This window comes from Pseudomonas sp. NFACC32-1, from assembly GCF_900101215.1.
Lineage (GTDB): Bacteria > Pseudomonadota > Gammaproteobacteria > Pseudomonadales > Pseudomonadaceae > Aquipseudomonas.
In genome coordinates this window covers 1-57,671 of the sequence record NZ_FMUL01000022.1, presented here as the reverse complement: position 1 = coordinate 57,671, position 57,671 = coordinate 1, and the positions used below count along the sequence as shown (strand labels likewise).

Genomic DNA, 57,671 nt, shown 5'->3' with positions numbered 1-57,671 from the left:
CCAAGAGAACCCGGCGCCTCGCCGGGTTTTTTTTACCTTGCGTGAATGCCTTCGCAAGTCAGCGGGCCAGGAACGACCTCACGTCCGAATTCCAATAAAAAATCCCCCGAGGGCTCAAGTTGCGCCCCCCTCCAACCGACACAATGGGCGTAGAGCAATCACTCTGAAAGAACCGTATATCGGCCATGTTCCAGGCGAAATTCCTTGTGTTTGATTGTCCCTTTGACTGACATCACAGGATTGCCAATACTCATGGCAACTTGACGCTACCCGCACGGTACAAGGAATCCCTCTTTGAAGCTGGAATTAAAGAACAGCTTGTCTGTGAAGTTGCTCCGGGTCGTGCTCATCTCGGCATTGATCGTTGGCGTGGTCTTGAGCTGCGCCCAGATCGTGTTCGATGCCTACAAAACCAACCAGGCCGTCTCCAGCGACGCCCAGCGCATTCTCGACATGTTCCGCGATCCCTCGACCCAGGCCGTCTACAGCCTCGATCGGGAGATGGGCATGCAAGTGATCGAGGGACTGTTCCAGGACAGGGCCGTGCGCATGGCCTCCATCGGCCACCCCCGCGAAACCATGCTCGCCGAAAAAAGCCGCCCCTTGCAGGAATCGGAGAGCCGCTGGCTGACCGATCTCATCCTGGACAAGGAGCGGACCTTCACTACCCAACTGGTGGGCCGCGGCCCCTACAGCGAATACTACGGCGACCTGAGCATCACCCTCGATACCGCCAGCTATGGCCACAGTTTCATCGTCAGCTCGGTGATCATCTTCATTTCCGGCATGCTGCGCGCCCTGGCGATGGGCCTGGTGCTGTACCTGGTCTATCACTGGATGCTGACCAAGCCCCTGTCGCGCATCATCGAACACCTGACCGAAATCAACCCCGACCGCCCCAGCGAACACCAGATTCCTCAATTGCGAGGCCATGAGCAGAACGAGCTGGGCCTGTGGATCAATACGGCCAACCAGTTGCTCGCCTCCATCGAGCGCAACACGCACCTGCGCCACGAGGCGGAAAACAGCCTGCTGAGAATGGCCCAGTACGATTTTCTCACCGGCCTGCCCAACCGCCAGCAACTCCAGCAGCAACTGGACAAGATCCTGGTGGACGCAGGACGCCTGCAACGCCGGGTGGCAGTGCTGTGCGTAGGCCTGGACGACTTCAAGGGCATCAACGAACAGTTCAGCTACCAGACCGGCGACCAGCTGCTGCTGGCCCTGGCCGATCGGCTGCGAGCCCACAGCGGACGCCTGGGCGCCCTGGCACGGCTGGGGGGCGACCAATTCGCCCTGGTCCAGGCCGACATCGAACAACCTTACGAAGCCGCCGAGCTGGCCCAGAGCATTCTCGATGACCTGGAAGCGCCCTTCGTCCTTGACGACCATGAAATCCGCCTGCGGGCCACCATCGGCATCACCCTTTTTCCCGAGGACGGTGGCAGTACCGAGAAGCTGCTGCAAAAAGCCGAGCAGACCATGACCCTGGCCAAGACTCGCTCGCGCAATCGTTATCAGTTCTACATCGCCAGTGTCGACAGCGAAATGCGCCGACGCCGCGAGTTGGAAAAAGACCTGCGCGAAGCCCTGATCCGCGACCAGTTCACCCTCGTGTATCAACCGCAGATCAGCTATCGCGACCTGCGGGTGGTGGGTACCGAAGCCCTGATCCGCTGGCATCATCCGGAACACGGCTTCGTGCCACCCGACCTGTTCATTCCCCTGGCCGAGCAGAACGGCACCATCATCGCCATCGGCGAATGGGTGCTGGACCAGGCCTGCAAGCAACTGCGCGAATGGCACGACCAGGGGTTCATCGAACTGCGCATGGCGGTCAACCTGTCCACCGTGCAACTGCACCACGCCGAACTGCCGCGGGTGGTGAACAACCTGTTGCAGCGGTACCGCTTGCCGCCTCGCAGCCTGGAACTGGAAGTCACCGAAACCGGCCTGATGGAAGACATCACCACTGCCGCCCAGCATCTGCTGAGCCTGCGCCGTTCCGGTGCGCTGATCGCCATCGATGACTTCGGCACCGGCTATTCGTCCCTGAGTTACCTCAAGAGCCTGCCGCTGGACAAGATCAAGATCGACAAGAGCTTCGTCCAGGACCTGCTGGAAGACGAGGACGACGCGACCATCGTGCGGGCCATCATCCAGCTGGGCAAGAGCCTGGGGATGCAGGTGATTGCCGAAGGTGTGGAGACGGTCGAGCAGGAGGCCTACATCATCTCCGAAGGCTGCCACGAAGGTCAGGGCTACTACTACAGCAAACCCCTGCCGGCGCGGGAGCTGGGCGCTTACCTGAAACAGGCGCAACGCAGCAAGGCCCTCACTCTCTGAATACCTGAAAGACCACGGCTGGTTCGGTGCCTGCGGGGAACGGAAATGCCCCCGCAAAACGCCGGGCAAGGCTGTGATCTTTCATGAATGAACAAGAAATATTTACAGTCACGCCCTTTACACATAATGCAAATCTTTCGCATTATGTCGCACCTTTGCGCGCCCTCGCGCCAGTCCCCATTCATTACCGAAGCAGGATGTTTGCCATGATTCGTATGCCTCTGGCTTCCGCCAGTCTGCTGGCCATCGCTATTTCCCTCGCCGGTTGCGGCGAAGGCAAGGACAAGGCTGCCGCGCCGCAAGCGCCGACGCCGGCCGCCAGCACTGCGGCACCGGCCGCCCCTGCTGCCAGCGGCAAAGTCGACGAAGCCGCCGCCAAGGCCGTTGTCGCGCATTACGCCGACATCGTCTATGCCGTCTACAGCGATGCCGAATCCACCGCGAAAACCCTGCAGACCGCCATCGATGCATTCCTGGCCAAGCCAAACGCCGAGACCCTGAAAGCCGCCAAGGCAGCCTGGGTCGCCGCACGCGTGCCTTACCTGCAGAGCGAAGTGTTCCGCTTCGGCAACACCATCGTCGACGACTGGGAAGGCCAGGTGAACGCATGGCCCCTGGACGAAGGCCTGATCGACTATGTCGACAAGTCCTACGAGCACGCCTTGGGTAACCCGGGCGCCACGGCCAACATCATCGCCAATACCGAAGTCCAGGTGGGCGAAGACAAGGTCGACGTGAAGGACATCACCCCGGAAAAACTCGCCAGCCTCAATGAGCTGGGCGGTTCCGAGGCGAACGTCGCCACCGGTTACCATGCCATCGAATTCCTGCTGTGGGGCCAGGACCTCAACGGCACCGGCCCGGGTGCGGGCAACCGTCCGGCTTCGGACTACCTGGAAGGCGCCGGCGCCACCGGCGGCCACAACGACCGTCGCCGCGCCTACCTCAAGGCCGTGACCCAACTGCTGGTCAGCGACCTGGAAGAAATGGTCGGCAACTGGAAGCCGAACGTGGCCGACAACTACCGCGCCACCCTGGAAGCGGAACCTGCCGAAACCGGCCTGCGCAAGATGCTGTTCGGCATGGGCAGCCTGTCCCTGGGCGAACTGGCGGGCGAGCGCATGAAAGTGTCCCTGGAAGCCAATTCGCCAGAAGACGAGCAGGATTGCTTCAGCGACAACACCCATTACTCGCACTTCTACGATGCCAAGGGCATACGTAACGTCTACCTGGGCGAATACACCCGCGTCGATGGCACCAAGATGACTGGCGCCAGCCTGTCGTCTCTGGTGGCCAAGGCCGATCCGGCCGTCGACACCACCCTGAAGGCCGAGCTGGCCGATACCGAAGCCAAGATCCAGGTCATGGTCGATCACGCCAACAAGGGTGAGCACTACGACCAGTTGATCGCCGCAGGCAACACCGCGGGCAACCAGATCGTGCGCGACGCCATCGCCGCGCTGGTCAAGCAGACCGGTTCGATCGAACAGGCCGCCGGCAAGCTGGGCATCAGCGACCTGAACCCGGACAACGCCGATCACGAGTTCTGATCGACGCTGGCTGGCTGCGGTTCAACGCAGCCAGCCAAGCCACAAAACCTGTGGGAGCGGGCTTGCTCGCGATAGGGGTCTGTCAGTCGATATAGAGACTGGCTGGTCTACCGTTATCGCAAGCTAGCTCGCTCCCACTGTGGTTTCTGGTATTTCAAAAATGCGAGATCAGTCATCGCCCCCCTTGCTCGCGATGGGGGCATCTCAGTCGATGTGTCTGGTCTTCCGCCATCGCCAGCAGGCTCGCTACCACAAGGGGGTCACTGTGGTTCATGACTGCAACCCCGCAAGCCGTCCTTCGATAAACCGCCGTTCCGGCAATTGCTGCGTCAATTCAAGGGCACGTCGATAAGCCGTCCGCGCCTCATCCATCCGTCCCAATTGCCGACAGAATTCGGCCCGCGCCGAATAGGCCAAGTGGTAGTCGAGCAACTCGCCACGCGCCAGGATCGCGTCGATCAAGCCCAGGCCGGCCGCCGGTCCGTCGCGCTTGGCCAGGGCGGCCGCACGGTTGAGTTCGATCACCGGCGATGGCATCGCCCGCAGGAGTACATCGTATAGCCCGACGATCTGCGGCCAGTCGGTGTCCGCTGCGTTGGGGGCTTCGGCGTGGACCGCGGCAATCGCCGCTTGCAGGCAATAAGGTCCGAACCGACGGGTATTCAATGCGGCTTCCACCAAGGCACAGCCTTCGGCTATCAATTGCGCGTCCCACAAGGAGCGGTCCTGCTCATCCAGCAGGACCAGCTCACCAGTGGCCGAGGTGCGCGCCGGCCGCCGGGACTCGTGCAGCAGCATCAACGCCAACAGCCCCATGACCTCGGCTTCCGGCAACAGCTCCATCAACAGGCGCGCAAGGCGAATGGCTTCGCGAGTCAGGTCATCCCGGGTCAGCTCGGCCCCCATCGAGGCCGAATAACCTTCGTTGAACACCAGGTAGATCACCCGCAGCACACTGTCCAGGCGTTCGGGCAGCTCCGAGCGGGCGGGCACCTGATACGGGATTTTCGCATCGCGGATCTTCGCCTTGGCGCGCACGATGCGCTGGGCGATGGCCGCCGGAGCGGCGAGGAAGGCCCGGGCGATTTCCTCGGTGGTCAGGTCGCACACTTCCCGCAAGGTCAGCGGTACCTGGGCATCCGCCGCCAATGCCGGGTGACAGCAGGTGAAAATCAGCCGCAGACGGTCATCTTCCACGTCTTCGTCGCTCCAGTCGGCCTGCTCCAACGTCTCCAGCTGAGCGATCAGCATCGGCTGCGATGCCGCAAAGCGCGCCCGCCTGCGCAGGCTGTCGATCGCCTTGAAGCGCCCGGCGGACACCAGCCAGGCGCGGGGATTGTCCGGCACACCATCGCGTTGCCAGCGCTCGACCGCAATGAAAAAAGCCTCGTGCAGTGCCTCTTCCGCCAGGTCGAAGTCCCCCAGCAGGCGAATCAGTGTCGCCAGGATCCGTCGCGAGTCTTGCCTGTAGACCTGCTCGACCCGCGCCTTGACCGCTTCGGCCGGCATCAATCGGACAGGCCCTGGGTGACCAATGCCTCGAGCCGATCCAGGCTCTGCCCCCAGCCCTCGTGGAACCCCATGGCCTCGTGGGCCTGACGGTCCTCTTCGTTCCAGTGCAAGGCGCGGGCGGTGTAGCGGGTCTTGCCGCCCTCTTCATCGAGCATCACCTCGGCGGTCATGAAGGCCTTGCCGGACGGCAGCCAGCCGGGGAGAAACGCATCGGTGAACACCAGCCGCTGCGGCGCGACGATTTCCAGGAACACCCCCATGGTGGGGTACTCGCTGCCGTCGGGCGCCCGCATCAACGTGCGAAACTGGCCACCGACCCACAGGTCCATCTCGCATTCCGGCGTGGTCATGCCGTGGGGGCCCCACCATTGGACCAGCAGGGCCGGTTCGGTCCAGGCACGGAAGATGTCCTGGCGCGGAGCGGCGATCAAGCGGCTGATGGACAGCTCGAAAGAAGCAGGCTTGAGGTTCATGAACGATATCCTGTTTGTGATTGTTGTTCAGGGGTTCAGTTGGCGTACCGGTCGGACTTCGACACAGCCGACCCGGGCCGCCGGGATATGGCCGGCGACCTGGATGGCCTCGTTCAAGTCCTTGGCGTCGATCAGGTAGAAGCCCGCCAGTTGCTCCTTGGTTTCGGCGAACGGACCATCGGTGATCGACAACTTGCCGCCGCGCATGCGCACCGTGGTGGCGGTCTGCACCGACTCCAGGGCTTCGGCGGCGATCATCCGCCCGCTGCCCTGGATCGACTCGGCATAGGCCATGCACTCGGCGTCCTCCGGGCTGTCGGGGGAGTTGTGCAGCACATGTTCGTTGCTATACACCAGGCATAAGTACTTCATGGAAAGCTCCGTGATCGAACCGATCAACTATGACGGCAGGCGAACGTAATGGTGAAAAAACCGACGATCAGGGCTGCAGATCGAAGAGCGCCGTACCGGCCATCGGGTCGAACGGCGCCGACCAGTGTTCATGGACGATCTTCCACTGTCCGGCCACGCGCCGGTAGCAGGCCGTCACACGCATCCAGCAGGCCTGCTCTTCGCCTTTTTCATTGGTGCCGCCGCAATAGGCCAGCCAGTGGGCGAAAGCGATGCTGTCCGCCGGAGTGATGCTGACCTGATGAAACTCGAACTTGTGCGGGCCGGGGCACATCTCCATGCAGGCCTGCCAATGCGCACGATAAGCAGTCTTGCCCTTGAATTGCAGGGCCTGGATGGCATCGAACGAAACGATGTCCTCATCATAGAGCGCCATGACTTTTTCCACGTCCTTGGCCATGACAGCCTGGCGATAGGTATCGATCAGGGCCTGGATTTCGGTTTCAGTGGCTTGGGTATTCATGCTGGTTCTCCGCGTTTTTTGTTGAAGACATCCCTTGTCGTCTGGAGCAACGGCAAATCGACAACCCAGACAAAAATAATTCAAGGAAAAATAACGCTAGAATCCCTGCCTCATTCTGCCAGCCGACAACGGACGCTTTCGTGACCGCTCAACTCGTCGCCTACGAGCACCTCACCGCTGGCCAGTGCCTGCAAGTGGAGGCGATCGAGGTTCTGCCCCACCAACTCAGGTTCGCCGGCGATATCCACGGTGCGCTGCATATGCTGCTGTCCAGGCCCTGCCCGGGGGTCAAGGGGTTCGCCCTGTTGGCCGATGACGTACCGGTGGCGTTCCTGCTCCTCAAGCGCCCACCGGCCCTGCCGGCCTGGGCCGATGAGCACAGCGCTACGCTACACGCCCTGCAAGTGGATCATCGGGCCCAGGGCAAGGGGCACGGCAAGGCCTGCCTGCGGGCGCTGCCCGCCGTGGCGCGAGCGGCCTGGCCGGAAATCAGGGGGTTGGAACTCTCGGTCGATGCCAGCAACGAATCGGCCATCGGCCTGTACACCCGGTTGGGCTGGGTTGACAGCGGCGAGGCCTACAAGGGCCTCGTCGGGTATGAGCGACGGATGGGCCTGGTACTCTGACCCAGCGCGTTACCTGACTTTGAGCGGTATCCAGATCTCCAGGCTGCCTTCCCCTGTCCTGGGGTTGAAGTCTTCACTGTAGCGCTCGAACTCCGGTTCGTCCGCCGCCTCATGCCCGGACTCGGGCAGCCATTGCTTCCAGATGTACTGGAACGTCTGCGGCAGCGTCTTCAGCGCCCCCCGGTGTTCGAACACCGCATAGTAGGCGGGCTGGATTTCGATCCAGCGGTATTGCTCCGGCAAATCGTCGAGTCGGCCGATCTCCACCCCGGCGATGTATTCGAATCCGCCCTTCCCGTCCGGATTGCAACATACGCCATAGGTCACGTCGCTTTTCTGCCCTGGCACATTACCGAGCCAGGGCAAGAACTTTTCCCAGAGCAAGGGGATATCCTGGGCCGTTTCCGGGGTAAAACGCGCACCGAAACCGGCGATGAGCTTGAAGTGTCCCTGTTCAAAGCGTGGCTCGGCTGTGTACTCGCGTTCGTGCTTTTCCATGCGTCAACACTCCGCAAAACATGAAGTCGGGCTTGGCAGTATAGAAGCCAAACCGTGATTGCCAGGGCCGTTTCGCTTGTCAGTGAACTGGCAGTACAGGCGCGGCAGCTCCACCGACGAACTCGTTGTAGCCAGAAACGATCACGTACACCGCGAAATAACAGAAGATCGCCGCGGATGCCCAATAGGAGTAACGCAGCAGCCTGTCCCCCAGCAATCTGCCGCCCTGGGTCGCTGCCAGGCACAAGCCTGCGCTCCACAGCAGCCCGGCGCAGAGGAACCCGCTGAGGAACAGCGCCGAGCTGAGTACCGTGCCGCCGCCTGAACGGGCGATGAGTGTGCCGCCCACGGCCGCGAACCAGAGGATGGCGCTGGGCGATGACATGGCCAGGAAAATCCCCCGCAAAAATTCCTGGCGCGACGAACTGTCCCGCGCCTCGCTTGCCTGCGCCAGCACTGCGTCGTGATAGATCGCCGAATGGATCATCTTGGCGGCGAAATACAGCAACAACACCGAGCCGCCGATCCAGAGGACCCAGCGTACCGCCTCGTATTGCAGCAGCACGGTCATGCCGGCCAGGGCCAGTACGGCGTAGATCAGGTCCCCCACACAGGTCCCCAGGCCCAGGGCAAACCCCTGGAAATAACCCCGTTGCATGGCCAGGGTGATCATCGCGATGTTGGCCACGCCGATATCCAGGCATAAGGACAGGCTCAGCAGGAAACCGCTGGAAAATTCCATTGTTCATTCCGTTCGAAAGTGTGAAACGAGTCAAGCTGGTCGCTGGCGCCTACAAAGGCCCGCGACCGGGCCGACAGTGTCGTCGAAAATAGTTGTCGGCCGCCACTGGACAATCGCCCCTGCCCACCCTTATCTTGCGCCGCAGGCCACCGCAGTGGCCAACGTCGCTCGGACGGTTCCGGGCGCTCACGTATCTCGAGGCAACAATGGCCGAACAAGGTTCGCCGCGCCGCTTTGCGCGCATCGATCGACTCCCCCCGTATGTATTCAATATCACTGCCGAGCTGAAGATGGCTGCGCGTCGGCGCGGCGAAGACATCATCGACTTGAGCATGGGTAACCCCGACGGCGCCACGCCCCCGCACATCGTGGAAAAACTGGTCACCGTCGCCCAGCGCGAAGACACTCACGGCTACTCCACTTCAAAGGGCATCCCACGCCTGCGCCGCGCCATTTCGCGTTGGTACAAGGACCGCTACGAGGTGGACATCGACCCCGAGAGCGAAGCCATCGTCACCATCGGCTCGAAGGAGGGCCTGGCCCACCTGATGCTGGCAACCCTGGACCAGGGCGACACGGTGCTGGTGCCCAACCCCAGCTACCCGATCCATATCTACGGTGCGGTGATCGCCGGCGCCCAGGTGCGCTCGGTGCCGCTGGTGCCGGGCGTGGATTTCTTCGCTGAACTGGAGCGGGCCATCCGCGGCTCGATCCCCAAGCCGAAGATGATGATCCTCGGCTTCCCCTCCAACCCCACCGCACAATGCGTGGAGCTGGATTTCTTCGAGCGGGTCATCGCCCTGGCCAAGCAGTACGACGTACTGGTGATCCACGACCTGGCCTACGCCGACATCGTCTACGATGGCTGGAAAGCCCCGTCGATCATGCAGGTACCGGGCGCCAAGGACATCGCGGTGGAGTTCTTCACCCTGTCCAAGAGCTACAACATGGCGGGCTGGCGCATCGGCTTCATGGTGGGCAATCCAGAGCTGGTCAGCGCCCTGGCGCGGATCAAGAGCTACCACGACTACGGCACGTTCACCCCGCTGCAAGTGGCGGCCATCGCCGCTCTGGAAGGCGACCAGCAATGCGTGCGCGACATCGCCGAGCAGTACCGCCAACGCCGCAATGTGCTGGTCAAGGGCCTGCATGAGTTGGGCTGGATGGTGGAGAACCCCAAGGCATCGATGTACGTCTGGGCCAGGATCCCCGATGCCTATGCACACCTGGGTTCGCTGGAGTTCGCCAAGAAGCTGTTGGCCGAGGCCAAGGTCTGCGTTTCGCCGGGAGTGGGTTTCGGGGAGTATGGAGACGATCACGTACGCTTCGCACTGATCGAGAACCAGGACCGGATACGCCAGGCCGTGCGTGGAATCCGCGCGATGTTCCGGGCGGATGGGTTAGTCTCGAAGACCAACGGCTAATACAGAGAAAAAATGTGGCGAGGGAGCTTGCTCCTTCGCCACAGATGTTGTCCTGCGCTTATGTTGTGCTGTGCTTAGATCACCAGCGACAACAGCAGGATAAAGATCAGCCCCACCACGGACAGGATGGTTTCCATCGCCGTCCAGGTCTTGAAGGTTTCGGCCACGGTCATGTTGAAGTACTGCTTGACCAGCCAGAAACCCGCATCGTTCACGTGCGACAGGATCAGCGATCCGGCACCGGTGGCCAGGACCAGCAGCTCACGGTTCACACCCGGAATCATCCCTACCACCGGTACCACGATACCGGCACCGGTAATGGTTGCCACGGTCGCCGAACCTGTGGCGATACGGATCACCGCCGCCACCAGCCAGGCCAGCAGGATCGGAGAAATCTGCGCGCTCACGGCCATGTGGCCGATCACGTCACCCACGCCGCTGGTCACCAGCATCTGCTTGAAGCCACCGCCGGCACCGATGATCAGGATGATCGCAGCCGTCGGAGCGAGGCTGGCGTCCAGCCACTTCAGCATCTGGTTGGAACCGATGCCCTGCTTGTAGCCGAAGGTGTACAGCGAGAGCAGCAAGGCCAGCAGCAAGGCCGAGATCGGGTGGCCGATCATGTCCATCCAGACCCGGAAGAGGTTGCCGTCCGGCAGCGCCACATCTGCAAAGGTCTTGAGCAGCATCAGGAATACCGGCGACAGCACGGTGATCAGGGTGATGCTGAAGCTTGGCAGCTCGGCGGCATTCGTCTCCCGGGCCAGTTGGTCCACCAGCTCCTGGTTCGGATGACCGGGAATGTGCTTGGCAATGAACGTACCGAAGATCGGCCCGGCGATGATGGCGGTCGGCAGCGCTACGATCAGGCCGTAGAGAATGGTCTTGCCGATATCAGCGCCGAATATGCCGATCGCCAGCAACGGCCCCGGATGCGGTGGTACCAGGCCATGGACGGCGGAAAGACCGGCCAACAGCGGAATACCGATCTTGATGATCGATACGCCGGTGCGGCGCGCGACGATGAACACCAGCGGGATCAACAGCACGAAGCCGATTTCGAAGAACAGCGGGATGCCCACCAGGAACGCGGCGAACATCATGGCCCATTGCACCTTTTCCCTGCCGAAGGCGCGGATCAGGGTCTGGGCGATCTGATCGGCCCCACCCGATTCGGCCATCATTTTTCCGAGCATCGTACCCAGCGCGAGGATGATGCCGACAAAGCCCAGCACCCCACCGAAGCCGTCCTGGAACGCCTTGATGATAGTGCCGGTCGGCATGCCCGATGTCAGGCCGAGGAACGCGGCGGCGATGGTCAGGGCAATGAAGGGATGGAACTTGAACTTGGTGATGAGGACGATGAGTCCGATCACCGTGACCACTGCATCCAGCAGCAGGAACGTCTCGTGGGACATGCCAAACATGGGGGGTGTCTCCTGATTTGTTGTTGTTATTGAAGCAGTTATTCGTAAGTCATCGGGACAGCGCTGTCTTTCTGACGCAAATTTGTTGCCGGTCAGCTGGCGAGCTTGAGGCCGTGGGCCACCCACCAGACATAAGCCTCACGTGCCAGCTCGTCGACGCTGTGGCTGGATGCATCCAGGGCCAGGGTCAGTGGCTCGCCGACAGGCGACTCGAGGGTGGCGAACTGGCTATCGATCAGGGTCGACGGCATGAAATGGCCCGGACGATGGGAAACCCGGTCGGCAGCCACTTCAGGCGTGAGTTCGAGGAATACGAAGCCCAGGCCCGGCAAGGCGCTGCGCAAGCGTTCGCGATAGCGATGCTTGAGGGCCGAACAGGTCAACACCGGGCGTTCGCCCCTGGCATCGACACGACGCAGTTCTTGGCACAGGCTGTCGAGCCAGCCGGCACGGTCGTCGTCGTTCAAGGGAATACCGGCGCTCATCTTCTGGATGTTGGCCGCAGGATGGAAAGTGTCGCCTTCGATGGCAGTGGCGCCGCTCAACTGGCACAGGGCCTGGCTGACGCATGTCTTGCCGCAACCGGCAACGCCCATGATGACCAGGGCGGTGATGGGATTGTTCATGTAACACCTCAGCGCGCAGACAGCGCTACCTTTGCCAGGTATGACACCAATGCAAAAGCAGAAGTTGCCGACGCCTTCTTGTCATTTTTGTAGTTGCAGCATGTTCGTTCACGACAACCGCGCCACGAGGATCAGGCCAACCCCGTTCACGCATTTGCAGCCACGTCGAGACAGCGCTACCTTAGTGCCTTGATTTTTGTTTGGCAAGCCACCCCGATGACCGCCCCTAAAAACGATAAGAATACACGCACCACCGGCCGCCCTACGCTCAACGAAGTCGCGCGCCTGGCCGGGGTCAGCCCCATCACTGCTTCCCGCGCCCTGCGAGGTGTCAGCACGGTCGCCACCGAACTGGTGGACAAGGTCCGCCAGGCCGCGGTGGAACTCAACTATGTCGTCAACCCCGCCGCCCGTGCACTGGCGTCGGCCCAGAGCCATTCGGTGGTGGTACTGGTGCCATCATTGTCCAACCTGCTGTTCATCGACACCCTGGAAGCCATTCATCGCGTGCTCAGGCCCAAGGGGTTCGAAGTGGTGATCGGCAACTATCACTATTCCCGGGACGAAGAAGAAGACCTGCTGCGCAACTACATGGCCTATCAGCCACGAGGCTTGCTGCTGACCGGTTTCGACCGCACCGAAAGCGCCCGACGCATGATCGAGGCCAGCAACATCCCCTGTGTCTACATGATGGAACTGGACCCCGGCGCGGGCCTGAACTGCGTTGGCTTCTCCCAGCTCAAGGCCGGCGAGACCGCGGCCGAACATCTGATTTCCAGAGGCCGCAAGCGCCTGGCCTACATCGGCGCGCAGCTTGACCAGCGCACCTTGCTGCGCGGCGAAGGCTTTCGCCGGGCCCTGCAGAAAGCCGGATTGTACGACCCGGACCTGGAACTGCTGACACCAAGACCGTCGTCGGTGGGCCTGGGCGGCGAATTGTTTCTTCAACTGCTGGCCAGCCATCCGGATGTGGATGCGATCTTCTTCGGCAACGACGACCTGGCGCACGGCGCCCTTTTCGAAGCACTGCGCTGTGGCATCAGGATTCCCGAGCAGATCTCGGTGCTGGGCTTCAACGACCTGCCCGCTTCGGCCCACATGGTGCCGCGCCTGAGCAGCATCAGCACACCGCGGGAAGCCATCGGGCAACGCGCCGCCGAACAGATGCTGACATTGATGGCCGGAAACCGGATTGCCCAGCCAGTGGTGGACCTGGGTTTCGACCTCAAGATCCGCGAAAGCACCTGACCCTCTGCGCGAGCGGTCATTGCGGTGGGGCCCTGCCGCAGGGCGGCAAGGATTGGCCGCCCGGTCTGCGCCCACCTTAGCTGCAGGGCACGGATTGCGGGGGCCGCCGGAGCCGGCATGGGAATTGCTCCTGCCCACCGCTCAGTCATTACCTACAGGTGTGAATCATGTTGGTCAGTGCAAAACAGCAAATGATTAATCTGCCCCTCAGGCGCGTGGAGGAGGATCCCGCCACACAGGCCGCCAGTGGCCTGCAAAGTGCGGCACTGCAGGCGTTGCGAGACAACATCCAGGCCCAGGCCAGCCAAGGCAGCGCCCAGGTCCAGGAATCCATTACTCGCCAGGCCACGCAGCAGGTCAACGCCAGCACCGCTATCAGCGACAACGTCGATGAGGCCTTCGCCAAGACTCGCGTACAACTGCAAACCGTGGCGTCCGAGGATGCCCGGGCCAACCTGTCCGACAGTCCGGCGATGCAGGCCTTCAAGGACTACATGAGCAAAACGCCTGAGGAACGCCTGCGCGACAGTATTCTTGAGGAAATGGGCATTACCGAGGAGGAGTTCGAGGCGATGCCACCCGAGAAACAACTGGCGGTCAGCCAGGAAATTGCCCAGCGCATGCAGGACAAGTCGGCAATGGCGCAAGTCGAGAAAGCCCAGGCGAAACACCCGGACGACAAGGCCCAGGCCGTGGATACCTTCCTCGCCGCCCTCTGATCCCGGGCGCTTGCCTGCTGCCTTGAGCGAGGGGAACGCCCTCGCTCACACCCGGGGCCCGCCGAGACGGGCCACTCAATGACCGAACAGATTCACCTTCTTGACCTTTTTGTCAGCGCGTTTTTCATCGGCGGTCTTCGCCGGTTTTTTCTTTACCGCCTTTTTTGAATCCATGCCTTTGGCCATGATACGTACTCCACTTATACGGGATGTGGAACCAGGTATACACCTATCGCCGCACTCGCGTTCTTTTATAATCGCCCTCCCCTTATTTCCCGGCGCCCGGCCATGACTGAAATCCGCTACCTGCAGCTCGAAGCCCCGCTGTGGCCGCTGATGAACAAGTTCTACCGCACCCATCAATCGTCGATGAAAGCGGTGCGTGAGGCCCAGCTGTGGGTAGCGCGGCGGGATGAAATCGTCGCGGCCCTGTGCTTGCGCTCGGTGCCAGGCGGGCGTTGGTTGACCGGGTTGTTCGTCGATCCGGCGTACCGCACGCAAGGCATCGCCGCACGCTTGATCGCCGAAGCCATGAAAGGCTTGGAGGAGCCGGTGTGGCTTTTCTGTCATCCAGACTTGCGCGATTTCTATGAGCGGCGCGGGTTCAGCTTCGATCCGGCGCTGCCTTATGCGATGGCCGAGCGCCTGAGCCGGTATGCCCGCAGCAAGCCGATGACTGCGATGGGGTGGGAGCCGCAGCGCCCTTGCTGAGGTCCGACGCAGATCCAACGTGGGAGCGAGCTCGCGATAGCGTCAGGTCTGCTGCATCAATGCCAACCGACACTGCAACCGCGAGCAAGCTCGCTCCCACAGGGTTCGCTGGGGCATCAATCGTCGGCCGTCGGGTCCAGGTCCGGGAACATCACCTCAGTGAAGCCGAACTTGGTGAAATCGGTGATTCGCGAGGGGTACAGACGACCGATCAGGTGATCGCACTCATGCTGCACCACCCGCGCGTGGAAACCGGAGGCCATCCGCACGATCGGCTCTCCCTTGGGATCGAAGCCTTCATAGCGGATGTGCTGGTAACGCTCCACAGCCCCACGCAGGCCCGGTACTGACAGGCACCCTTCGAAGCCCTCTTCCATCAACGGGCTTAGCGGCGTGATCAGCGGGTTGATCAGGATGGTCTGGGGCACTGCCTCGGCATCGGGATAACGCTCGCTGTGCTCGAAACCGAAGATCACCAGTTGCAGGTCCACACCGATCTGCGGCGCCGCCAGCCCGACCCCACCAACGCTTTCCATGGTCTGGAACATGTCGTCGATCAATTGCCACAACTGCGGACTGTCGAACATGTCGACAGGCACCGGCGGAGCGATGCGCAGCAGGCGTTCATCGCCCATTTTCAGGATTTCACGAATCATGGTCGGGCTTCGTCAGGGTGGGGGTGATGGATGGAATGGTCGCGCCCAAGGCCCGACACATGCTGTTTTTCGTGCTGGCCTGGGCTCTTTTCCCCAGGGTCCTTGCCCTCGGAAGACATGTGCTCGATCACCGCATTCATCTCTGCGCCGAGCAACAGCACCGCCGAAGAAATATAGAAGTACAGCAACAGCACGATGATCGCACCGATACTGCCATACATGGCGTTGTAGTTGGCAAAGGTCTTGACGTAAAACGCAAAGCCCAGGGAAGCGATGATCCACACCACCACCGCCAGCACCGAACCCGGCGTGATGAAGCGAAACTCCTGCTTGACGTCGGGCATTACGTAATAGATCAGCGCTACGGCCACCATCAGCAGGAAGACGATCACCGGCCAGCGCACGATGGTCCAGACCGTGACAATGAACTCCTCCAGCCCCACCTGCGCCGCGATCCAGCCCATCACCTGCGGTCCGAGCACCATCAACGCCGCAGCCGCCAAAAGCATGCCGGCGATGCCGACCGTGTACAGAATCGACAGCGGGAAGCGTTTCCAGGCCGGACGCCCTTCCACCACGTCGTAGGCGGCGTTCATCGCACTCATCATCAAGCGCACACCCGCCGAGGCGGTCCACAAGGCAATGACGATACCCACCGACAACAACCCACCCTTGGATTGCTGCAACTGATCGATCACCGGGTTGACCTGCTCCAGGGCCTGGGGCGGCAGCACCAGTTCCGATTGCAGGCGCAGCCAGGAGAAGAAATCCGGCAGGTGCAGGAAGCCGATCAAGGCGATCAGGAAGAGAATGAAGGGGAACAGCGAAAACAGCATCTGGTAGGCCAATGCCGAGGCGTAGGTCGACATCTCGTCGTCGAGAAACTCGGTCACGGTACGCATCATCACACGATGAAGGGGTAAGCCTTTCAAGGCCGGAAACATCATGTGCGTCTCCTTTCGCCGCAAAAAAGGAAGGTCGCCTGGCGACTCATGGGGTTGTTATCCAAGACAAAGTAACCTGTTTGGCGACTTTGGAACAATTTCCCAGGTGCAAGTTCGAGCCGACATGAAAACGGCCACCCGCAGATGGCCGTTCCAATCGTTTTTTCACGACAGCCCGGTTAAGCCTCGTCGACGCCTTTCTTGAGCGCGTCCTTGGCCTTGCCTGCGGTTTGCTGGGCCTCACCTTTTTTCTCTTGCACTACGCCCTCGGCGCGCATGCGGTCGTTATCGGTGGCCTTGCCGACGCCTTGCTTGATGTTGCCGACAGCTTCGTTGGCAACGCCCTTCACCTTATCGCTCGTGCTACCCATGATGTCTCTCCTGTGAACAACGGTACGAAAAGTCATTACATAAGGGTTGACCGGGGCCGTTTGCGGGGAGTTTCATTTTTCGGCGGCATATTTCATCGTCGAATGCAGGTTGCGCTTTATGTTTGCCGACCAACCCCCGAGAATGCCCCATGTATTCGGGCTGCGGCCTGAAGCTCCAATCCCGTAGGAATGTTATGAAACTCGATAAGAAACAGGCCATCGCCCGCAGGAACCAGCAACTGGGCGGTGCCGTACTGGGCGTCAATAATTGCCACTTCAGCGAATTGAACCGCAACCGCAACATCTTCTGGTTCAACATCCCGGTGACACGCCTGGCCGTCGGTCAGTACGAATGGGTCCATCTGTTGCTGCACACTCCGGCCACTGACGAGCTGCTGCACTTGAAGGTACCGACCGTGTTCCTGCGGGAAAAGATGGAAGGCCTGGAAGTACGTAACCAGGGCAAGCGCAAGGCAGCCCTGAGCCTGGAGCTGAGCGCCGACAAGGACTCTTACCTGCAGGACATGCGTCCTGGAGGCACCAATCTGGATTTCGCACCGTTCCGGTTGTAACCCACCGCCGATGACCGTCCCCACAAAGACGGTCTCGCTTCAGGTAATCGCCCAAGAAAAAGCCCCGCTTCGGCGGGGCTTTTGTCTGACGGCAATTCTACTTCTTCACACCCAGCTTCCTGAGTTCCTCGTCACGCAACTCGCGCCGCAGGATCTTGCCCACGTTGGTCGTTGGCAGCGCGTCGCGGAACTCGACGGCCTTGGGCACCTTGTAGCCAGTGACGTTGGCACGCATGTGCTCCATGACCTGTTCCTTGGTCAGCGTGGCCCCCGGACGGACGACGATGAAAATCTTGATCGCCTCGCCTGACTTCTCGTCCGGTATGCCGATGGCGGCGCATTGCAGCACCCCCGGCAGGGTCGCCAGCACATCTTCCAGTTCATTGGGGTACACGTTGAAACCCGAGATCAGGATCATGTCCTTTTTGCGATCCACGATACGCATGTAGCCGTCCGGCTGGATCAGCGCGATATCGCCCGTCCTGAGCCAGCCTTCGCTGTCGAGGATCTCATCGGTCGCCTCCTGGCGCTGCCAATAGCCCTTCATGACCTGCGGCCCTTTCACGCACAGCTCGCCGATCTCGCCCAGCGGTTTTTCCACGCCCGCGTCGTCGATGATCTTGCACAGGGTCGACGGCACCGGGATCCCGATGGTCCCGATCTGGATGTTCTGGATCGGGTTGACCGTGGCCACCGGACTGGTTTCGGTCATGCCGTAGCCTTCGCAGATCGGGCAACCGGTCACTTCCTTCCAACGCTCGGCCGCCGCCAGTTGCAAGGCCATGCCGCCGGACAGGGTGATCTTCAGTGCCGAGAAGTCCAGCTTGCGGAAGCCTTCGTTGTTGCACAGGGCCACGAACAGCGTATTGAGGCCAACGAAACCGCTGAATTTCCACTTCGACAGTTCCTTGACCATCGCCGGAAGATCCCGCGGGTTGCTGATCAGGATGTTGTGGTTGCCGATCAGCATCATCGCCATGCAATGAAAGGTGAACGCATAGATGTGGTACAGCGGTAGCGGCGTGATCAGCACTTCGCAACCTTCATTGAGGTTGGAGCCCATCAACGCCTTGCACTGCAGCATGTTCGCCACCAGGTTGCGGTGGCTGAGCATCGCGCCCTTGGCCACGCCGGTGGTGCCACCGGTGTATTGCAACACAGCCACATCGTCGCTGGTGGGGTTGGCTTCGTTGATTGGCTGGCCGTGGCCCTTGCTCAGCACATCGTTGAACTTGACGGCCTTGGGCAAGTGATAGGCCGGAACCATCTTCTTGACGTACTTGATCACGCTGTTGATCAACAGACGCTTGAGCGGCGGCAGCAGGTCGGCGACTTCAGTGACAATGACGTGCTTGACGCCGGTCTTGGGCACCACGGCCTCGGCCAGGTGCGCCATGTTCGCCAGGCATACCAGCGCCTTGGCGCCGGAATCGTTGAACTGGTGTTCCATCTCCCGCGCGGTGTACAGCGGGTTGGTGTTGACCACGATGAGGCCGGCGCGAATGGCGCCGAACACGGCCACCGGATACTGGAGAACGTTAGGCAGTTGCACGGCGATTCGATCGCCAGGCTGCAAATCGGTATGCTGTTGCAGATACGCGGCAAAGGCACCGGACAATTCGTAGAGTTCACCGTAGGTGATTGTCTTGCCGAGGTTGCTGAATGCCGGCTTGTCGGCGAAGCGTTGGCAGGACTGCTTCAACACCGCCTGAATATTCGGATACTCGTCTGGATTGATGTCGGCAGCAATCCCAGCTGGGTACTTATCCTTCCAAAAGTCTTCAATCATGGAAGCCCACTCCTCAGCAACGCGAATTCTCACCGCATTTGATGCGATTATTATTGGTGTGTGTTTGTTGGTGAATCTGGCTTGAATCAAGGCCGAGAAGTCACAAAAGCGCGCCGAGAGTAGCAGCTTTGCCAAGGGCCGACCAGAGCCAAAATAGGCCCAATCAGTCATTAATCCGACTCAAGAATATTCAATGGTCACTTTTAGAGTAAAAATTCTAAGCACCATCGAATCGATCTGAACATAAGAAACCGTGGGAGCGGCCTTGCTCGCGAAAGCAATGGACCCGCCACCCTCGGGCTGACCGATCCACCGCCTTTGCGAGCACGTTCGCTCCCACCAGTTGTTTCTACCGGACGATCTTTGCGGGCGTCAGGCGATATCGCGTAGCTCGCGCCGCAGGATCTTGCCCACCGGCGTCATCGGCAACGAATCCCGTAGCACGATGTGCTTGGGAATCTTGTAGCCGGTGAAGTTTTCCTTGCAGTAGGCCTTGAGTTCTTCGAGGCTCACGCCCGCCTCCCGAGCCACCACGAACAGCTTCACCGCCTCCCCCGAACGCTCGTCCGGCACGCCGATGACCGCGCAGCTGGCGACCTTCGGGTGGGCCATCACCACGTCTTCGATTTCGTTGGGGTATACGTTGAAACCCGAGACGATGATCATGTCCTTCTTGCGATCGACGATACGCACGAAGCCGTCCGGGTCGATGACCGCAATGTCGCCGGACTTGAACCAGCCTTCGTCGTCCAGCACCTCGGCGGTGGCCTCGGGTTTGTTCCAGTAGCCCTTCATGATCTGCGGGCCCTTGATGCACAGCTCGCCGCGTTCGCCCAGGGGTTGTTCGACACCCTCGTCGCTGATGACCTTCATGAGGGTGCCGGGCACTGGCAACCCTACCGTACCCAGGCGGGATTTGGAGCCATAGGGGTTGGTGCAGGCCACGGGAGAGGTTTCGGTCAGGCCATAGCCTTCGGTGATACGGCAGCCGGTCAGCTGTTCCCAGCGCTCGGCGGTGGCCTTGACCAGGGCGGTGCCGCCGGAATTGGTGAGCTTGAGGCTGGAGAAATCCAGGCTCTTGAAATCCGGGTGGTCCATCAGCGCCACGAACAGGGTGTTGAGCCCCAGCAATGCCGAGAAACGCCAGTTCTTCAGTTCCTTGATGAAGCCGCCGATGTCCCGTGGATTGGTGATCAGCACGTTGTGGTTGCCGGTGACCATCATGCACATGCAATTCGCGGTGAAGGCATAGATGTGGTACAGCGGCAATGGCGCGATCATTACCTCCTGACCTTCGCGCAGCAGCGGATGGCCATCGTCGCCGAACTGCCCCAGGCACGCCCGCGCCTGTTGCATGTTGGCCACCAGGTTGCCGTGGGTCAGCATCGCGCCTTTCGCCAGCCCGGTCGTACCGCCGGTGTATTGCAGCACCGCGATGTCATCGAGGCTGACCTTCAGCGGCCTGATGCCCTGGCCGCGCCCCAGGCGCAAGGCGCTCTTGAAGGAAATGGCCTGGGGCAGCGAATAGGCCGGCACCATCTTCTTGACCTTGCTCACCACGGTATTGACCAGCCACCCCTTGGCGGCGGGCATCAGGTCGCCCATCTTCGCCTCGATCAGGTATTGCAGGTCGGTGTCGGGCAGCACCTCCTGGACCTTCTGGCCGAACAGGTTCATATACACCAGCGCCCGGGCACCGGAATCCTTGAACTGGTGACGCATTTCCCGCGGGGTGTACAGCGGGTTGGTGTTGACCACGATCAGCCCGGCGCGCAAGGCGCCGAACACAGCGATCGGATATTGCAGGACGTTGGGCATCTGCACCGCGATACGATCGCCTGGGGCCAGGTCGGTGTGGGCCTGCAGGTAGCCGGCGAACGCCGCACTGTAGCGCTCCAGCTCGGCATAGGTCAGGGTCACGCCCATGTTGCTGAACGCCGGACGGTCGGCGAACTTCTTGCAGGAACGCTCGAACACCTCGATGACCGATTTGTAGGCCCCCAGGTCGATGTCCGAGGGCACGCCGGCCGGGCGCTTGTCATTCCAGAAATCAGGCTGCATTGTTTTTGTCCTCTTTACCTGAACCTATCCCGGGGCCGCTTGCCTATCGGGCGAAGCGGAGCTCTTGGGACACTAGCAGCTATGGCCAATCAGGCAAATATGGCAACTTGCGTCATAGATTGTGTGAATCTTCCTGCCTCGTGGTTTGTGTGGTTAGTCGTCAGTTCAAATTCGGATGCCGGACGCCCTTGGCCAAGGCAACGCGGGATGTGGAGGTGGCCAGGCATCCGAAGTTGACTGACAGGACGGGCCACACAGAGCCTGAGCGTGGACACTGATCAGGCGAGACGCAACGGATGCGCTATACAATGCAGCGACGCCTGTGTGATTCAGTGCATGTCCCTGTGTATGACCCCTCGTGTAAAGGAAGCGCCATGATCCACCAAACGTTCTGGCTGCCCGCGACTGACCATAGCCACCTGTTCGTCAACCAGTGGCTGCCCGAAGGCGCACCCCGGGCGGTGGTCATGGTGGCCCACGGCATGGCCGAGCACAGCGGTCGCTATGCACGCCTGGCCCAGGCCCTGTGCAACGAAGGCTATGGCGTGTACGCACCGGACCTGCGTGGCCACGGGCGCACCGCGGAGGGCGGGATCCTGGGTCATTACGCCGACCAGGATGGCTGGGCCAAAGTGGTCGGCGACCTGGCCAGTCTCAACCAGCACATCGGCCAGCAGCACCCCGACACCCCCCTACTGCTGCTCGGCCACAGCATGGGCAGCTATATTGCCCAGGCCTATCTGCTGCATCACAGCGCGAGCCTGCATGGCGCGATCCTCAGCGGTTCCAACTTCCAACCCGTGGCGCTTTACCGCGCCGCCCGCCAGATCGCCCGTTTCGAACGCTGGCGCCAGGGGGCGGCCGGGCGCAGCGCCCTGATCGAATGGCTGTCGTTCGGCAGTTTCAACAAGAAATTCAAGCCGGCCCGTACCCCTTTCGACTGGCTCAGCCGGGATCCGAGCGAGGTGGACAAATACATCCAGGACCCGTTGTGCGGCTTTCGCTGCACCAACCAATTGTGGGTGGATCTGCTCGGCGGGCTGCAGCAGATCAGCAAGGCGTCCAATCTCGCCCAGATCGATCCGGGCCTGCCACTGCTGATAATGGGCGGCGAATGTGATCCGGTGAGCGAAGGCAAGCGTCTGAAGGATCTGGCCGATGTCCTGCGCGACGCCGGCAGCCGGAACCTGCAATTGAAGATCTACCCCCAGGCCCGGCACGAATTGTTCAACGAAACCAACCGCGATGAAGTGACGGCCGATGTGCTGGCCTGGGTTGCCCAGGCGCTGAGTCATAAACGCCCGCAACGAAGCGAATAGTTTTTCATACAGCCTGTAGGCTGTGTTTCTTTTTACCCATCTCAGGATTTCAGACAGATGACCCAGGTTACCAACATCCCTTACGAAGCCCTCGAAGTTGGCCAGACCGCCAGCTACAGCAAGACCGTCGAGGAGCGTGACATCCAGCTGTTCGCTGCGATGTCGGGCGATCACAACCCGGTGCACCTGGACGCCGAGTTCGCGGCAGCGAGCATGTTCAAGGAGCGCATTGCCCATGGCATGTTCAGCGGGGCATTGATCAGCGCGGCGGTGGCGTGCGAGTTGCCAGGACCAGGCACCATTTACATCGGCCAGCAGATGAGCTTCCAGAAGCCGGTGAAAATCGGCGACACCCTGACCGTGCGCCTGGAAATCCTGGAAAAGCTGCCGAAATTCCGCGTGCGCATCGCCACTCGCGTGTTCAACCAGCGCGACGAACTGGTGGTGGACGGCGAGGCCGAGATCCTCGCGCCGCGCAAGCAACAGACCGTGACGCTGCCGACATTGCCGGCGATCAGCATCGGTTGATTACCACGATCCAAAGTGAATGACAGGTGGCGAGGGGATTTGTCTCCTCGCCACAAATGACCGTTGTGCGATGAGCTATGGCTGGTCTTCGCGCACCTGCACGCTCGCCGTCATCCCGGCGCTCAGTGTCACGCCTTCCGGGACCTTGTCCAGCTTGATCCGCACCGGAATCCGCTGGGCCAGGCGCACCCAGTTGAAGGTCGGCTCGACCTCCGCCAGCAGTTGTGTGTCCGGATTGGTATTGCGGTCGGTGATGCCGCGACTGATGCTTTCCACGTGGCCTTCCAGCGCATGGCCTGCGCTCATCAGCCAGACCTTGACCGGATCGCCCACGCGAATCCTCGGCAATTTGGTTTCCTCGAAATAGGCCTGCACATAGAACGTCGAGTCGTCGATCAGCGCCATGACCGGCTGCCCGGCGTTCACATAGTTGCCTTCGGCCAGCCGCAGGTTGGTGATATGGCCGCTGCGAGGCGCCAGGACCTGGCTGCGGGCCAGGTTGAGTTCGGCGACCTTGGCTTCGGCCTGGGCCTCACGCAGCTCGCCCCGGGCGATGCCTGCGTTGATCTGGGCATTTTCACGCAGTTCGGCACTGATGGCCTGTGGCCCCAGGGCCGCGCGACGACTGGCTTCGTGCTCGCGCAGGTTCAATTGCTGCTGGCGGGTCTGGACCACGGCCCGGGCCTTCTCTACCGCAGCCTCGAACCGCTCGCGGTCGATGCTCAACAGCAGGTCGCCAGCCTTGACCTGCTGGTTATCCACAGCCTTGAGTTCGCGCACCCAGCCGGACACGTCGGGAGCGATCACCACCACGTCGGCACGGATTCGCGCATCCCGGGTCCAGGGCGTGAGCATGTAGTACTGCCACAGGTGAAACCCGGCGAAGATCGCCACCGCCACCACGCTCAACGTGACGGCGACTCGTACGGAGGTCCGCATGTTCAACTCCTTATAACGGCCCGAGGACCACAGTAATGACAGTCAGGACGCAGACATACAGGGCGCAGTCGAACAGCGCCTCATGCCAGATCCAGCGCCCGGCCGGCACGAGGCTGAGCAACAGGCGCAACGCACCGGTCACCAGCAGCGCCAGCACCACATAAATCAGGAACGGGCTGAGCAACACCCCGCCGATCGACCATTCACGCAAGCCCATGGCTGTGCTCCTGGCTTTGGGATTCGTGCTGGCGGCACCAGGCGCGCCAGCTGTTTTGAAGTTGCACCACCGCCCCTTGGGCCAGCTTCAACGCATCACCAGGCGGTTGGCTCGCCAGCGCTTGCAGGAACTCGGCGCTCGCTGGTGCCAGCGCTTCGGCCCGATCACCGGACGGGCCGCGCTCAAGTACCTGCTCAAGTGCGTCCAAGTAACGGGTCTGCGCCAGATTGTCCGGGATCTGGGCCACCGCCAGGCTCAATCGCAGATGCAGCAGCTCATCGCCGATGTCCAGGCCCAGCAGGCCGTCGTCCCAGCGGCTGCGCGCCGGCACCGGCAATTCCGGATAATGCCTGGCCAGTTGCAACAGTCGATCGGCCATGCGCCCGCCAAACCAGCTCTCGGCACCACGCAGGTTGCGGTGGGTCAGGCGCACCAGATCGTCCAGGGTCGCCGCCAGCAAGCGCCGGCTATGCCAGGCCGGGTCACGCAGGATCAGCAGCTTGAAGGCCAGCACCGCCGCGCCCACGCCGATCATCATCGCCTGGGCACTGTTGAAGAACGCCGCCACGTCGTACTTCATGGCGTTGAGCGGCGACACCAGCACGATAAAGTGCAGGCAGAACGAGGTGGCCGTGGCGAATATCGGTGGCTTGGCCATGCCCAGCGCCCCCAGGAACAGCGGAACGCCCATGGCCAGGCAGAGCATGGCGAAACTGCTCCATTGCGGCAGCAGGATCTCGCCGATCACGAAGGCCGTCGGCACGGCCAGCAGGATTCCCCGCAGGAAACTCATGCCGATCTGCGCGCCGTTTTCGCGACTGGCGAACAGGCTGCAAACCACGCAAGTGAGCAAGAGTGCGCCGGATGCGGCCGGCCAGGCGGTCGCCAGCCAGAAACTGGCGACCGTCAGGAACGCCAGGGCACTGCGGGCCCCGAATACCATGGCCAGGGACAGGTCGCGATGGGGTGCGAGGGTTCGCGGTGGATCGGCCGCCTCCCTGCCCTCCTCTACCGCCTTCAGCGCGGCGCAAGCGGCCAGGGCGGTGTCCAGCAGCAGGGCGAAACGGGCCAGGCAATAGCTCTGCGCCGGACTGATGCCCGGATCATTCGAGGCATCCATGACCCGCGGCCGCAACGCCCGCAACGTCGAGCTGTCGGCATCGAGGGCTTGGCGCACTTCATTCATCCAGGGCTGCAGGGCCTCGGCCTCCTGCGGCTCGAGCTGCTTCCACTGCCGGCGCACCGAACGGGACATGCGCAGCAGCATCAGCAATTTCTGGCTCAAGCCGCTGATGGCCCGGGCCCGCTGACGGCCAAGGCGACCTTCGAACCAGGCGTGCTCACGCTGGGCATCCACCGCGACGATCTTGCCGAGGATCTCCAGCAAGCCTTTTCGCGCCTGGGCGTCACCGGCCAAGGTGGCCCGTGCCGCCTGCATGCCACTCTGCCAGGCGGTACGGGCCTGGACCGCCAGTTGCTGCTCGACCCGCAGCGGCCAGAGCAACGCACTGGTGGCCGTGGCACAGACAATGCCCAGGCTGATCTCGGTACAGCGCGCCACGGCCTGGTCGAACACCGTCAGCGGATGGGAGATGGCGGGCAAGGCGATGATCGCGACCGTATAACCGGCCAGCACGAACGAATAAGACCAGGCGCTGCGCAGCAGCGTCGAACAGGCCGTGCACAGGCCCAGCCATAACGCGAGCGCCAGCAGGAACAGCCAGGGGGCCTGGGCGAACAGGCCCATGAACACCACCGACATCGCGGTGCCCACCAAGGTCCCGAGCAGCCGTGCCAGGCCCTTCTGCACCACCATCCCGGACAACGGCTGCGCCACGATGAACGCAGTCATCAAGGCCCACGAAGGCTGTTCCAGGCCCCAGCGCAACGCCAGCCATAGCGCCAGTCCGCCGCCCAATACGGTTTTGATGGCGAACTGCAGAGCGAGACGGTCCGGGGCGAACAAGGCCTGTAGGGTAATGGGCACGCAGGAAACTCTTCAGGGTTTGCGATAACAATAGTGCAAGGATGGAAGACAGCAGGCGTAATTATTAGCTAGCTACCTATATCAGTCCATAGGCTATTGACTCGATATTGGACAACACACCGTTACACGACGGTTCCCAAAACCCCGGGACGCGCTTCGCCAAACCGTTGGCGGTCGTACCCGCCATAAAAAAACGCCAGGCAAGCTGGCGTTTTTTTATCAGGGCGCGGACTTAGCTGGCTTTCGCCTGGTTACGCAGCGCCTTGACCTGGTCATGGTTGCGTTGCACACCGTGGTACTGACGCTCCACCAGATCACGGATGCCCACCAGGTTATGCTTGTTGATCTTCTCCATGGCTTCCCTGTAGGCCTTGAGGGCATGGTCTTCGCCGCGTTCGGCTTCGTTGAGCACGGCCTCTTCGTCCTTGCCGGTGAACATGGATTTCACGTCCACCCAACGGCGGTGCAAGTCACCGGCCACGCTGGTGGAAGTTTCCGGGTCGCCGCCCAGGGAACGAACGGCCGCTTGCAGCTCGGTCGCGGCAGTGGCGCAATCGGCGGCGCGCTGGACGAACAGGGCCTTGAGTTGTGGGTGCTTGATGTCTTCAGCGCAGGTCTTGAAGCCTTCCTGACCGTCCTTGCTGGTCTGGATCAGGTCATTCAGGACGGAGATGGCTTCTTTGTTCATGTCAGTCATTTTTCAATTCCTTTGCTTGGTTAATAAAAAACCTGCAAGGACTGTTGCATCGGCCATGCCAGCCCTAAACCAAAGAAATCTCCATTTAAAATCAATCAGTTAGCAAAAACCCTCAAATCTGTATCCGCGTTATTTGCATGATCTGTCATTTGGCCTGCATGCAGAATGCCTGTATTTTCAAACCTGCCCGAATCAAGACGACTGCCATGAATCCGCAAAACCTGGAACTGCTGGTCACGCGCCAGATGCCCTACGGCAAATACAAGGGTCGAATCCTGGCTGACCTGCCTGGCCAATACCTGAACTGGTTCGCCCGGGAAGGTTTTCCCCACGGTGAATTGGGTGCCTTGCTGGCGCTGATGCAGGAGATCGATCACAACGGTCTGTCGGACTTGCTCGATCCGTTGCGCATCAAACACGGCAAGCCCAAGCCCCGCCCCTGAAAGAGCCCGCCATGCCCGAGAACACGCTACGCGCCCACGATGAAGCATTCTGGCAGACCTTTGTCGGCCGCTACGATGTCGACCCCAACGGGCCGCTGAACCTGGAGAACGGCTACTTCGGTCGCATGTCGCGAACCGTGGTGGAGGAATACCAGCGCAATATCGAATTCATCAACCGCAGCAACTCGCTCTATGTGCGGCAGTATTTCGACCAGGAACATGGCGATGCGATACGCCGCCAGGTGGCGGAGCTGATCGACGTCGCCCCGCAAACCGTGGCGCTGACCCGCAGCGCAGTGGATGCCCTGCAATCGTTGATACGCAACTACAACCGACTGGTGCCGGGCGACCAGATCCTGATCTGCGACCTGGAATATCCATCGGTCAAGAGCGCGATGCGCTGGCTGGCTCGCCAGCGTGGCGTGGAGGTCATCGAACTGGTGCACCAGCATCCCGCCAGTTTCGAGAGCCTGGTGGGAACCTATCGCGAAGCGTTCATCCGCTACCCGCGCCTGAAGCTGATGACGCTGACCTACGTGAACCACCTGACCGGGCTGGTGATGCCGGTCCAGGCAATCGCCGAGGCGGCCCGGGAGTTCGACGTCGACGTCATTCTCGACGGCGCCCATGCCTTGGGCCAGATCGATTTCGACATCAAGAAGCTGGGCATCCACTTCGCCGGATTCAATCTGCAGAAATGGATCGGCGCGCCCCTGGCCTTGGGCTTCCTGTACATTGCCCCACATCGGCTGGCCGATATCGACCCGGATATGGACGATGAAAGCCACCCGGCGACCGACATCCGTGCCCGTACCCCGCACAGCACGCCCAACATCCCGGCCCTGATGACCCTGCCCCTGGTGTTCGAAGAGCACTATGCCCTGGGCGGAGCCCTGGCCAAGGGCGCGCGGCTCGGTTACCTGCGCAACCTGTGGGTGAATGCCGTGCGCGATCTACCGGGTATCGAAGTCATGACTCCGGATGACCGACGCCTCTACTGCGGCATCACCTCGATGCGCTTTACCGCCCGGGCAGACCAACAGGCGATGGCCGATCGACTGCTCAACGACTACGGGATCTTCACCGTGGTGCGCAACACCAGCGTCGGCCCCTGCATCCGCATCACTCCTGGCCTGATCACGCTGGCGAGCGACATCGAGCGGTTGACCCAGGCCTTGATCGAGCTGAACCCTATTTAACGACTCGCGCCGTCTTTTGTGGCGAGGGGACTGATCCCCTTGCCACAGAAGACTGTGCCTGTTCAGAGAGTTCGGGCAAAAAAAAACGGTGCGCCGACCAAGCGCACCGTAAAGCCGTAGAACACCCAACGAAATCAGGTCAGATTCAATCCAGCAGCGCCAATGCCTCGGCAGTGCATTCCTGGATGCGGGCCCAGTCGCCGTTCTTGATCCACTCCGGATCGAGCATCCAGCTGCCGCCCACGCACATCACGTTTTTCAACGCCATGTAGCTCTTGATATTGGCCGGCCCCACACCGCCGGTAGGGCAGAATTTCACTTCGCCAAACGGACCGCCCAGCGCCTTGAGGGCCGCGACACCGCCGCTGACTTCCGCCGGGAACAATTTGAAGCGGCGGTAGCCCAGGCTGTAGCCTTCCATGATGCCGGAGGCGTTGCTGATGCCCGGCAGCAACGGAATCGGGCTCTGGACGCTGGCTTCGAGCAGATCGCGGGTGATGCCCGGGGTCACGATGAACTGCGAGCCGGCCGCTTCGGCAGCCGCCAGCATGTGGCGATCGAGCACGGTGCCAGCACCGGTCACCAGCTCCGGCCGCTGCTCGCGCAGCACCTGGATGGCCTTGAGGCCGTACTGGGAACGCAAGGTCACCTCCAGCGCCGTCAGGCCACCGGCGGCCAACGCATCGGCCAGCGGCAGGATGTCCTGCTCACGGGCGATGGTGATGACCGGCAGGATCCGCGCCTTGGCACAGAGGTTGTCGATCAGGGTAACTTTGTCCGCCATGGAAACGGTCGGGGATGGGTTTTTCATAGCGGCTGATCCTTGGTTCATGGGCACCAGTAAATCTCTAACGTAGGTTGCAGAAACGCGCGGATCGGCATTTCGGCGACATCGCCGCCGGCCACCGCGGCGTTCAGGGTGGTCAACTTCGATTGACCGGAAATCGACAGTATCTTGTGCTGCGCCGAAGCCAGCAGCGCGCGGCTCATGGTCAGGCGCTGGCGCGGCACTGTCGGTGCCAGCATCGGCCAGCAACGACGGGATCCTTCGCTGTCCAGGGCTTCGGCCAGGTTCGGGCTGTCGGGGAACAGGGAAGCGGTGTGCCCGTCATCTCCCATGCCCAATACCAGCACGTCGATGGGCGGCAACTCGGCCAGCAGGCGATCCGCCTGTTCGGCAGCGGCCTCCAGGTTGGCACTGGCACTGTAGAGGCTCAGGAACCGGGCCTTGGCCGCGGCTCCCTGCAACAGGTAACGCTTGAGCAAACCGGCATTGCTGTCGGCATGTTCGGTCGGCACCCAACGCTCGTCGGCCAGGCTCACCACCACCTTCGACCAGTCCAGGTCCTGTTTGGCCAGGTTCTGGAAGAACGCTACCGGACTGCGTCCGCCGGAGACCACCAACACCGCCAGGCCACGGGCATCGATCGCGGCGCGCAGTTGCCCGGCCACCGTCAGCGCCAGCTCCTCGGCCAGCAGCACCGGGCTCTTGAATGCCAGGGCGCTGACGCCCTCAGGCAGTTTCACTTCAGATATCGCCATACCACGACCTCCCATCCCGCGTGATCAGTGCGATGGAGCTCATCGGTCCCCAGGAGCCGGCTGCATACGGCTTGGGCGCATCACCGGATTTCTTCCATCCGGCAATCAACTGGTCGCACCACGTCCACGCGGCTTCGATTTCATCTTTACGGACAAACAGGTTCTGATTGCCGTTCATGACTTCCAGTAACAACCGTTCGTAGGCATCGGGAATCCGTGCGCTGCGCCAGGTGTCGGAAAAGTTGAGTTGCAGCGGACCGCTGCGCAGTTGCATGCCCTTGTCCAGGCCCTGCTCCTTGGTCATCACTCGCAGGGAAATTCCTTCGTCCGGCTGCAGGCGGATGATCAACTTGTTGCTGATCTGCAAGCGCTGCTCGGGGGCGAAGATGTAGTGGGACGGTTCCTTGAAGTGGATGACGATCTGCGACAGCTTCTGCGGCATGCGCTTGCCGGTACGCAGGTAGAACGGAACCCCGGCCCAGCGCCAGTTGCGAATGTCGGCGCGCAGGGCGACGAAGGTTTCGGTATCGCTCTGGGTATTGGAATTGGGTTCTTCCAGATAACCGGGTACCGCCTTGCCCTCGCTGTGGCCGGCGATGTACTGGCCACGCACCACCTGGGTGGTCAGGCCTTCCGGGCTGATCGGCGCCAGGGCCTTGAGCACCTTGACCTTCTCGTCGCGGATACTGTCGGCGGACAGGTCGGCCGGCGGGTCCATGGCAATCAGGCACAATAACTGGAGCAGGTGGTTCTGGATCATGTCCCGCAGTTGGCCGGCCTTGTCGAAATAACCCCAGCGGCCCTCGATGCCGACCTTCTCGGCCACGGTGATTTCCACGTGGGAGATGTAGTTCTGGTTCCACTGGGTTTCGAACAGGCTGTTGGCGAAACGCAGCGCGATCAAGTTCTGTACCGTCTCCTTGCCCAGGTAGTGGTCGATGCGATAGGTGCGGTTCTCGGGGAAGAACTGCGCCACAGCGTCGTTTACCTTGCGCGACGATTCCAGGTCCGAGCCGATGGGTTTCTCCAGCACGACGCGGGTGTTCTCGCTCAGGCCGACCTTCGCCAGGTTCTCGCAGATGGCGCCGTACACTGCTGCCGGCGTGGCGAAATAGGCGATGACCTGTTGAGCGGAACCGGCCTGCTCGGCCAAGGCGACGTAATCGTCGGCCTTGAGGAAATCCACGTGCAGGTAGGTCAAACGCGCCATGAAGCGCTCGACGACGGTTTCGCTCAGGTCCTTGTCGCCCACGTAGCGGCGCAGTTCGGTGCCGATGAATGCCAGGTGCTGCTGCTCGCTGCCCGGCTCACGCGCCAGGGCGAGGATGCGCGTGTCCTCGTGCAGCAGGCCCGCCGCATCGAGTTGATAAAGGGCAGGAAACAGCTTGCGCAAGGCCAGATCGCCCAGCGCGCCGAACAAGGCAAAGGTGCACGGTTCAACCGTAATCGGAGGCATGATGTTTGTTCTTTTATCAAGTTAGGCTACAAATACCTTTTTTCAAGGCATCACTCAAGGAAAAATGTAGTAATAACCACAACATTTTCCGAAAATATCGATTCCGAGTGGTGGTCCGTCGGAGCCAACAGTAGGATAGGCCACCGCAAAGGGTCGTTTCAAAGACCCGTCTTTCTAGGAATCTTTTATGGACCGCGTGCGAAATCTACTGGAGCAGATCCAGAGTCGCCTTGAAGACCTCAACAAGGCTGAGCGCAAGGTGGCCGAGGTGATCCTGCTCAACCCACAGCAGGCCACCCGTTTCAGCATCGCCGCCCTCGCCCAGGCCGCGTCGGTCAGCGAACCAACCGTCAACCGCTTCTGCCGTTCATTCGGCGTCAGCGGCTACCCTGAACTGAAGCTGCAACTGGCCCAGAGCCTGGCCAGCGGCGCCGCATACGTCAGCCGTGCGGTAGAGGCCGACGACAATCCGCAAGCCTATACCCAGAAGATCTTTGGCAGTGCCATCGCCTCCTTGGACAGCGCCTGCCAGGCACTCGATCCAAATTTGATCAGCCGGGCCGTGGACCTGCTGATCCAGGCCCGGCAGATCCACTTCTTCGGCCTCGGCGCATCGGCCCCGGTGGCACTGGACGCCCAGCACAAGTTTTTCCGCTTCAACCTGGCGGTCACCGCCCATGCCGATGTGCTGATGCAGCGCATGATCGCTTCAGTAGCCCACACCGGCGAGCTGTTCGTGATCATTTCCTACACTGGTCGCACCCGCGAACTGGTGGAAGTCGCCCGCATCGCCCGGGAAAACGGCGCATCGGTGCTGGGCCTGACCGCCGAGAACTCGCCCCTGGCCAAGGCCAGCACCCTGAGCCTGAACATCCCGCTGCCCGAAGACACCGACATCTACATGCCGATGACCTCGCGGATCATCCAGCTCACCGTGCTGGACGTGCTCGCCACGGGCATGACTCTGCGCCGGGGCGTGGATTTCCAGCCGCATCTGCGCAAGATCAAGGAAAGCCTGAATGCCAGCCGGTATCCGGTGGGGGATGAGTTCAACTGACCGAGCCTGAGAGCCTTACTGCCTGACAGGCCGTTATCGCGAGCAAGCTCGCTCCCACCAGGGTCTTGTGAATGTGAAGGTCCAGTGTGGGAGCGAGCTTGCTCGCCATGGGGCCAGCAGCCTCACCCACCACCCTGCCCCCTGCATCAAGCCCCCACCCAAGCCTGCAAACTCAAATGCGCCCGCTCCCCCGGCGCCAGGCACAGGCTGTCGGTGCCGCCACTGGCTGCTTCGACGCAGACGAACTCATTGACCTCGTCCCAGCTCACCCCCAGCAACGGTCGGGCGCCGGGATGCCACACCACGGTATCGGCGCTGTCGCCGGTATCGATGCACAGCTCACGCTGCCAGGCATGGTCCTTGAGCTGCAACTCTCCCCCGTGCTGGAACACCCGCTGGCAGCCCCCCTCGACCCGCAACTCGCCTTCCTGTCGGCAGGCCGCACGGTTCAGATGATCATAACCTTGAGCGCCTTCGAGCCCAGACAGCGCTACCTCACCCACGTCGCCAATACGCCAATAGGCGTGCAACGCCTGGCTCAACTGGCAAGGCAGGCTGTCCTGGTGCTCGGTGCTCAGGCGCAGCTCCATGCGTTCGCCCAGGTCTGCATGCAGGTCCACTTGCCAATCACACAACCGTAACTGCCAATGCAGGTGCACACCGTCGTCGTCACTGCGGCTGTCCAACAGTTTCCAGTCGATCAACCGCGCCCAGCCGTGGGACGGCCAGGCATTCTCGCTCGGATGACGGCCATACCACGGCCAGCACACCGGCACCCCTCCGCGTATCGCCCCGACATGGGGCCACTTGGCCGCACACCACAACCAGGGCTTTTGCCCACGCGGCTGGAAGTGCAGCAATTGCGCCCCCTGGCGACTGAACACCGCCTGGCACAACGGGTGGTCGATCACCAGCACGTCGCGCTGCCGATAGCGTTCCCACGCAAACACCGGCCGCTCGCGCAAGGATCTGAAGAAGCGTTGTAGCGGATGCTCATGCATATGCCGCGATCCTGGAAATCATTGAACTCACAATTGATGCGACAGTTTTTGTGGCAAAGCCTCTACCCCACTGGACTCGGAGCAGTCCCAAAGCAGTCAACCAAAATACCGAGGTGCCTGTTGCAGGGCCGCTGCGCGCCCCAGCGGGCGATGCGACGTTTCGCTAAATCCCCTGACCCAGGTTGCGCGTTGACCATGCTGCGCAAAAAAAAGCGGACAGCCTTGGCCGTCCGCAAATATGCGCACATAGAGAGGAGCTTATCGCAACAACGTTAGAACACCGACTGAATTTTCAGGCCGGCCACCAGCGCGTTATCGACTTCATCGACACCGCCCGGGTGAGTGACGTATTGCAGGTTGGGACGCACGGTCAGCCAGTTGGTGACATGGAAGCCGTAGTTGATTTCATAGTTGTATTCGGTGTTGCGCAACGGCGAGAACAGCGGATCGTCGTAGTCGCTGACACCGTTGGCCACGTTGGTCAGCTCGGCGTTTTTCTTCACGTCATCGTTGACATGGATACGAGCGAAGCCGATGCCGACGTCATCTTTCGGACGCGCGTCGAATGGCCCCTTGTACACGAACATCAGCGACTGGTAGTTGTCGACGACGTTGGTGTCCTTGTCGTGGAAAGTCGCGTTGGCCGCGATGTTCAGGCCGCGGGAAGCATCGCCGTTGTGGGTGGTGAGCTGCTGCTGCACCACGAGCCAGTAGCCGTGCTTGCTGCTGTGGCTGCGATAGGCGAGACCGGTGGTGGCGGCATCGTTGCCGTTTTCGTCCTCGCGCACATCGTCGGCCTTGGCCGTGCTCTTGTAGTAACCCACGCGGTATTCGCCTGGCAGGTTATTGAGTTTAGGCGTCCAGACCAACTCCACCGGAATCAGGGTACCTTCAGTGCCACTGCCGCTGAGCTTGTAGCGGTTGTTGTTTTCCAGTTGCGAAGGGTTCTGGTTGTAGGCGCCGATCTGTGCATAAAGCTCAGGCGTGATGTTGTACTTGAACCGGATGGCCGCCTGCATGATTGGCCAGTTGTACCAGATGTTGGTCGCCCAGTTGCCCGCTTGCGAACCGCAGAACGCCAGGTTCTGGAACTCGCAGGGGAAGGTGTTGAAGTCTTCACCCACGCCGTAGTAACCGGCCTTGACGTCCAGTTTGCTGTCGAAGTATTTCTGCTTGATCCACAACTGGGTCAGACGGGTGGTTTGCCCACGGCCCCAGACTTCCTGGGAAGAACTGAGGGTACCGGCACGTGGATCACCGATACGGTCGTTGGAAATGTTGCGACCGTCCCGGCGAGTGAATTGGATCTTGGCTTCCGTGTCGTCCCAGCCTGCCAGCTTTTCAAGATCCAGCGCCACGCCCAGGCCAAACTGTCCCGACCAGCGCGCGGTCTTGTCGTCGTTGTAGCCGCCATGGAGATTGGCGCCCATTTCACCGACGTAATCGGCCTTGATATCGATACCTTGCTCGAGCAGCCGGGTCCGCTCGCCGCCCCAGTCACCCGTCATCCACTTCGAATCGGCGCTGAACGCCTCGGCAGCCTGGGCGCTACCGGCCAGCATCATCGCCGCAACGGCTGATAGCTGGCAGATAAGCTGGGCGTTATTCTTCTTTTTCATCCCTACATTCCTCGTCTTTATTGTTATTAACTGTTTTTATCTAACGCGGTTTACAACAATTGCGGCCGACGGTTTCCCGCCCGCCACATATCCCTGTGGGAAAGGCCCGGCCCACGATGACGGCATGCCATTCAACAGCTCAGGCAACTGACCCACCGCCCTCACGAACAAGCCCCTCCCACCTTGATGCCTCATCGCCCCTTGAACTGCGCCACGTTGGCGGTCCGGGCATCGGCCTGCGGCTGGGCGGCCACGCCCAGGCGTTCGCCGGACTGGGCATCGAACAGCAGCACTTTCGATGGATCGAATTGCAGCGTCAGGTTTTCCCCCGGCTGTGGCGCGACGTCCGGTGCCAGGCGGCAGCAGACCTTGGTGTCGTTGAGGTTGACGAACACCAGGGTGTCCGGGCCGGTGGGCTCGGTGACCTGGACTTCGGCGCGAATGGTCGGCAAGCCGTTGGGCTCGGTGCCGGCCAATGCAATCTGCTCCGGACGCAGGCCGAGGATCACTTCCCGATCCTCCAGGCCGGCGTCCTGCATCCCCAGCGGCAGCTCGCACCGGGCCTGGCCGCTGTCGAGCAGCGCCAGCAGGCGGCCATCCTTGCGCTGCAGGCGCAGGGGGATGAAGTTCATCGGTGGCGAACCGATGAAACTGGCCACGAACAGGTTGGCCGGGTTGTTGTAGATGTCCTTCGGGGTGCCGAACTGCTGGATGATCCCGTCCTTCATCACCGCCACTTTGTCGCCCAGGGTCATGGCCTCGATCTGGTCGTGGGTCACGTAGACGGTGGTGGTCTTGAGGCGCTGATGCATCAGTTTCATTTCGGTGCGCATCTCGACCCGCAGCTTGGCGTCGAGGTTGGACAGCGGTTCGTCGAACAGGTAGATCTTTGGCCGCCGCGCCAGCGCCCGGCCCATGGCCACCCGCTGTTGCTGGCCACCGGAGAGCTGGCCGGGCTTGCGGTTGAGCAGATGTTCGATCTGCAGCAACTTGGCGACGCGAGAGACCTCCTCGTCGATGGCCGATTGCGGCATCTTGCGGATCTTCAGGCCGAACTCGATGTTCTCCCGCACGCTCATGGTCGGGTACAGCGCGTAGGACTGGAACACCATCGCGATGTCGCGATCCTTGGGACTCATGCCGCTGACGTCCTGGTCGCCGATCATGATCGCGCCACCGGTGATGGTTTCCAGGCCGGCGATGCAGTTCATCAAGGTCGACTTGCCGCAACCCGAAGGCCCTACGAGAATCAGGAACTCACCATCCTTGATGGACAGTTCGATGTTCTTCAAGGTGTCGGGCAGGCCGGCGCCGTAAGTCTTGTTTACATTGCGAAGTTCAAGCGTTGCCATGATTACCCCTTGACCGCGCCGGCCGTCAGCCCGCGCACGAAATACTTGCCTGCGACCACATAGACCAGCAGGGTCGGCAGCCCGGCGATCATCGCCGCCGCCATATCAACGTTATATTCCTTGGCCCCGGTGCTGGTGTTGACCAGGTTGTTCAGCGCCACCGTGATGGGCTGCGAATCGCCGCTGGAGAACACCACGCCGAACAGGAAGTCGTTCCAGATCTGCGTGAACTGCCAGATCAGGCAGACCATGATGATCGGAGTCGACATCGGCAGGATGATCCGCCGGAAGATGGTGAAGAAGCCCGCCCCGTCCAGGCGCGCCGCCTTCACCAGCGCACCGGGAATGCTGACGTAGTAGTTGCGGAAGAACAGCGTGGTGAATGCCAGGCCGTACACCACGTGCACGAACACCAGGCCGGTGGTGGTGCTGGCCAGGCCCATCTTGCCGAGGGTGAACGAGGCCGGCAGCAGCACGGTCTGGAACGGCAGGAAGCAGCCGAACAGCAGCAGGCCGAAGAACAGCTGCGACCCGCGGAAGCGCCACATCGACAGCACGTAGCCGTTCAGCGCACCGATGGCGGTGGAGATCAGCACCGCCGGGACAGTGATCATGATCGAGTTCCAGAAATACCCGTTCACCGTGGCCCAGGCCTTGACCCAGCCGATGCCGCTGACCTCGGCAGGCCAGCTCAACAGGTTACCGGTGCTGATGTCTTCGGGCGTCTTGAAGCTGGTCAACAGCATGACCACCAGCGGCACCAGGTAAAGCAGCACGGCCAGGATCAGTACCGCGTAGATCGCGATGCGGCTGAAGCTGATGGCAGGTTTGGCGGCGAGACTAGTCATGACGCTTGGTCCTCAGCTCGGAATACAGGTAAGGCACGATGATCGCGAGGATCGCGCCGAGCATCAGGATCGCACTGGCCGAGCCCATGCCCATCTGGCCACGACTGAAGGTGAAGGAATACATGAACATGGCAGGCAGGTCGGACGAGTAACCCGGACCACCGGCCGTCATCGCCGCCACCAGGTCGAAACTCTTGATCGCGATGTGCGCCAGGATCATCACGGCACTGAAGAACACCGGACGCAGGCTGGGCAGCACCACTTTCCAGTAGATGCGCGGCATGCTCGCGCCATCGATCTGGGCAGCGCGAATGATCGACTGATCGACACCTCGCAGGCCGGCCAGGAACATCGCCATGATGAAGCCCGAGGCCTGCCAGACGGCAGCGATGACCAGGCAATAGACCACGCGATCCGGATCGATCAGCCAGTCCAGGCGAAAGCCTTCCCAGCCCCAGTCACGCAGCAGTTTGTCCAGGCCCATGCCCGGGTTGAGCAACCATTTCCAGGCAGTACCGGTGACGATCATGGAGAGCGCCATCGGGTACAGGTAAATGGTGCGGATGAAACCTTCGCGACGGATGCGCTGGTCGAGGAACACCGCCAGCAACACGCCGATCACCAGGGTGATGCCGATGAACATGCCGCCGAAGACCGCGAGGTTCTTGCTCGCCACCCACCAGCGGTCGTTGTCCCACAGCCGTGCGTATTGAGCCAGGCCCGCCCACTTGTAGGTTGGCAGGAAGGTAGAAGTGGTGAACGACAGAACGAACGTCCACAAGATGTAGCCATAGAACCCCACCAGCACGATGAACATGCTCGGCGCCAGTACCAGTTTCGGTAGCCAGCGCTGCAATGCATCGAATGGCGAGGCCTTGCTGAACACAGCAACAGAACTCATGGGGAAAATCCAAAACAGAGAAAGACTACAAACATTTCCTTGTGGGGCGAGTTCTGTGGCGAGGGGATTTATCCCCGATCGGCTGCGAAGCAGCCGCAAAGCCATTGCATGCGGTGTTTCCAATACTCCGACATGGCAACTTTTTCGAGGCCGCTGTGCGACCCATCGGGGCGGTGCAACGTTTCGCTAAATCCTCTCACCACAAAGGCCCGTTCCCACAAGGGACCGCGGCGCAGTTACTTGGCCGACTGAACCGCCGCGCCAAGCTTCTTCGCAGCATCGGCCGGGTCGGCTTTCGGGTCGTTGATGTAGTTGGTCACTACGTCGAAGAACGCCCCCTGTACCGCCAGCGTGGTCGCCATGTTGTGCGCCATGCTTGGCTGCAGGCCGCCATTCTTGGCGTCTGCCAGGAAGTCCTTGGCGGCGGTCTGGGCACAGGAGTCGAAACCGTACTTGGCCATGTCGGCCAGCATGTCGTTACGCACCGGGATCGAACCCTTGTTGATGCTGAAGACCTTCTGGAAGTTTTCACCCAGGACGACCTTGGCGATGTCCTGCTGACCGGCCGCGGTGCCTTCGTCTTTCTGCTTGAACACCGCGAGGGAGTCGATGTTGTAGGTGAAGGCCTTGTCGGTGCCCGGGAAGGCTACGCACTCGTAGTCCTTGCCGGCGACTTTCTTGGCCGCGGTCCATTCGCTCTTGGCCCAGTCACCCATGATCTGCATGCCGGCCTTGCCGTTGATGACCTTGGCCGCTTCCAGGTTCCAGTCCTGCCCCTTGCCATCGGCGTCCATGTAGGTCGCGACTTTCTTCAGCTCGGTCAGTGCCTTGATCATTTCCGGACCGGTCAGCGCCTTGTTGTCCAGGTCGACCAGTGCCTTCTTGTAGCCATCGGCTCCCATGACCGAGAGCACCACGGCTTCGAACACGGTGCTGTCCTGCCAAGGCTGGCCGCCGTGGGCCAGGGGAATGAAGCCCGCGGCCTTGAGCTTGTCACCGGCGGCGTAGAACTCTTCGAGGGTGGTCGGGTTCTTGGTGATACCGGCTTTCTTGAAGACTTCCGGGTTGATCCACAGCCAGTTGACGCGGTGGATGTTCACCGGCACGGCGACGTAGTCACCGTCGTACTTCACGGTGTCGGAGACTTTCTTGTCCAGCAGGCTGTCCCACTTCTCCTGCTTGGCGACGTCCTTCAGGACATCGGTATCGAGCAGGCCGGTGGTCGCCCATTCCTGGATGTCCGGGCCCTTGATCTGGGCTACGCCCGGAGGGTTGCCGGCCACGGCGCGGCTCTTGAGTACGGTCATGGCGGTGGAACCGCCGCCACCGGCGACAGCGCCGTCCTTCCAGGTAAAGCCGTCTTTTTCTACCTGGGCCTTGAGCACATCGACCGCGGCTTTTTCACCACCCGACGTCCACCAGTGAACGACTTCCACGGAACCTTTCGATTCGGCGGCCAGGGTGCTGACGGGGAATGCTGCGACGGGAAGCAGGGAAGCAAGAGAAATGACAGTAGCGAGGCGAGAAATCGCATTCATCTAGAAGTACCTTTCTTTTTGTTATGCATGCAAGTCTGGTGCTTGCGCTGCATGGATTCTAATCAGGGGCAATCCCTTCGCAGGTAACGAAGGGACGCGCGTATGTCACGACATGGTTACACAGGTACCGGCGCGGACAACCGCGCCAGGGCCGATGCCATGCTGGGTGCCAGCGGCAGGCGCGGTATCAGCACGGCCTGCCAGGCATGATAAAGGTCCGGCTTGCCCGGCCAGATGTCGGCGCTGGGACGGTTCTGCGGGTCGAGTTCGTGATGCCAGCTGCCGTTGCAGCGGTCGATGAAATGCTTGTCACAGAACTCCCAGAAACGTCGGTACCAGGTCTCGTATTGCGCTTCGTCGGTGCGCTTGAGCAAGGCGCTGGCCGCCGCTGCCGCTTCGGCATGCACCCAGTGCAGGCGATGACGGACCACGGCGCGGTTGTCCCAGTCCAGGGTGTAGACGATGCCGGGGGCACCATCGACATCCCAACCATGACGGCAATTGTGCTCGAAGAGTCTTTGCGCATCCTGGACCAGCCAGCCCGGCGTCAGCATGCCGATCCGTACACGCGCGGCCTCGAGGTGCAGCAGCAGGCGCGCCCATTCGAAACCATGGCCGGGAGTAGTGCCATAGGGGCGGAAACCGTCGGCGGGATTGTCGTGGTTGTATTCGCGCAGCGGTTGCCAGTCGCGATCGAAATGCTCCACGACCATGTAATCGTTGGCGGCCGCATGGCCGTGGATGACGCGTTCGACGATCCGCAGCGCGCGGGCCAGCCAGCGCGGGTCGTCCGTGGCATCGGCCAGGGCCAGGAAAGCCTCCGTGGCGTGCATGTTGCTGTTGGCGCCGCGATAGGCTTCCTCTTCACGCCAGTCGCGGTTGAAGGACTCGCGCAAGGCCCCCTCTTCTTCACACCAGAAATGTTCGTCGATGACCCGCACCGCCTCCTTGAGCAAGGCCTCGGCACCGGGGCGCTGGGCTACTGCAGCGGAACTGGCGGCCAGGGCAACGAAGGCATGCAGGTAGGCGGCTTTGCCCGTGTCGTTGTCATCCGGATTGGCCACCGCGAACCAACCACCGTGCTCGGCGTCGCGCAGCGGGCCGCTGAGGGCCTGGATCCCATGGTCCACCAATTCGGCGAAACCGGGCAGGCCCTGGATATGTGCCATGGCGAAGCTATGGGTCATGCGAGCGGTGTTCATGGTTTCGGCCCGCGCGTCAGCCGGCAGGCTGCCTAGCTCGTCGAGATTGCCGAAGCCGTCCGGCAACTTCGAGGCCCTGGCGAACGCCAGCAGCCGCAAGCCTTCGGCGGCAAGCCATTGCTGGTGGGCAGGAGCATTCAGCCAACTGCTGAAGGCCGGGTGGAAGGTGTCCATCGCAGTACCTTTTTTGTTGTTTTAACGCAGGGAGTCTAAACAAGGGAGGGGATGGGCCAGGTAACGAAAGGGACGAGTTATGTCACCGACTTGTGACATTTGACCGGGAGAGATGGATCGAGACGACTGGCGCCATCGCGAGCAAGCTCGCTTGCGATGTAACGATTACGCGGCCCGATCAATCCACACTGCGAGGCAACTGCAAGGTCACCCGCAACCCGCCTTCGCGCAGGTTCTGCAGGCTGACCTCGCCGCCATGGCTATGGGCGATGTTGCGGGCGATGCCCAGGCCCAGGCCGTAGCCCTGCTGCTGTCCGGCCAGGCGGAAATGCGGCTCGAAGACTTGCTCAAGGCGCTGCTCCGGCACACCCGGGCCTTCGTCGTCGACGTGCAGGATGAACGCGGTTTCGTCGTCATCGATATGCAAATGAGCGTTCTGCCCGTATTTCAAGGCATTGTCGATCAGGTTGCCGATGCAGCGCTTGAGGGCCAGCGGCTTGCCCGGATAAGGCGCCAGTGCCCGGCCATCCTGGGTGACGCGACCATTGCCGTTGGGTGCCAGGTAAGGCTCCACCAGGCAGTCGAGCACATGGTTGAGGTCCACCGGCTCGATGTTCTCGTGGATATCCGTGTCCTTGACGCATTGCAGGGCGCCTTTGACCAGCAGTTCCAGCTCGTCCAGGTCGCGGCCGAACTTGGCCTGCAGGTTCTCGTCTTCCAACAGCTCGACCCGCAGCCGCAAGCGGGTAATGGGCGTGCGCAGGTCATGGGAAATCGCGCTGAACAACTGGCTGCGCTCGGTCAGGTAGCGGCTGATCCGTTCGCGCATCGCATTGAAGGCCCGCCCCACTTCCACCACTTCGCTGCCCCCACCCTCGGCCACGGGCTCCACCTCGGCGCCCAGCGACATGTCCCGCGCCGCCCGGGCCAGACGCTTGAGCGGCCGGCTCTGCCAATGCACCAGCAAACCGATGAACAGCAACAGCAGGGAGCTGGTCAGCACGATGAAGCCGACCTGCTGCTTGGGCAGGTCCTGCTCTTCGAGACTGGTATAGGGTTCGGGCAGCAGCGAGGCGATGTACAACCATTCGCCCGGCGCCATCTGGATCTGCGTGACCAGGACAGGCGGGTTCACCGGCTCCAGGGTCAGGGCGTAATGAGCCCATGAACGGGGCAACTCATCGAGCTTGAGGCCGCCGTTGAAGATCCGCAGGTCCTCGGGACTGACAAACTTGACGGAGATATCGGCGTTATTGCCCAGGGAGCGGCGCAATACCTCATCCACCGCCTTGAGCACCGCCAGTTTACGCGGCGTGTTGGGGAGCACATCCATGCCCAGGGGCTTGTCGTTGAGGGTCACGACGAACCGCGTGCCGCCCATGCTGCGCAGTTGATCCAGCACCAGCGGCCGATAGGCCACCGGCAGCGAACGCAGGTAGCTGACACTGGCGGTCATTGAATGGGCGAGGCTGCGGGCACTGGTCACCAGGCCCTCGAGCTGGGTGGCACGCAGTTGCGATACCCAGATCAGGCTGGACAAGGTCTGGGCGAACAACACCACCAACAGCGTGAGCAGCAACATCCGTCCCAGCAACGAACGTGGCACCGGCACCCGCTGGGCGATCTTCCTGATCCAGTCAGTGCCCATTGCAGGCAACCACATTGGCCGCCAACTGATAGCCGCTGCCGCGCACCGTACGGATCAGCCGCGGCGGTTTTTCCGTATCGCGCAAGCGTTGGCGCAGGCGACTGACCGCCATGTCGACGATCCGGTCCAGGGGCATCAATTCTCGGCCACGGGTGGCGTTGCCGATGGTGTCGCGGTCGAGGATTTCCTGGGGATGATCGAGGAACAGCTTGAGCAGGGCGAAGTCGGCGCCGGACAGGATGACTTCTTCGCCATCGGCGTGAAACAGGCGGTGGCTGATCATATCCAGCCGCCACTCGTCGAAGGCCAGCACTTCGCCGCCGGAGCGTTCCTGGCCGAACTGGGCCCGGCGCAGCAGGGCCTTGATGCGGGCCTGGAGTTCCCGGGGGCTGAAGGGCTTGCCCAGGTAGTCGTCGGCCCCCAGTTCCAGGCCGATGACCCGGTCGGCTTCGTCGGAGCTGGCGGTCAGCATGATGATCGGCACGTGCGCCTGGCGCGGGTGCTGGCGAACCCAACGACACAGGCTGAAGCCGTCCTCGTCGGGCAGCATCACATCGAGGATCACCAGGTCGCTCGGCGCTTCGTTGAACGCCTGGCGAAACCCGGCGCCATCCGGGGTGGTGCGCACCTGAAAACCCGCACGACTGAGGTAGGTGTCCAGCAGCTCGCGAATCTCCTGGTCGTCGTCGACCAACAAAATCGATTTGTTCACTGAACTCACGGGCCTCGTCCTTGTTGTTTGGATTGGGGCGGATTATGCCTGATGGATGAGGACTACAGACACACTGCGGGAGCGAGCTTGCTCGCGATAACGGAGTGTCAGTCATCCTTGAGTTGACTGTTACACCGCTATCGCGAGCAAGCTCGCTCCCACAAGGTACGCGGTTCGAACTTCAAGCTTGTGCAGATTGCTCCAACGCCACACCCGCGCCCATGAGCCCGGGATACGGCGCCGTCACCAGCCAGACCGGGATACCCTTGAAGTAATCGCTCATGCAGCCCTTGTCGGCGAAACAACGGGCGAAACCGCTCTCGATGAAAAAATCGGCAAACCGCGGGACCACGCCACCGACGATGTAGACACCGCCTCGCCCTCCCACCGTCAACACATTGTTACCCGCCACGCGCCCCAACCAGCGACAGAACTGCTCGAGCACTTCCAGGGCGATGGGGTCGCCGGCCAGGCCGGCGGCGGTGATGGATTCCGGGGTGTCGAGTACCGGCACGTGGCCGTCCACCGCGCAGATCGCCCGGTACACCCTGGGCAAGCCACTGCCACTCAGGGCGGTCTCGGCGCTGACGTGGCCGATCTCGTTGTAGATGTGTTGCCACAGCTGGGTTTCCCGCGGACTGCTCATCGGCAGGTCGACATGACCGCCCTCACCCGGCAAGGCCGCGAAACGCCCCTCGCCCAGGTTCAGCAGCGTACCGACACCCAGCCCGGTGCCCGGCCCGATCACCACCGCCGGACGCATCGGCTCGGGAGTGCCCTGGCAGACGACCCGATATTCGCCGGGACGCAGGCAGGTCATGCCCAGGGCCATGGCCGAAAAGTCGTTGACCAGCAGCAGTTGCTCCACCTGCAAGGTCCGGCAGAACGCCAGATTGCTCAAGCGCCAATGGTTGTTGGTGAAGCGAAACTCATCGCCGCTCACCGGCCCCGCCACGGAGAGGCACACCGAGCCAATGGCGCCCGGCTCCATGCCCATGCCGCTCAGGTAAACCTTGATGGCATCTTCGGGGCAGGCGTAGTCCGCCGTCGCCAGCACCTGGATATTCTCCAGGTTGTGGTTCTTCCACAACGCGAAACGTGCGTTGGTCCCACCGATGTCACCGACCAAAGCCAGTTTCAATTAAGCGTCTCCAGGGCAGAAGTGAAGGCGCTGGCGCCCTGCTCTGCCGAGCTGAAGGCCATGCGCATGAAGCCGAACAGCTCGCGACCGGTACCGATGTTGTTGCCCAACAGGCCCTTGGCCGGTTCGCGCGCGGCGAATTCCTCGGCGTCCACCTTCAGTTCCAAGGTGCCTTTGACGCCGTCCACGCGGATGATATCGCCCTCCTGCACCCGGGCCAACGGACCACCGACATAAGCTTCGGGGCTGACATGAATCGCCGCCGGGATTTTCCCCGACGCGCCGGACATGCGACCGTCCGTCACCAACGCCACCTTGAAGCCGCGATCCTGCAGCACGCCGAGGAACGGCGTCATCTTGTGCAGCTCCGGCATGCCATTGGAGCGAGGCCCCTGGAAGCGCATGACTGCGACGAAATCCTTCTCCAGCAGACCGGCCTTGAACGCATCGGCCAGGTCCTGCTGATCCTGGAACACCATGGCCGGCGCTTCGACGATCTGGTTTTCCAGGGCCACGGCCGAGACCTTCATCACCCCGCGCCCCAGATTGCCCTCCATGACTCGCAGGCCACCCTCGGCAGAGAATGCCCGGGCCACCGGGCGCAGGATGTTTTCGTCGAGGCTTTCGGTCGGGCCGTCGCGCCATACCAGCTCGCCGTCTTCGAGGAACGGCTCCTGGGTATAGCGGCTCAGGCCATGGCCGAGCACGGTGTTGACGTCCTCATGCAGCAGACCGGCTTCCAGCAGTTCGCGGATCAGGAAGGACATGCCACCCGCCGCCTGGAAGTGGTTGATGTCGGCCTTGCCGTTCGGGTAGACGTGGCTAAGGGTCGGCACCACCTCGGAGAGGTCGGCCATGTCCTGCCAGGTCAACTGGATCCCGGCCGCCATGGCGATGGCCGGCATGTGCAGCGTGTGGTTGGTGGAGCCGCCAGTGGCGTGCAGCGCGACGATGGAGTTGACCAGCGCCCGCTCGTCGACGATTTCGCCGATGGGCATGAAGTTGCCGCTCTGCTTGGTCAGGCGCGTCACCTGGAAGGCCGCCTCGCGAGTCAGGGCATCGCGCAGCGGGGTGTTCGGGTTGACGAACGAAGCGCCCGGCAGGTGCAGGCCCATCACTTCCATGAGCAACTGGTTGGTGTTGGCGGTGCCGTAGAAGGTGCAGGTACCGGGGCTGTGATAGGACTTCATCTCCGATTCCAGCAGCTCTTCGCGAGTGGCCTTGCCCTCGGCGTAGCGCTGGCGAACGTCAGCCTTTTCCTTGTTGGAAATGCCCGAGACCATCGGCCCGCCGGGCACGAAGATCGTCGGCAAGTGACCGAAGCGCAACGCGCCCATCATCAGGCCCGGGACGATCTTGTCGCAGATGCCGAGCATCAGCGCGCCGTCGAACATGTTGTGGGACAGCGCCACGGCCGTGGACAGGGCGATCACTTCGCGGCTCGGCAGGCTCAGCTCCATCCCCGCCTCGCCCTGGGTCACGCCATCGCACATGGCGGGAGTACCGCCGGCGAACTGGCCGACCGAGCCGATTTCGCGCAGGGCTTTCTTGATCTGTTCCGGAAAGGTTTCGTAAGGCTGGTGGGCCGACAGCATGTCGTTATAGGAAGACACGATGGCGATGTTGGCGGCGTTCATCATCCGCAGGTGGTGCTTGTCTTCGCTGCCGCAACCGGCGACGCCGTGGGCGAAATTGGCGCACTGCAATTTACCGCGCATCGGCCCGTCGCTGGCGGCGCCGCGAATCAGTGCAAGGTAAGCCTGACGCGTGGCGCGGCTGCGGGCGATAAGCCGTTCGGTGACCTCAAGTACGCGGGGATGCATGTGTAGAACTCCAGGCTAACGGGTATGGCGACCTGATTGTCTATGCTGGTCAAAAGCCCCGCCCACAGGGGGCGGCAGGCGGCTTGTCGACCATTCGGACCAGTTGATGCAGGTCACTCGTTGTAGATAAAACAAAATATTGCCATCAAAAAGGCTTGTTTTCTATTTTTATGCGAATAATCTTGTAATTCCAACAACAAATCGACGGCGGCGCAGTTAATGACTCTTCGAATCGCAATCAATGGTTTTGGCCGCATCGGCCGCAACGTCCTCCGTGCACTTTATACCCAAGGCTATCGTCGCGACTTGCAGATCGTCGCCATCAACGACCTGGGTGACAGTGCGATCAATGCTCATCTGCTCAAGTTCGACACCGTCCACGGCACGTTCGATGCCGATGTCCAGCACGATCACGAAAGCCTGACGGTCAATGGCGACCGCATCTCGGTCAGCGCCATCCGCAATCCGGCCGACCTGCCCTGGGCCGCCGAGAAGATCGACGTGGTCTTCGAATGCACCGGGCTGTTCACCGACCGCGCCAAGGCCGCCGCGCATATCAGCGCCGGCGCCCGCAAGGTGATCATCTCGGCTCCGGCCAAGGGGGCCGACGCCACCGTGGTGTATGGCGTGAACCACGACATTCTGCGCCAGTCCCACCAGGTCATTTCCAACGCCTCTTGCACCACCAACTGCCTGGCCCCGGTGGCCCAGGTGCTGCACCGCGAGCTGGGCATCGAAAGTGGCCTGATGACCACCATCCATGCCTACACCAACGACCAGAACCTGACGGACGTCTACCACAGCGACCCGTATCGCGCCCGTTCCGCCACCCAGAACATGATCCCGAGCAAGACCGGCGCCGCCGAGGCGGTGGGCCTGGTGCTGCCGGAACTGGCAGGCAAGCTGACCGGCATGGCCGTGCGCGTGCCGGTGATCAACGTTTCCCTGGTAGACCTGACCGTGCAGCTCAAGCGCGAGACCTCGGCCGACGAAGTCAATGCGCTGCTGCGCCAGGCCAGCCAGCATTCGAAGATCCTGGGCTATAACACCCTGCCCCTGGTTTCCAGTGACTTCAACCACAACCCGCTGTCGTCGATCTTCGACGCCAACCACACCAAGGTCAGCGGCAAGCTGCTCAAGGTACTGGCCTGGTATGACAACGAGTGGGGCTTCTCCAACCGCATGCTGGATAACTGCCTGGCGCTGTGCAACGCGGAGTGATCCACACGCTCAGTCCAGCTTTTGTGTAGCGGCGAGCTTGTAGAGACGAGCTTGCACGCGATAGCGATGGGTCAGGGTCAATCGACAATGATGCGACCTGGCCGAACGGCATCGCGCGCAGCTCGCTCCCGCAGGGGATGGGGGCATGGGATCGGTAGGGTCACGAAATCAAGGCTTGACCTGCCAAGTAGATAATAATCATTATCATCTACTCAAATCGGATCGAGCCCTGCCGTGAGTCAATCGCGCTTTCACCACGTCTTCCTCGCCCAGCGTACACCGCTGCTGCGCACCCTTGAACGTATGGTCAACAACCCCAGCACTGCCGAAGACCTGCTTCAGGAAACGTACCTGCGCGTGACCCGTGCCCTGAACGAGCGTACGGTCGATCATCTTGAACCCTTCGTCTTCCAGACCGCGCGCAACCTGGCACTGGATCATCTGCGCGCCCGGCGTATCCAGTCGCGGACATTGCTGGAGGACGTCCCGGTGGACGTCGTGAACAATGTGGTGGCCCCCCAGAGCAGCGCCGAAGACGCCGCCCATGCCGGACGCATGCTCGAACGCCTCAACGTCAGCCTGCAGGCCTTGAGCTCACGCCAACAACAGATCTTCATGCTCAGCCGCCTGCAAGGTCACGCTTATCAAGAGATTGCCGAGCGCCTGGGTGTCTCGCCGAGTACGGTGCAAAAGGAACTGAAGTTGATCATGGCAATCTGTATCGGCGTGGCTGAACGTCTCGACGCCGACTGAGCCTGTAGGAACTTTCCATTCGAGGCCGCCGCCGATTGCGTTGGCCGGCGGCCCTGCTAATCTTGCCGCCCTCAAGCCTGATACGAACAGCAGTGCATAGACACCGCCGAGGAAGCACCGTGACGGACACCCATCGCGCCCCCGGGCCAGCTCCAGCCACAGACACCGCCCATGCCATGGAGCAGGCGCTGGACTGGCTGATCCTGCTGGACAACCCCAGCCAGGAGCAGACCCGGCAGTTCCAGGCCTGGCTGGCGGCCGACCCGCGTCATGGCGAAGCGTTCGTCAGGGCCCAGACCATCTGGAACGGCCCGCAGGTACTGGAAAGTGCCCGGCAGCTCCAGGCGGCGCCGAAAGCCACGGCGCTGTCACGCCTGCGTGCCCATTGGAAACCGCTGGCCACCGCCGCCGTGCTGTTCCTGGGCCTGTTCAACTTCAGCGACTTGCCCCTGCACTTGCAGGCCGACCACCTGACCGTGGTCGGCGAGCGCCAGCGCCTGCAACTGGAGGACGGCTCCAGGGTCCTGCTCAACACCGATTCGGCCTTCTCCAGCACGTTCAATGAACAGCGACACATGGCCCGGCTGTACAAGGGCGAAGCGTTCTTCGAGGTCCCCGGCGATCGCAACCTGCCGCTGGAAATCGAAGCCGGCCCGGTTACCGCCAGTGTCAGCGACACCACGTTCGCCGTGCGCTACCTCGACGGCGTGGCGCAGGTCCAGGTGCAGCGCGGCGATGTGGACCTGCGGGCCAACCGCAACGACACGCGTGTCCGGCTCTCGGCCGGAGAAAGCATTCGCATCGGCCCCAACGGCTTCGATCGCCCGGCAAGGCTCGATGCCAGCACCGACCTGGCGTGGGTCCAGGGCCGGCTGGTGTTCGAAAATCGACCGCTGGACCAGGTACTGGCCGAACTGCAACGCTATTACCCCGGCTGGATCATCAATCGCAACGAGCAGTTGGCCCACATCGCGGTGACCGGCAACTACCGCCTAGACCAGCCGCTGGACGTGGTGCGCTCGCTGGCCCATATCACCTCGGCGCGGGTCCAGGAGTTCCCGGCCCTGGTCATTCTCAACTGAACGAGCATTATTTTTACTCGATAGCGTGAGCTGGTTCGTCTCGTTATAGCCAATGCAATTGATTCGCATCTACAGATGCCGATCTGCACCTATAACAGATGCGACACGGAGCGCTATCGATGTCCTCTCGCCTTACTTGCCGGTTCCTTGCCCCTACCCGCACGTTGTCATTGCTGACCGCCGCCATCCTGATGGCCGGCAGCGTCCCGGCCGCCCTGGCCGCCACCGCCACGCGTTCGTCGACTCACAACATGGGCGACTACACCTTCGCCATCGCCCAGCAACCGCTGGTCTCTGCCCTGAATGCCTTTACCGCCGTCACTGGATGGCAGGTGGGCCTGCCGGCCGAACTGGCCGACGGGGTCGCCTCGCCCGGCGTGAACGGTTCGCTATCGCCGGAAAAAGCCCTCGAGCGCCTGTTGGTGGGGACCAACCTGAGCTATCGCAAACTGGGCAGCGACAACGTGGTTCTGGAAAAGAGCAGCGCCGGCAGCGTACTGAACCTGCAACAGGTGACTATCAGCGCCACCCGCCAGGAACAACCCATCGCCAGCGTGCCCAGCACCGTCACGGCCCATGACCGCCAGGCCCTGGACCGCAACAACGTCAACACCCTCAAGGACCTGGTGCGTTACGAACCCGGTGTCTCGGCGGGGGGTGCCGGCCAGCGTGGCGGCATCAGTGGCTATAACATCCGCGGCATCGACGGCAACCGGATCCTGACCCAGGTCGATGGTGTGGAAATACCCGACAGTTTCTTCAACGGCCCCTATGCCAAGACCCAGCGCAACTATGTCGACCCGGAAATCGTCAAGCGCGTGGAGATCCTGCGCGGCCCGGCCTCGGTGCTGTACGGCAGCAATGCCATCGGCGGTGCCGTCAGTTACTTCACCCTGGACCCGGACGACATCATCAAGCCCGGCAGCGACGTCGGCGCCCGGCTGAAAACCGGCTACAGCTCCGCCGACGAGAGCTGGCTCAAGTCCGCCACCGTCGCCGGCCGCAGCGGCGCATTCGATGGCCTGCTGCACTACAGCCAGCGCGACGGCCACGAAACCGAATCCTATGGCAGCCACAATGGCACCGGCCTGGACCGCACCGCGGCCAACCCGGAGGATGTACGCACCCACAACGTCCTGGCCAAGCTGGGCTGGAACTACGACGATGATGCGCGCCTGGGGCTGGTCTACGAGAAGTACAAGGATGACCGCGACAGCGATCTGAAAAGCGCCTATGGCGGCCCGTATGCCAATGGCCAGCCGGCCATTCCTCCCGCCGTGCTGCCCGGTGGCATGTACCAGTGGCGCACCGGCAACGACACCATCAGTCGCGAGCGCTTCGGCCTGGAACACAGCTTCGCCCTCGACAGCCTGCTGGCCGACCGCGTGAAGTGGAGCCTGAACCACCAGGTCGCCAAGACCGACCAGAGCACCGCCGAGTTCTATTTCCCCATCACCCGCCAGGTGCTACGCACCCGGGATACCCTCTATGAAGAAAAACAGTGGGTATTCGACGCGCAGCTGGAAAAAGCCTTCAGCATCGCCGAGACCGACCACGCGCTGACCTACGGCACCACCCTCAAGCAGCAGAAGGTGACCGGTTCGCGTAGCGGCAATGGCGTCTGCCTGGCGGTCGGCGTGGGCTGCCCGACCGTCGGTGCCATCAGTACCCGTGACGTGCTGGCAAAAGCCAGCGATTTCCCGGACCCGACCATCAATACCTACAGTCTGTTCGCCCAGGACCAGATCAGCTGGGAAAAGTGGACCTTCACCCCGGGCCTGCGCTACGACCACACCCGACTCAAGCCGCACCTCACCGAGGAATTCCTCAACACCGTCGACCCCACCAGCGGCGGCGAAGTCAGTGACAGCAACAAGACCTGGCATCGCGTTTCGCCCAAGTTCGGCCTGACCTACGCGTTCACCGATCAGTACACCTGGTACGGCCAGTACGCCGAAGGGTTCCGAACCCCGACCGCCAAGGCCCTGTACGGGCGCTTCGACAACCCCGGTGCCGGCTATAGCGTGGAACCCAACCCCGACCTGGAACCGGAAAAAAGCAAGAGCTACGAGACCGGCCTGCGGGGGCGTTTCGATGCCGGCTCCTTCGATGTGGCAGTGTTCTACAACAAGTATCGCGATTTCATCAACGAAGACGCGATCACGCCCGGGGCGGACCAGCTGACCTTCCAGAGCAATAACATCAAGCACGCCACCATCAAGGGCGCCGAGGTCAAGGGGCGCCTGGACCTGGACGTGTTCGGCGCGCCGCAGGGCCTGTATACCCAGGGCTCGGTGGCCTATGCCTATGGTCGCAACGACGATACCGGCCAGCCGATCAACAGCGTCAACCCACTGACCGGGGTGTTCGGCCTTGGTTATGACCAGGACGGTTACGGCACCCTGCTCAGCTGGACCCTGGTCCGGAAGAAGAACCGCGTCGACGACAGCAACTTCAACTCCCCCGATGGCGTCAGCAGCCAGTTCAAGACCCCAGGCTTCGGCATCCTCGACCTGACCGGGTTCTACAAAGTGACCGACGACGTCACCGTCAGTGGCGGGCTCTACAACCTTACCGACAAGAAGTACTGGCTGTGGGATGACGTGCGCGGCTACGACAGCGTCGGCGAGGCCGCGGTGCTGAGCCCCGCCAACCTCGATCGCCTGACCGCGCCCGGACGCAATTTCGCAGTGAACCTGATCTGGGACATCTGACGATATCCCAGGCAACACAGCTCCCGTGGCGAGGGGATTGATCGCCGCTGGGCGCGCAGTATCCCGAAATGTCTATCTGGCACTTCAGATGATCGGAGGCGTTTTAGGAGCTGATGCGCCCCCCCCGGGGACAAATCCCCTCGCCATCAATGTGCTTACTCACAGGAATTTTTCATGACCACAGAACGCCCCATCACACGCTCCCAACGCCTGAACCAGATCACCCACGAGCCCCACAGCAGACTCGACGCACTGGTCAAGGCCCACGCCCCGTTCGAAACCCCGGCCAGCTTCGCCCGCTTCGTCGTCGCCCAGTACCTGTTCCAGTCGGAACTGGTGGCCCTGTACAACGACCCGCAGTTGTCCGCGCTGATCCCCGACCTGCCGGCCCGCTGCCGCGCCGAAGCGGCCAAGGCCGACCTGGCGGACCTGGACACGCCGGTGCCGGCACCCGTGACCGGCGCGGTGAAGCACCCGACCCAGGCCGAGGCCCTGGGCTGGCTGTTCGTCTCCGAGGGGTCGAAACTGGGGGCTGCGTTCCTGATCAAGCGCGCCGTGGCCCTGGGCATGAACGAAACCTTCGGCGCCCGTCACCTGGCTGAACCGGCAGGCGGTCGCGCCGAAGGCTGGAAAACCTTCACCCGAACCCTCGACGGCCTGGTCTTCAGCGAACAACAGGAAGCCGAGGCGGACAAAGGCGCGCTGGATGCTTTCAACCGCTTTACCGTGCTGCTGGAACACGCCTATGCGGCCGAGCCGGCTTGAACACATCGCCATCCCCTCAGGGAGCGAACCGGCTCGCGGTGACGGCCACCCAGTCGGCACATGGGCGCCTGTCAGAGCGCTATCGCGAGCAGGCTCGCGCCCATGAGGGAACCGTTCATGCTTGAACCAGGACACACGAACCGCAGCCCCTCGAAAGCCGCCCGGCTGTTCTTCACGCTCCTGGCCTATGCCAGCCTGGCCATCGGCCTGATCGCCATCGTCGTGCCTGGCCTGCCGAGCACCGAGTTCATCCTGCTGGCCGCCTGGGCCGCGACGCGTGGCTCGCCGCGTCTGAGCGCATGGCTGGAGAATCATCGGTGGTTCGCAGCGATGCTGCGCAACTGGCGCAACGGCAAAGTCATCGCGCGCAGGGCCAAGTTCGGCGCCACCGCCAGCATGCTGCTTTGCGCCGGGCTGATGCTGGCGCTGCTCGATCACCGCTGGCCGGTTTACCTGGCATTGCTGGGAATGGGTTTAGGCAACCTCTGGATCTGGTCCCGCCCGGAACACCCTCCGGACAAGGATGCTAGCGCCCGCTGGGCGGTGAAGCGCCGCCCTGCGGATTTTTGATCTATGCTCGCCCTTTCATTGTGCGCAGGGCCTTCGATGACCGATCAGCTCACGTCCATGCAAGCCGCCCTTGGCTTGCCCATGACCCCGATCCCCTTCACCGACGAAGGCGCCTTGCCCTCGGCATTCGCCGTCACGGAACTGGCCTGCGCCAGCATTGCCGCGGCCGGCCAGGCTGCCGCCGAACTGCTCCACCAGCAAACCGGCCGGCGCCCCTCTTTGGAAGTCGACCGGCGACTGGCCTCGTTCTGGTTCTCCACGTCCTTGCGCCCCCTTGGCTGGAGCGTGCCGCCGATGTGGGACCCGGTGGCCGGCGACTACGCCACTGCCGATGGCTGGATCCGCCTGCACACCAACGCGCCGCATCATCGCCTTGCGGCGGAAAAGGTCCTGGGCGTCTGCCGTGATCGCGACGACATGGCAAGCAAGGTCGCTCTCTGGAACAAGGCCGAACTGGAACAGGCCGTGGTGAATGCGGGCGGTTGCGCCGCCGAAATGCGCCCGTGGCAGGCATGGCAGGGCCATCCCCAAGGCAAGGCGGTGAACGCCGAACCGCTGGTGCACTTCGACGCCAGCCTCGATGCCCGGCCTGGCCCCTGGCTCGGTACCGTGGCGCGACCACTGGCGGGACTCAAGGTGCTGGACCTGACCCGTGTGCTGGCCGGTCCCATTGCCAGCCGCTTCCTCGCGGGCCTGGGGGCCGATGTCCTGCGCATCGATCCACCGAGCTGGAACGAGCCTGGCGTGGTGCCGGAAGTGACCCTGGGCAAACGCTGCACCCGCCTCGACTTGCATCGAGCCGACGACCGTGCAGTGTTCGAGACTTTGCTCAAGGATGCCGACATCCTCTTGCACGGCTATCGCGCCGATGCCCTGGAACGCCTGGGTTATGGCGCCGCGCAACGCCAGCAATTGGCCCCCGGGCTGATCGATGTGAGCCTCAACGCCTACGGCTGGAGCGGCCCTTGGCAGAACCGACGCGGCTTCGACAGCCTGGTGCAGATGAGCAGCGGCATCGCCGAAGCCGGCATGGGTTGGAAACAGGCCGACAAACCGACACCCTTGCCGGTGCAGGCGCTGGATCACGCCACGGGATACCTGATGGCGGCCAGCGCCATCGTGCTCTTGTCCCGTCGCCTGGCGAACGGCCCAGGCGGCTCGGCACGCCTGTCCCTGGCACGCACGGCAAAACTGTTGATCGAACACGGCGCGGGCGCCCAGACCGCGCTACGACCCGAGAACAGCGCCGACCAGGGGTTGCTGGTGGAACAAACGCCCTGGGGCCCGGCCCATCGGTTGCAGGTGCCGCTGAGAATCACCGGTACGCCTTTGCAATGGGCAGCGCCAGCGACCGAACTGGGTGCCCATCGCCCGCAATGGTGATGGCCGCCCAATCGCCAGCGAACCGTGCCAGCGTGTCGATCCATTGTGGCAAGGGGGTTTCCCCCTGGAACGTGCACGCTTCGTTAAATCCCCTCACCACACTGACGGTCTCTAACTTGCCAGAAAGGCAACCTTCGCCTCACAACGCCAAAAATCCACTGTACAACCCATACGCCGCCAACCCCGCCCCGGCCATCACGCAGGCGAAAATGCCTTTCTCCACATGGGTGAACAACGGCTGTCCCTGCTCGCGCTTGGCCTGGGCGAACAGGATGACGCCCGGCGCATACAGCAGCGCCGACAGCAGCAGGTACTTCACGCCGCCGGCATACAGCAGCCAGACGGCGTAGACCAGGGCGATGGCGCCGATGGCCAGGTCCTTGCGCCGCTCGGCCGCGAAGCCCTCGTAGGTCTCGCCACGCACCGCCAGCAGCAGCGCGTAGGCCGCCGACCACAGGTACGGCACCAGGATCATCGACGACGCGAGGTAGATCAGGCTGGTGTAGGTGCCTGCGGAAAACAGGGTGATCAGCAAAAACAACTGGATCATGCCATTGGTCAACCACAGCGCATTGACCGGCGCACGGTTGGCATTTTCCTTGGTGAGGAACGCCGGCATGGTCTTGTCCCTGGCGGTCGCGTAGAGAATCTCGGCGCACAGCAGCGCCCAGGACAGCAGCGCCCCCAGCAGCGATACCGTCAGGCCCACGCTGATCAGCAGGGCGCCCCAGGGGCCGACCACATGCTCCAGCACGCCGGCCAGGGACGGGTTCTGCAGTTGCGCCAATGCAGGCTGGCTCATGATGCCCAGCGACAGCACGTTCACCAGCACCAGCAGCGCCAGGACCCCGAGGAAACCGATCACGGTGGCGCGGCCGACGTCCGCACGTTTTTCCGCTCGTGCCGAATAGACGCTGGCGCCTTCGATGCCGATGAACACGAATACCGTGACCAGCATCATGTGGCGCACCTGGTCCATCACGCTGCCCAGGTCCGGGTTCATCGTGCCCCAGATATCCCGGGTAAACACCTCGGCCTCGAACGCCACGGCGGCGATGACGATGAACACCAGCAGCGGCACGACCTTGGCGACAGTGGTCACCAGGTTGATGAACGCCGCCTCCTTGATGCCGCGCAATACCAGAAAGTGCACCGCCCACAGCAGCAGCGATGCGCAGGCGATGGCCACAGGGGTATTGCCCTGGCCGAACACCGGATAAAAATACCCCAGGGTGCTGAACAGCAGGACGAAATAACCGACGTTGCCCATCCACGCACTGATCCAGTAGCCCCAGGCCGAAGAGAAACCCATGTAGTCGCCGAAACCGGCCTTGGCGTAGGCGTAGACCCCCGAATCCAGGCCAGGTTTGCGGTTGGCCAGGGTCTGGAAGACGAAAGCCAGGGTCAGCATGCCGACGGCGGTGATGGTCCAGCCGATCAGCACCGCGCCGACGTCGGCCCGGGCGGCCATGTTTTGCGGCAGGGAAAATATCCCGCCGCCGATCATCGACCCCACCACCAGCGCGATCAGCGCACCGAGTCGTAACTTTTCAATCGGCTGAGGCATCTTTCTCTGACCCATTAAGTAGATAAATGCGACATAACGTTCTTGAATAACGTCACCCGCAAAAAGTCCAAGGGACTCATTACCCCAGTATGTTCAGGACAACAATAAAGAAAGGCCAGGACAGCCGATTATTTTTGTCATGAAGGCAGGGTTCAAAATAGTTGCGATCCAAAAAAAATCAACTAGCGTGAATTGTCCCGCCAGGAAAATACGTCCCTTTCAAACCCATCCAAAGCTTCTAGAACGGGCCTTGCACGAACATTCACGGGCATCAGGCAAAACACTTAACCCCTTCATTAACAATGGAATGTTGTCATGCACTGATCCAGATCAGGTATTCAACTTCCAAATCGACTTAGCCTGTTGACTCTCTTCTCCTGCATTGGAGTCTTACAAATGTCTAACACTCCTGGAAAACTTCGATTGGGTGCATTGGTTGCACTGGTTGTCGGCTCCATGATCGGTGGCGGGATCTTTTCCCTGCCGCAGAACATGGCCGCCAGCGCCGATGTCGGAGCGGTACTGATCGGTTGGGCCATCACCGCCGTCGGCATGCTGACCCTGGCCTTCGTCTTCCAGACCCTGGCCAACCGCAAACCCGACCTGGACGGCGGCGTGTATGCCTACGCCAAGGCCGGTTTCGGCGACTACATGGGCTTCTCCTCGGCCTGGGGCTACTGGATCAGCGCCTGGTTGGGCAACGTCGGTTATTTCGTCCTGCTGTTCAGTACCCTGGGCTACTTCTTCCCGATTTTCGGCGAGGGCAACACCGTGGCGGCAGTGATCGGTGCTTCGGTGCTGTTGTGGGCGGTGCATTGGCTGGTGCTGCGCGGCATCAAGGAGGCGGCATTCATCAACCTGGTGACCACCGTCGCCAAGGTCGTGCCGCTGTTGCTGTTCGTGCTGATCGCGCTGTTCGCCTTCAAGCTCGAGATCTTCACCCGGGACATCTGGGGCACGATGAACCCCGACCTGGGCAGCGTGATGAACCAGGTGCGCAACATGATGCTGGTCACCGTGTGGGTGTTCATCGGCATCGAGGGGGCGAGCATCTTTTCCGCCCGCGCCGAGAAACGCACCGACGTGGGCAAGGCCACCGTGATC

The 57,671-nt window shown here is 61.9% G+C and carries 53 protein-coding genes; 21 read left to right on the top strand and 32 right to left on the bottom strand.

Going from position 1 to position 57,671, the window contains the following annotated elements; all coding sequences use genetic code 11:
- The first annotated feature begins 294 nt into the window (after positions 1-294).
- A complete protein-coding gene (locus BLP99_RS24570; RefSeq protein ID WP_072398848.1) occupies positions 295-2,346 on the top strand; it encodes a putative bifunctional diguanylate cyclase/phosphodiesterase in 2,052 nt (683 codons plus the stop codon).
- A 206-nt stretch (positions 2,347-2,552) separates the two neighbouring features.
- A complete protein-coding gene (locus BLP99_RS24565; RefSeq protein WP_072398849.1) occupies positions 2,553-3,896 on the top strand; it encodes an imelysin family protein in 1,344 nt (447 codons plus the stop codon).
- A 270-nt stretch (positions 3,897-4,166) separates the two neighbouring features.
- Here the strand turns inward: BLP99_RS24565 and BLP99_RS24560 are convergent, their stop codons facing one another.
- From BLP99_RS24560 to BLP99_RS24545, 4 genes are all read right to left on the bottom strand, one after another.
- Complete coding sequence (locus BLP99_RS24560) at positions 4,167-5,405, bottom strand: RNA polymerase sigma factor (RefSeq protein ID WP_072398850.1); 1,239 nt, start codon at positions 5,403-5,405, stop codon at positions 4,167-4,169.
- Entirely contained in the window at positions 5,405-5,881 is a 477-nt protein-coding gene (locus BLP99_RS24555) for an SRPBCC family protein (RefSeq protein ID WP_092182004.1), read from the bottom strand. The genes BLP99_RS24560 and BLP99_RS24555 overlap by 1 nt, the downstream gene beginning before the upstream one ends.
- Before the next feature lie 27 nt (positions 5,882-5,908).
- On the bottom strand, positions 5,909-6,253 hold the full coding sequence (locus BLP99_RS24550; protein ID WP_072398852.1) for a YciI family protein: 345 nt from the start codon (positions 6,251-6,253) through the stop codon (positions 5,909-5,911).
- A gap of 67 nt (positions 6,254-6,320) precedes the next feature.
- A complete protein-coding gene (locus tag BLP99_RS24545; RefSeq protein WP_072398853.1) occupies positions 6,321-6,755 on the bottom strand; it encodes a YybH family protein in 435 nt (144 codons plus the stop codon).
- A gap of 140 nt (positions 6,756-6,895) precedes the next feature.
- On the opposite strand from BLP99_RS24545, the gene BLP99_RS24540 reads away from it, so the two are divergent.
- The gene (locus BLP99_RS24540) at positions 6,896-7,381 is read left to right on the top strand and encodes a GNAT family N-acetyltransferase (protein ID WP_072398854.1); all 486 of its coding nucleotides are present in this window, start codon (positions 6,896-6,898) and stop codon (positions 7,379-7,381) included.
- A 9-nt stretch (positions 7,382-7,390) separates the two neighbouring features.
- Here BLP99_RS24540 and BLP99_RS24535 read toward each other — a convergent pair whose 3' ends face one another.
- Together BLP99_RS24535 and BLP99_RS24530 are read right to left on the bottom strand one after the other, a co-directional pair.
- Positions 7,391-7,879: a GyrI-like domain-containing protein gene (locus BLP99_RS24535; protein WP_072398855.1), complete on the bottom strand. Its 489-nt coding sequence runs from the start codon at positions 7,877-7,879 to the stop codon at positions 7,391-7,393.
- A 79-nt stretch (positions 7,880-7,958) separates the two neighbouring features.
- The gene (locus BLP99_RS24530) at positions 7,959-8,621 is read right to left on the bottom strand and encodes a LysE family translocator (RefSeq protein ID WP_072459491.1); all 663 of its coding nucleotides are present in this window, start codon (positions 8,619-8,621) and stop codon (positions 7,959-7,961) included.
- 206 nt (positions 8,622-8,827) lie between these two features.
- Here BLP99_RS24530 and alaC point away from each other — a divergent pair, with 206 nt between their 5' ends.
- Positions 8,828-10,045 carry an alanine transaminase gene (alaC, locus tag BLP99_RS24525; protein WP_072398857.1) on the top strand — a complete coding sequence of 406 codons (1,218 nt, stop codon included), beginning with the start codon at positions 8,828-8,830 and terminating at the stop codon, positions 10,043-10,045.
- Between the two features lie 74 nt (positions 10,046-10,119).
- Here the strand turns inward: alaC and BLP99_RS24520 are convergent, their stop codons facing one another.
- Both BLP99_RS24520 and BLP99_RS24515 read right to left on the bottom strand, forming a co-directional pair.
- Positions 10,120-11,472: a GntP family permease gene (locus tag BLP99_RS24520; protein ID WP_053146231.1), complete on the bottom strand. Its 1,353-nt coding sequence runs from the start codon at positions 11,470-11,472 to the stop codon at positions 10,120-10,122.
- A gap of 92 nt (positions 11,473-11,564) precedes the next feature.
- Positions 11,565-12,098: a gluconokinase gene (locus BLP99_RS24515; protein WP_072398858.1), complete on the bottom strand. Its 534-nt coding sequence runs from the start codon at positions 12,096-12,098 to the stop codon at positions 11,565-11,567.
- 216 nt (positions 12,099-12,314) lie between these two features.
- Between BLP99_RS24515 and BLP99_RS24510 the strand changes: the two genes are divergently transcribed.
- From BLP99_RS24510 to BLP99_RS24500, 3 genes are all read left to right on the top strand, one after another.
- Positions 12,315-13,346, top strand: coding sequence for an HTH-type transcriptional regulator GntR (locus BLP99_RS24510; protein WP_072459492.1), 1,032 nt, complete (start codon positions 12,315-12,317; stop codon positions 13,344-13,346).
- A 167-nt stretch (positions 13,347-13,513) separates the two neighbouring features.
- Complete coding sequence (locus BLP99_RS24505) at positions 13,514-14,065, top strand: hypothetical protein (protein ID WP_072398860.1); 552 nt, start codon at positions 13,514-13,516, stop codon at positions 14,063-14,065.
- A gap of 288 nt (positions 14,066-14,353) precedes the next feature.
- On the top strand, positions 14,354-14,776 hold the full coding sequence (locus BLP99_RS24500) for a GNAT family N-acetyltransferase (protein ID WP_072459493.1): 423 nt from the start codon (positions 14,354-14,356) through the stop codon (positions 14,774-14,776).
- A gap of 116 nt (positions 14,777-14,892) precedes the next feature.
- Here BLP99_RS24500 and def read toward each other — a convergent pair whose 3' ends face one another.
- The 3 genes from def to BLP99_RS24485 all read right to left on the bottom strand — a co-directional run bounded on the left by def (position 14,893) and on the right by BLP99_RS24485 (position 16,747).
- Entirely contained in the window at positions 14,893-15,432 is a 540-nt protein-coding gene (def, locus tag BLP99_RS24495) for a peptide deformylase (RefSeq protein ID WP_072398862.1), read from the bottom strand.
- Positions 15,429-16,379, bottom strand: a complete 951-nt coding sequence (locus BLP99_RS24490; protein ID WP_072398863.1) for a YihY/virulence factor BrkB family protein — start codon at positions 16,377-16,379, stop codon at positions 15,429-15,431. Before BLP99_RS24490 ends, def begins: the two co-directional genes overlap by 4 nt.
- 176 nt (positions 16,380-16,555) lie before the next feature.
- On the bottom strand, positions 16,556-16,747 hold the full coding sequence (locus tag BLP99_RS24485; RefSeq protein WP_053146213.1) for a CsbD family protein: 192 nt from the start codon (positions 16,745-16,747) through the stop codon (positions 16,556-16,558).
- A 194-nt stretch (positions 16,748-16,941) separates the two neighbouring features.
- Between BLP99_RS24485 and BLP99_RS24480 the strand changes: the two genes are divergently transcribed.
- Positions 16,942-17,319 (top strand): hypothetical protein, encoded by a 378-nt coding sequence (locus tag BLP99_RS24480; protein ID WP_072459494.1) that lies wholly within the window; start codon positions 16,942-16,944, stop codon positions 17,317-17,319.
- Positions 17,320-17,416: 97 nt separating this feature from the next.
- Here BLP99_RS24480 and fadD1 read toward each other — a convergent pair whose 3' ends face one another.
- Both fadD1 and fadD2 read right to left on the bottom strand, forming a co-directional pair.
- Complete coding sequence (fadD1, locus tag BLP99_RS24475) at positions 17,417-19,108, bottom strand: long-chain-fatty-acid--CoA ligase FadD1 (RefSeq protein WP_072398865.1); 1,692 nt, start codon at positions 19,106-19,108, stop codon at positions 17,417-17,419.
- A gap of 372 nt (positions 19,109-19,480) precedes the next feature.
- The gene (gene fadD2 / locus BLP99_RS24470) at positions 19,481-21,169 is read right to left on the bottom strand and encodes a long-chain-fatty-acid--CoA ligase FadD2 (RefSeq protein WP_072398866.1); all 1,689 of its coding nucleotides are present in this window, start codon (positions 21,167-21,169) and stop codon (positions 19,481-19,483) included.
- 374 nt (positions 21,170-21,543) lie between these two features.
- On the opposite strand from fadD2, the gene BLP99_RS24465 reads away from it, so the two are divergent.
- Both BLP99_RS24465 and BLP99_RS24460 read left to right on the top strand, forming a co-directional pair.
- Complete coding sequence (locus tag BLP99_RS24465) at positions 21,544-22,488, top strand: alpha/beta hydrolase (RefSeq protein ID WP_072459495.1); 945 nt, start codon at positions 21,544-21,546, stop codon at positions 22,486-22,488.
- Between the two features lie 57 nt (positions 22,489-22,545).
- Positions 22,546-23,016, top strand: a complete 471-nt coding sequence (locus BLP99_RS24460; protein ID WP_003227420.1) for a MaoC family dehydratase — start codon at positions 22,546-22,548, stop codon at positions 23,014-23,016.
- 75 nt (positions 23,017-23,091) lie between these two features.
- On the opposite strand, the gene BLP99_RS24455 is transcribed toward BLP99_RS24460, so the two are convergent.
- The 4 genes from BLP99_RS24455 to BLP99_RS24440 form a co-directional block, all read right to left on the bottom strand.
- Entirely contained in the window at positions 23,092-23,955 is an 864-nt protein-coding gene (locus BLP99_RS24455; protein WP_072398868.1) for an efflux RND transporter periplasmic adaptor subunit, read from the bottom strand.
- A 10-nt stretch (positions 23,956-23,965) separates the two neighbouring features.
- Positions 23,966-24,172: a DUF1656 domain-containing protein gene (locus BLP99_RS24450; protein ID WP_003198565.1), complete on the bottom strand. Its 207-nt coding sequence runs from the start codon at positions 24,170-24,172 to the stop codon at positions 23,966-23,968.
- A complete protein-coding gene (locus BLP99_RS24445) occupies positions 24,159-26,159 on the bottom strand; it encodes an FUSC family protein (RefSeq protein WP_072459496.1) in 2,001 nt (666 codons plus the stop codon). The genes BLP99_RS24450 and BLP99_RS24445 overlap by 14 nt, the downstream gene beginning before the upstream one ends.
- A 232-nt stretch (positions 26,160-26,391) precedes the next feature.
- Positions 26,392-26,856 carry a ferritin-like domain-containing protein gene (locus BLP99_RS24440; protein WP_072398870.1) on the bottom strand — a complete coding sequence of 155 codons (465 nt, stop codon included), beginning with the start codon at positions 26,854-26,856 and terminating at the stop codon, positions 26,392-26,394.
- 206 nt (positions 26,857-27,062) lie between these two features.
- On the opposite strand from BLP99_RS24440, the gene BLP99_RS24435 reads away from it, so the two are divergent.
- Both BLP99_RS24435 and BLP99_RS24430 read left to right on the top strand, forming a co-directional pair.
- A complete protein-coding gene (locus BLP99_RS24435; RefSeq protein ID WP_072398893.1) occupies positions 27,063-27,299 on the top strand; it encodes a DUF3820 family protein in 237 nt (78 codons plus the stop codon).
- A gap of 11 nt (positions 27,300-27,310) precedes the next feature.
- Positions 27,311-28,498: an aminotransferase class V-fold PLP-dependent enzyme gene (locus BLP99_RS24430; protein WP_072432140.1), complete on the top strand. Its 1,188-nt coding sequence runs from the start codon at positions 27,311-27,313 to the stop codon at positions 28,496-28,498.
- Positions 28,499-28,643: 145 nt separating this feature from the next.
- Here BLP99_RS24430 and BLP99_RS24425 read toward each other — a convergent pair whose 3' ends face one another.
- From BLP99_RS24425 to zwf, 3 genes are read right to left on the bottom strand one after another with little or no spacing between them, the layout of a single operon-like run.
- Entirely contained in the window at positions 28,644-29,309 is a 666-nt protein-coding gene (locus BLP99_RS24425) for a bifunctional 4-hydroxy-2-oxoglutarate aldolase/2-dehydro-3-deoxy-phosphogluconate aldolase (protein WP_072398872.1), read from the bottom strand.
- A gap of 17 nt (positions 29,310-29,326) precedes the next feature.
- Positions 29,327-30,040 (bottom strand): 6-phosphogluconolactonase, encoded by a 714-nt coding sequence (pgl, locus tag BLP99_RS24420; protein ID WP_072398873.1) that lies wholly within the window; start codon positions 30,038-30,040, stop codon positions 29,327-29,329.
- On the bottom strand, positions 30,027-31,496 hold the full coding sequence (gene zwf, locus BLP99_RS24415; RefSeq protein ID WP_053153166.1) for a glucose-6-phosphate dehydrogenase: 1,470 nt from the start codon (positions 31,494-31,496) through the stop codon (positions 30,027-30,029). The genes pgl and zwf overlap by 14 nt, the downstream gene beginning before the upstream one ends.
- Before the next feature lie 196 nt (positions 31,497-31,692).
- Here zwf and BLP99_RS24410 point away from each other — a divergent pair, with 196 nt between their 5' ends.
- Positions 31,693-32,553: a MurR/RpiR family transcriptional regulator gene (locus BLP99_RS24410; RefSeq protein ID WP_172679636.1), complete on the top strand. Its 861-nt coding sequence runs from the start codon at positions 31,693-31,695 to the stop codon at positions 32,551-32,553.
- Positions 32,554-32,699: 146 nt separating this feature from the next.
- Here the strand turns inward: BLP99_RS24410 and BLP99_RS24405 are convergent, their stop codons facing one another.
- The 11 genes from BLP99_RS24405 to edd all read right to left on the bottom strand — a co-directional run bounded on the left by BLP99_RS24405 (position 32,700) and on the right by edd (position 46,512).
- On the bottom strand, positions 32,700-33,554 hold the full coding sequence (locus BLP99_RS24405) for a D-hexose-6-phosphate mutarotase (RefSeq protein WP_072398874.1): 855 nt from the start codon (positions 33,552-33,554) through the stop codon (positions 32,700-32,702).
- Positions 33,555-33,826: 272 nt separating this feature from the next.
- Positions 33,827-35,173, bottom strand: a complete 1,347-nt coding sequence (locus tag BLP99_RS24400; RefSeq protein WP_072398875.1) for a carbohydrate porin — start codon at positions 35,171-35,173, stop codon at positions 33,827-33,829.
- A 191-nt stretch (positions 35,174-35,364) separates the two neighbouring features.
- Positions 35,365-36,525 (bottom strand): ABC transporter ATP-binding protein, encoded by a 1,161-nt coding sequence (locus BLP99_RS24395; RefSeq protein WP_072398876.1) that lies wholly within the window; start codon positions 36,523-36,525, stop codon positions 35,365-35,367.
- Positions 36,526-36,527: 2 nt separating this feature from the next.
- Complete coding sequence (locus BLP99_RS24390) at positions 36,528-37,373, bottom strand: carbohydrate ABC transporter permease (RefSeq protein WP_072459499.1); 846 nt, start codon at positions 37,371-37,373, stop codon at positions 36,528-36,530.
- Entirely contained in the window at positions 37,366-38,274 is a 909-nt protein-coding gene (locus tag BLP99_RS24385; protein WP_072459500.1) for a carbohydrate ABC transporter permease, read from the bottom strand. The genes BLP99_RS24390 and BLP99_RS24385 overlap by 8 nt, the downstream gene beginning before the upstream one ends.
- A 236-nt stretch (positions 38,275-38,510) precedes the next feature.
- Positions 38,511-39,812: an ABC transporter substrate-binding protein gene (locus BLP99_RS24380; RefSeq protein ID WP_072398879.1), complete on the bottom strand. Its 1,302-nt coding sequence runs from the start codon at positions 39,810-39,812 to the stop codon at positions 38,511-38,513.
- Between the two features lie 116 nt (positions 39,813-39,928).
- A complete protein-coding gene (locus BLP99_RS24375; RefSeq protein ID WP_072398880.1) occupies positions 39,929-41,188 on the bottom strand; it encodes a D-mannose isomerase in 1,260 nt (419 codons plus the stop codon).
- Between the two features lie 178 nt (positions 41,189-41,366).
- Entirely contained in the window at positions 41,367-42,836 is a 1,470-nt protein-coding gene (locus tag BLP99_RS24370) for an ATP-binding protein (RefSeq protein ID WP_072398881.1), read from the bottom strand.
- The gene (locus BLP99_RS24365) at positions 42,826-43,557 is read right to left on the bottom strand and encodes a response regulator (protein WP_072398882.1); all 732 of its coding nucleotides are present in this window, start codon (positions 43,555-43,557) and stop codon (positions 42,826-42,828) included. The genes BLP99_RS24370 and BLP99_RS24365 overlap by 11 nt, the downstream gene beginning before the upstream one ends.
- Before the next feature lie 172 nt (positions 43,558-43,729).
- The gene (locus BLP99_RS24360; protein ID WP_072398883.1) at positions 43,730-44,689 is read right to left on the bottom strand and encodes a glucokinase; all 960 of its coding nucleotides are present in this window, start codon (positions 44,687-44,689) and stop codon (positions 43,730-43,732) included.
- Entirely contained in the window at positions 44,686-46,512 is a 1,827-nt protein-coding gene (gene edd / locus BLP99_RS24355) for a phosphogluconate dehydratase (protein ID WP_092182001.1), read from the bottom strand. Before edd ends, BLP99_RS24360 begins: the two co-directional genes overlap by 4 nt.
- A gap of 219 nt (positions 46,513-46,731) precedes the next feature.
- Between edd and gap the strand changes: the two genes are divergently transcribed.
- The 7 genes from gap to BLP99_RS24320 all read left to right on the top strand — a co-directional run bounded on the left by gap (position 46,732) and on the right by BLP99_RS24320 (position 55,000).
- Positions 46,732-47,733 (top strand): type I glyceraldehyde-3-phosphate dehydrogenase, encoded by a 1,002-nt coding sequence (gene gap / locus BLP99_RS24350; RefSeq protein ID WP_072398885.1) that lies wholly within the window; start codon positions 46,732-46,734, stop codon positions 47,731-47,733.
- A 234-nt stretch (positions 47,734-47,967) separates the two neighbouring features.
- Complete coding sequence (locus tag BLP99_RS24345; RefSeq protein ID WP_092181998.1) at positions 47,968-48,486, top strand: RNA polymerase sigma factor; 519 nt, start codon at positions 47,968-47,970, stop codon at positions 48,484-48,486.
- 119 nt (positions 48,487-48,605) lie between these two features.
- Positions 48,606-49,568: a FecR family protein gene (locus BLP99_RS24340; RefSeq protein ID WP_072459502.1), complete on the top strand. Its 963-nt coding sequence runs from the start codon at positions 48,606-48,608 to the stop codon at positions 49,566-49,568.
- A gap of 119 nt (positions 49,569-49,687) precedes the next feature.
- A complete protein-coding gene (locus BLP99_RS24335; protein WP_092181995.1) occupies positions 49,688-52,282 on the top strand; it encodes a TonB-dependent receptor in 2,595 nt (864 codons plus the stop codon).
- A 174-nt stretch (positions 52,283-52,456) separates the two neighbouring features.
- Positions 52,457-53,047, top strand: coding sequence for a biliverdin-producing heme oxygenase (locus BLP99_RS24330; protein WP_092181992.1), 591 nt, complete (start codon positions 52,457-52,459; stop codon positions 53,045-53,047).
- Positions 53,048-53,164: 117 nt separating this feature from the next.
- Complete coding sequence (locus BLP99_RS24325; protein WP_092181989.1) at positions 53,165-53,617, top strand: YbaN family protein; 453 nt, start codon at positions 53,165-53,167, stop codon at positions 53,615-53,617.
- 36 nt (positions 53,618-53,653) lie between these two features.
- The gene (locus BLP99_RS24320; RefSeq protein WP_072398891.1) at positions 53,654-55,000 is read left to right on the top strand and encodes a CoA transferase; all 1,347 of its coding nucleotides are present in this window, start codon (positions 53,654-53,656) and stop codon (positions 54,998-55,000) included.
- A 139-nt stretch (positions 55,001-55,139) separates the two neighbouring features.
- On the opposite strand, the gene arcD is transcribed toward BLP99_RS24320, so the two are convergent.
- Positions 55,140-56,567, bottom strand: a complete 1,428-nt coding sequence (gene arcD, locus BLP99_RS24315; RefSeq protein WP_092181986.1) for an arginine-ornithine antiporter — start codon at positions 56,565-56,567, stop codon at positions 55,140-55,142.
- A 396-nt stretch (positions 56,568-56,963) separates the two neighbouring features.
- Here arcD and BLP99_RS24310 point away from each other — a divergent pair.
- Positions 56,964-57,671 (top strand): amino acid permease (locus BLP99_RS24310; protein WP_143007977.1); only part of this gene is annotated, 708 nt, incomplete at its 3' end.

Bases quoted from the DNA above. Each gene is read 5' to 3' on its own strand.
- BLP99_RS24565 (WP_072398849.1), top strand. From the start codon at position 2,553: ATGATTCGTATGCCTCTGGCTTCCGCCAGTCTGCTGGCCATCGCTATT.
- BLP99_RS24560 (WP_072398850.1), bottom strand. From the start codon at position 5,405: ATGCCGGCCGAAGCGGTCAAGGCGCGGGTCGAGCAGGTCTACAGGCAA.
- BLP99_RS24555 (WP_092182004.1), bottom strand. From the start codon at position 5,881: ATGAACCTCAAGCCTGCTTCTTTCGAGCTGTCCATCAGCCGCTTGATC.
- BLP99_RS24550 (WP_072398852.1), bottom strand. From the start codon at position 6,253: ATGAAGTACTTATGCCTGGTGTATAGCAACGAACATGTGCTGCACAAC.
- BLP99_RS24545 (WP_072398853.1), bottom strand. From the start codon at position 6,755: ATGAATACCCAAGCCACTGAAACCGAAATCCAGGCCCTGATCGATACC.
- BLP99_RS24535 (WP_072398855.1), bottom strand. From the start codon at position 7,879: ATGGAAAAGCACGAACGCGAGTACACAGCCGAGCCACGCTTTGAACAG.
- BLP99_RS24530 (WP_072459491.1), bottom strand. From the start codon at position 8,621: ATGGAATTTTCCAGCGGTTTCCTGCTGAGCCTGTCCTTATGCCTGGAT.
- alaC (WP_072398857.1), top strand. From the start codon at position 8,828: ATGGCCGAACAAGGTTCGCCGCGCCGCTTTGCGCGCATCGATCGACTC.
- BLP99_RS24520 (WP_053146231.1), bottom strand. From the start codon at position 11,472: ATGTTTGGCATGTCCCACGAGACGTTCCTGCTGCTGGATGCAGTGGTC.
- BLP99_RS24515 (WP_072398858.1), bottom strand. From the start codon at position 12,098: ATGAACAATCCCATCACCGCCCTGGTCATCATGGGCGTTGCCGGTTGC.
- BLP99_RS24510 (WP_072459492.1), top strand. From the start codon at position 12,315: ATGACCGCCCCTAAAAACGATAAGAATACACGCACCACCGGCCGCCCT.
- BLP99_RS24505 (WP_072398860.1), top strand. From the start codon at position 13,514: ATGTTGGTCAGTGCAAAACAGCAAATGATTAATCTGCCCCTCAGGCGC.
- BLP99_RS24500 (WP_072459493.1), top strand. From the start codon at position 14,354: ATGACTGAAATCCGCTACCTGCAGCTCGAAGCCCCGCTGTGGCCGCTG.
- def (WP_072398862.1), bottom strand. From the start codon at position 15,432: ATGATTCGTGAAATCCTGAAAATGGGCGATGAACGCCTGCTGCGCATC.
- BLP99_RS24490 (WP_072398863.1), bottom strand. From the start codon at position 16,379: ATGATGTTTCCGGCCTTGAAAGGCTTACCCCTTCATCGTGTGATGATG.
- BLP99_RS24485 (WP_053146213.1), bottom strand. From the start codon at position 16,747: ATGGGTAGCACGAGCGATAAGGTGAAGGGCGTTGCCAACGAAGCTGTC.
- BLP99_RS24480 (WP_072459494.1), top strand. From the start codon at position 16,942: ATGAAACTCGATAAGAAACAGGCCATCGCCCGCAGGAACCAGCAACTG.
- fadD1 (WP_072398865.1), bottom strand. From the start codon at position 19,108: ATGATTGAAGACTTTTGGAAGGATAAGTACCCAGCTGGGATTGCTGCC.
- fadD2 (WP_072398866.1), bottom strand. From the start codon at position 21,169: ATGCAGCCTGATTTCTGGAATGACAAGCGCCCGGCCGGCGTGCCCTCG.
- BLP99_RS24465 (WP_072459495.1), top strand. From the start codon at position 21,544: ATGATCCACCAAACGTTCTGGCTGCCCGCGACTGACCATAGCCACCTG.
- BLP99_RS24460 (WP_003227420.1), top strand. From the start codon at position 22,546: ATGACCCAGGTTACCAACATCCCTTACGAAGCCCTCGAAGTTGGCCAG.
- BLP99_RS24455 (WP_072398868.1), bottom strand. From the start codon at position 23,955: ATGCGGACCTCCGTACGAGTCGCCGTCACGTTGAGCGTGGTGGCGGTG.
- BLP99_RS24450 (WP_003198565.1), bottom strand. From the start codon at position 24,172: ATGGGCTTGCGTGAATGGTCGATCGGCGGGGTGTTGCTCAGCCCGTTC.
- BLP99_RS24440 (WP_072398870.1), bottom strand. From the start codon at position 26,856: ATGACTGACATGAACAAAGAAGCCATCTCCGTCCTGAATGACCTGATC.
- BLP99_RS24435 (WP_072398893.1), top strand. From the start codon at position 27,063: ATGAATCCGCAAAACCTGGAACTGCTGGTCACGCGCCAGATGCCCTAC.
- BLP99_RS24430 (WP_072432140.1), top strand. From the start codon at position 27,311: ATGCCCGAGAACACGCTACGCGCCCACGATGAAGCATTCTGGCAGACC.
- BLP99_RS24425 (WP_072398872.1), bottom strand. From the start codon at position 29,309: ATGAAAAACCCATCCCCGACCGTTTCCATGGCGGACAAAGTTACCCTG.
- pgl (WP_072398873.1), bottom strand. From the start codon at position 30,040: ATGGCGATATCTGAAGTGAAACTGCCTGAGGGCGTCAGCGCCCTGGCA.
- zwf (WP_053153166.1), bottom strand. From the start codon at position 31,496: ATGCCTCCGATTACGGTTGAACCGTGCACCTTTGCCTTGTTCGGCGCG.
- BLP99_RS24405 (WP_072398874.1), bottom strand. From the start codon at position 33,554: ATGCATGAGCATCCGCTACAACGCTTCTTCAGATCCTTGCGCGAGCGG.
- BLP99_RS24400 (WP_072398875.1), bottom strand. From the start codon at position 35,173: ATGAAAAAGAAGAATAACGCCCAGCTTATCTGCCAGCTATCAGCCGTT.
- BLP99_RS24395 (WP_072398876.1), bottom strand. From the start codon at position 36,525: ATGGCAACGCTTGAACTTCGCAATGTAAACAAGACTTACGGCGCCGGC.
- BLP99_RS24390 (WP_072459499.1), bottom strand. From the start codon at position 37,373: ATGACTAGTCTCGCCGCCAAACCTGCCATCAGCTTCAGCCGCATCGCG.
- BLP99_RS24385 (WP_072459500.1), bottom strand. From the start codon at position 38,274: ATGAGTTCTGTTGCTGTGTTCAGCAAGGCCTCGCCATTCGATGCATTG.
- BLP99_RS24380 (WP_072398879.1), bottom strand. From the start codon at position 39,812: ATGAATGCGATTTCTCGCCTCGCTACTGTCATTTCTCTTGCTTCCCTG.
- BLP99_RS24375 (WP_072398880.1), bottom strand. From the start codon at position 41,188: ATGGACACCTTCCACCCGGCCTTCAGCAGTTGGCTGAATGCTCCTGCC.
- BLP99_RS24370 (WP_072398881.1), bottom strand. From the start codon at position 42,836: ATGGGCACTGACTGGATCAGGAAGATCGCCCAGCGGGTGCCGGTGCCA.
- edd (WP_092182001.1), bottom strand. From the start codon at position 46,512: ATGCATCCCCGCGTACTTGAGGTCACCGAACGGCTTATCGCCCGCAGC.
- gap (WP_072398885.1), top strand. From the start codon at position 46,732: ATGACTCTTCGAATCGCAATCAATGGTTTTGGCCGCATCGGCCGCAAC.
- BLP99_RS24335 (WP_092181995.1), top strand. From the start codon at position 49,688: ATGTCCTCTCGCCTTACTTGCCGGTTCCTTGCCCCTACCCGCACGTTG.
- BLP99_RS24330 (WP_092181992.1), top strand. From the start codon at position 52,457: ATGACCACAGAACGCCCCATCACACGCTCCCAACGCCTGAACCAGATC.
- BLP99_RS24325 (WP_092181989.1), top strand. From the start codon at position 53,165: ATGCTTGAACCAGGACACACGAACCGCAGCCCCTCGAAAGCCGCCCGG.
- BLP99_RS24320 (WP_072398891.1), top strand. From the start codon at position 53,654: ATGACCGATCAGCTCACGTCCATGCAAGCCGCCCTTGGCTTGCCCATG.
- arcD (WP_092181986.1), bottom strand. From the start codon at position 56,567: ATGCCTCAGCCGATTGAAAAGTTACGACTCGGTGCGCTGATCGCGCTG.